Origin of the sequence: Sulfuricurvum sp. (genome assembly GCF_049277495.1) — a bacterium.
Classification (GTDB): domain Bacteria; phylum Campylobacterota; class Campylobacteria; order Campylobacterales; family Sulfurimonadaceae; genus Sulfuricurvum.
Genome location: NZ_JBASYM010000066.1, coordinates 57,672 through 105,851 on the forward strand (window position 1 = coordinate 57,672; position 48,180 = coordinate 105,851).

A 48,180-nucleotide genomic window follows, 5' to 3' on the forward strand; every position below is an offset into this window, starting at 1 on the left:
CATTAATATGGAGTATAATGTTTTACCGTTTTTTGCATCTTCAAATACCCGTTTGCCGATCTTTTTTCAATATGAAAACTATAATCTGGCAACATCGATTACCGATGGAACTTCGTTTGGAAATACCGAAAGCTTTACGTACGGCTTAAATTATTTCCCTCATGAACAAGTGGTTCTCAAAGGGGAATATAAGCTAAGACATAATAATAATGGTGTTGATACCAACGATAATGAAGGGATTTATTCTTTCGGATTAGGATTTATATTTTGATGAAAATACTCGTGTATCTACTATGCATGATGACTGCAGGTTTCGCCCAGGTATTGGGTGATCCGCTCAGTTTGGCTCAGCATACTTTTAATGCTAAAAGTGTTAATGTACAAAACGTAATTCTCAGTGATACCCAAGCAATACAACTCTCCAAAGCATCGCAACAGAAAATCGATTCTAAAATTTATCGTATTTATGTTGCTAAAAATGAGATGAAAATTCTGGGGTACGGGGTGTTGATGAATAAAAAAGTGCGTACTAAAACGGCCATCGCCCTTTATCTCATCGATACCGAAGGTAAAATAAAATCAATCGAAATCGTTGCCTTTAATGAGCCTATGGAATATCTTCCGACTGCGAACTGGCTGCAGGTTTTTGACAATAAAAGTGCTGCAGACACTTTGCATCTCAATCAAGACATTCCTACAACAACCGGGGCTACTTTGTCAGCCAGAGCTATTACGGACGGGGCTCGTGAGGCCTTGTTTTTGCTAAAGATCCTAAAGCTTTGAATCATGAAATTTATTGCCTCTAAAAAACTTTCCGATAATACGCTTTTACGATCCATCATTCTGTGGATGTTGGTTGCTTTTATGTTCGCCGCAGGGCTTAGCGTCACAGCAAAAGTGATTGAATACGGTATGACGCCTGCACAATGGATCAACACGGTATTCGGCAATGCCGAAGAGTTTACGGATCCATTGAGCATGAATGATTTGTTGTTAAGTGTTCATACCGATCTTTTCGGTCTTATGCTGATGTTTATCCTTGTCGCTTCTGTTTATGCCAGAACATCACGGCGAATGGGGGTCAAAATGGCTTTTTTCACCCTCTCACTCGTAAGTTTACTCTTTTATCCGGCAGCATTGCTCTCCTCATTCTTGATCGGAGCGACGGCGGTATCTGTTGCTTTCGGATCCTTTTTTCTTTTTCATTTGCTCATCGTAGTAAGCTCCATAGACCTGATTCTTTTACTGATACGAAGAAAATTCTAATGAATCAGCGGCTTCTTCTCTTTTTAGCGCTTGTTTTTGTCTCTTTGGTTATTCTGCAAGCGGCAACCGGAGCGGTCGTATTCGGACAGCTGGTCGGGTTGACTCCGGATACCGTCTTGAAATACTATGCGGATAAATCTTTGCACGGTCTGCTTGAAGTCACGCTTCCGCATACGCTGTTTATAGCGATCGCTTTGATGGCTTCGCTCCATTTTTTGGCATTTATCCAGGCAATACCTTTAAAAGAGAAACAACGGATGATCTATCTGTTATTTGTACTCTTTGCGTTTGATCAATCCAGTCCGATACTGATTGCACAAGGGTTCAGTCTATTTGCCTATGTCAAAATAGGGGCCTTTTTTGGTTTTGAAATTGCCTTGTGCTGGATGTGGATGATGATCTTTCGATCTATTTTTATTCGGCAATACAGAGACTAAGGAATACGGATCAGGTGTTCTTTCACGTCGCTGAGGCGGACAAAGCTAAATCCTTCTTGGCGTAAAGCGGTTATCGCTTCGATTACCCCTTCGCGGGTTCCGCTTTCGGGATGATTCATATGGGCGATGATAATATCTCCGCTATGGGCACTTTTGATCTGTTGGGCTACTTTGGGAGCGCTAAAAGTGGCACCCGCGTCGGCTAAAACCGAAAAACCTCCGATCTCCACCCCGCTGCTGCGGGCAATGTTGACGGCGACTTCATCGTAATAAGCGGTTCCTGAGCGGAAAAATGCGGGATGTTTCCCGGTAAGTCCATAGATTTTTTCACTGTTTCCTCCGATTTCTTGGAGAACTTCTTCTTTCGTGGCGGTTCCGCTGATATTGTAGATACTGTTGCCATTAACCGACAGCGGCTTGTGTGCGGTTCCGTGATTTGCGATCTCAAACAAAGGATTGGCTGCCAAGCGTACAAAGATTTCGGGATTGCTGTCGATCCAGCGGGCATTGATGAAAAGGGTTGCCGGTATATTGTTTTCTATCAGAAAATCGATCAGCCCCGCATCGTACTGGCTGCTGCGGGGATTTCCTCCGCATGCATCAAAAGTGAGGGCAATCTCTTTTTTATCGGACTGGAACTTGGTCGTGACTCCCGTCACGTTTTCTCCCCATTGGAGCGGAGCCGTCAAATCCGTTCCCATAAGAAGTGTTGTCATGAAAAGAGAGAGGCTGAATCTGAGAAGCATAAGGCAATCCTTGTTTATTTAATTGAATTTTAGCATAGAGGATAAAACTTCTTTTTAATATAATGTCAGTTATTGAAAAACAGTTATTAAAATATGTTGTTTATCATCGAAGGAGAATAAGTGAAAGTTTATAATGCATTGATCGGAAGTTTACTGATAGCATCAAGCGTATATGGCAATGATAGCCCCAGCAGTGAATTCAGCCATTTTGCCGGCGGTATTGTCATGGCCGGCGGTATTACTGCCATTGTGGACCAATATTATCCGGAGTACCGCGCTGAGCGGGGAATGCTCGGTTTCGAAATCAGTTCTTTAGCCATTATCGCGGAACAGAGTGTTGAATTCGCTCTCCACGGGAATGCAAAGGGACAGATGTTGGATGCTGCTTATCATATCGCCGGTTCGGCATTGGGTGCTTATGTAACGGATCAATATATTTTAGCACCTGTCATTCAAGACTCGGCTTCAGAAGGCAAGTATATCGGGTTAGCGCTTCGGCACTCTTTTTAATAAAGAGCCCTAGGGCTGAGAAAAAACTATGCTAACAGGATCTCTACGCGGTTGCGTCCTTTCTTTTTTGCCCGGTAGAGGGCATCATCTACCCTTTTCAAAAGTGTCTTGATATCGTCGTCCGGCTTATAGGTTGTGACTCCGAAGCTTACCGTCAGTTTTCCGACATGGTTGAAGACATGGCTGGTGATCTCCTGACGAAGTTTCTCCGCAGCATTTGCCGCTGCCGTCACATCCGATTGCAGCATTAAAATCATAAACTCCTCGCCGCCCCACCTCGCCATAATATCAACGGAACGCATATGTTTTTTGACGACGGTGGTAAGTGTTCGCAGAACATCATCTCCCACATCATGTCCAAAGGTATCATTGACCCGTTTGAAATAATCAATATCGTACATTATGAGTGACAGCGGCGTTCCATATCTTTTGGCACGTTCGATTTCTAATCCGAGCTGATTATTAAACTCTCTGCGATTGGCGATACCGGTGAGGCTGTCCGTGGTTGCCAGAAGTCTGATTTCCTCATCGGCTCGTATGCGTGCCGTAATATCATGTTCTGTTCCGAAATAACCGTGAAAAATTCCCTCAGTGTCAATTAAAGGTACTCCGTTGGTTTCCAGAATGACTTTATGCCCGTCTTTATGCAAATTCACATTTTTGAGAAAAGAAAAAGCTCTTTGTTCATGGATGATCTGTTGAAAAATTGCGGCTACGCGTTTAGCTTCCTCGGGGGGCATGAAATCGAAAGGGGTTTTTCCATAAACTTCCTGAGGCGTATATCCTAAGAGATCATAGACCTGTTCTCCGGTATAAGTATAAGTGCCATGTTCGTCGACTTGCCATACCAAGTCAGTCGTCAGTTCGGTAATATTACGGAACCGCTGCTCACTTTCTTGCAATCTCAGTTCCATTTGTTTACGCTCGGTAATGTCCTGCCACATTCCAGCAATATAATTTTTTTCCCCGTTTTCTGGGTGTATCAGGCGCAGAGAATTTTGTGCCCATATATAAATACCGTCGGCATTCAGCCAGCGGTATTCGAATGAACGGGTTTCATTTTGAACCAAATGATGGAGTGCACCCAAAATGTTTTCAATATCGTCAGGGTGGATATGTGAAAACCATAAATCTGAATTTTCTATGAAATCTTTGGCATCGTAACCTGTAAAGGAGACGACGTTCGGGGACATATAGGTTACGACAAAATCGCTTTCCGCTTCGCAGAGATAAACGGCGATAGGAAGAGAATCGAGTATGAATGCCAACTCATTCTTAGGCTTATTGCATTCCTCAAAATTCTCTTCTTTCTCCTGAATCATTTCTTTTCTTTGTGATGCAGAATAATCGCAGAGGATAAAAAAAGTGCTGATGATGTTTGTACTCTTCTCATCATTGATGGCATCCTATTTATTAGAATCATTCATGATACTCTTAAACCCCGAGAGTCTGAACACCCAACGGTTCTGGTTTTAAAGAAGGGTTTAACGCCCGCCTTTTCCACCGCCCATGCCGCCACCCATACCAGAGCCGCCGCCCATTCCGCCAGCATTATTCATCTTTTTTTGCGGAGCGTTTTCGGGACGGTTCATAAATTTTTGCTTTTGCTCTTGAGTCATTGTCTGATAACGGCTTTGCAGTTCATTATGCAGCTGCTCACGTTCTCTTTGCTGCATCATGGTTCCCCGTTTTTCCAAAAGCTGATCCGTACTCATATTCCGAAAGGTATTTCGGATTTCATTTTGTGTACGCTCACGCTCTTGCTGCATACTTTGTTGGGTTGTCTGGACACCTGAATCTGCTGCTTGTACAACTGACAATACGGATAAAACAGCGACTGTTGATATGAATGTAGTGAATGTTTTCATGGAAATTCTCCTAGTGTAGAGGGAGAAACGAATGAAGCATTGCACTTCATCTCGTTTCTAATCAAAGGATATACCTTAGTGGACTTTTACCGCCGAAGTTTTATTCGTCGTGAGCAGTTTGGATGGCCAGACGGATAGATTCGGCTGCTGCTGCCATTTCTGCATCGGTTGCTTGAACACCCGTAGACGGATTGACCGGATTTTGAACTCCTAAGATAATGTTCATTGCAGTGACGGTATCTGTAGTGACAATTTTTGTCTTATCCGATGCACTTGCTAAAAAGATAGCTGCCTGTACAAAAGCCGAACCGCCTCCGATCGCAGGGATAGAACCGTCTCTTAGAAGTGCTTGATAGAGCGCAAGACTTTGAGTCGGTGAATCAACACGTACAATCGATGTCGTATTGCTTGCATAGATAGCATCTGCCGCTTCTGTTAGCGTTTTCAGATACAAAGACCAGTCTGTAACAGTATTAAGGGCTTCTGCTAATGCTTGATCGCGAACATGCTGAGGTGCGCGTGCAACATTTAAACGGCCATAATCACCTTCAGGGATCCCTTCCGATGCCCATACCGGTTTACCGCCGTCTCTGCCGCCTGAGCCATATTTTGGCCCTTTTCCTTCACTTGTTTCATCCGGCTCCCCCTGACCTTTGAAAACAGAGCTGTCTTTCCCATGACCTTCAGAACCTTTTCCTGCATGTCCTTTTTCTGAACCGCCTTTTGTTCCTTTATGTCCGGTTGAACCTTCATGACTTTCTTCTGCAAACGCATTGGTTGCAAAACCATTAAAGTGCATAGATGCCGGCATAATTAATGCGGCGGCTACTACAAAACTACCTGCCGTGAAAACTTTCGTAATGAAAGATGATTGTGTTGCCATTGACAACTCCTTTGATGTAGATTTATTCTTAAATTCTACAACCGGCGTATGAGATTCTTATGAGGTTTTTTTTATTTTTTTTTATTTTTTTTGAAAACGATTACGTCTTTTGTGAAGTGAAAGAGGGGAGAAAAAGTTAAGTGCACAATAGGATTTCAAAACGCATTAAGCGTTTTGAAAAGCGTTAGAAGTGGTAGCCCAAGCCAAAGCGGAACATGCTCTCGTCATTATCGTACGTTACGACATCGGGAGATGCTGATCCTGTTGTAAAGCTATAAGCGTCATAGTTGGTATAACTGTAATCCATGCGCATAAAGAGGGATTTGTTGAATGGGACTTCGGTACCGAGTCCGACGCGGCTTCCCATAACGGTATTGTCCTGATCGACCCAGTTGTTACCGCCTGCGCTTCCTTTAAAATACTCAGAATTAAACTTGGTCTCGACACGGCCGATGCGTCCATAAACCATCGAACCGTTTTTCAGCACATATCCCAATCGGAGACTTTCACCGAATCCGCCTTTTTTGTGGACGTAATAATCACGCCCGCCTGTTGCACCGGGTGTTTGGCGGTCATGATGCCATCCGAATGTACTTGCTTCGGCTTCGAGTTCTGCACCGAGATACCACTGTCCGAACGTTTGACCATACCCGAGGAATGCACCGCCGGTAAATCCGTCTTGCCCAAAATCGGCATTGAGAATGGTTCCGTCACCGTGAAGAGAATGGATTTCGCTGTTGAGCGGCCCATGTCCTATCATCGCGCCGACATAGAGTCCATCGAGATAAACCGGATCGATTGAAACGGTTTTATCGGCGGTATCGCTGCCGCCGAAATTCCATCCGAGACCGAGTTTAAAGGTGCCGCCCGTGATGTCGGCAGAATCATTGCGGAGAATGGTCCCTACATCGTTGGCAACCGGTATAGAGTAGGTTTTATAATTTGTATACGCATAATCCATGCGCATAAAGAGGTTGTCTCCCATTGGAATATCGGTACCCAGTCCGAGACGGAAACCATCCATCGTTTTGTCTTGGTCTACCGTATAAACGACACCGTCGACAGACGTTCCGGATTCATCAACGGCTTGGATATAGTTGTTGAACTTGGTACGTGCCCAACCTAAACGGCCATATAATAATGCCCCGTTATCGAGCATATATCCCGGACGAACGGAGAGAGAAAATCCGTTGTTCTGAGCGATAGTAAAGAGTGTATCTCCGATATGATCATGGGAGAGTTCGGTGTTGCTGTGATCAAATTCCGCTTCTGCCCCGAAATAGAAATGTTTGTCGAGCATCTGCCCATACCCTGCAAAGAGACCGGAGATGATCCCTGTTTCGGCAAACTCGCCATTGTCGTAATTGAGAGGATTCCCGGTCCAAGGATCGCGCAGTCCGGCGGTCGCCGCATTCAGACTGTTGACTCCCAAGGTTGCTCCGGCATAAAAGCCGGTGAGGGTATTTCTAAACGGCTCAGCAAATAATGACCAGCTAGGATAGGTAAATGTCGGTGTTGCAGGCTGTGCCCGTGTTCCAAAATCCGTTCCGAGGGTTACGTAGATGAGATTATTATCATAGTCTGCATAGTTGACGGGAGCAATGTAATCCGGGCTTTGTGACATAGCGGTTGAGGTACGTTTGCGGTATTGATAATTGGCCGCCGTATAAACGGCATTGGAGAGATAATATTTTGCTCCGACGCCTGCTCCGGTATAGATATCGGTTCGATCGATATCATTGTATTTGCTCCATTGGCGTGTCAGTGATGCGTTGAGTGAAAGATCGCGAGAGAGATTATGGTTGACTCTTCCGGTTAAAGCGGTGTTGATAAATCCGGATGAATTGAGTACCGTTGTCTCTTCCAGCGAACGGGAAAGATCAAGTGACAGGGTTGTCCATGGGGCGGTTTTGTATTTGACGTTCAGGCCGTAATCGGTTGCGTCAACATTGTCGAAGAGGGGGTCATCATAATAATGGCGGATGCGACCGATATAGGCTTCGCCCGAGAGAATATCGGAGGGTTTATAGGACATTCCTACTGCGGCGTTATAGCCGCTTGAATTGCGATTGTTACGCAGCGGATCAGTGGTGTCGTACTGTCTGTGGTCATTTGCCCCTTGAACAAATAGTTTTACGGTATCGGATGCAGTGTAGGTCACGCGCCCTCCAACCAAGGACTCTTTGCGGTCACGGTAGTCATTGGAATAGGTGCCGCCCCCGACGAGAGGAGTATCTTCGAAATTCAGTTTGGTCGCCGAAGCTCCCAACCGTACGGCTAGGCGGTCTGTGAGGGCATGATAGATACCGATGTTTCCGCTGAGATCCGTATAGCGGGTCGGATTTGCCAATGCCGATGTCTGCTCGACTTCAAGGGCATCGGGAGAGGAACGGTCTTCATGATTACGCGAAAGATGTACGCCGCCGTATACATTGGTGGATGAGGTCAGATCAATGCGCCCCTTCCCATATACCCATGAATCATTCGTATTCTCCGTTGTAAAACGGTGATACCGGTTCAGGTCAACTCCGCTTCCTAATTCTAAGTAATGGCGGTCAAAGTTGGATTTCATACGTATTTCCGGAGTGGTTGTCAAAAGTACATCCGACACTTCATTTTTACGGGAGGCATAGATGTTGTCATCATACATCACGGTAGCGGATAACTCCGGAAAAAGGAGAAAGCTTCCCCATGGGATTCCTCCCTTGGCATCTTCCTTCTGAACACCGTGCTGAACTTCCTGAACAGGATTTTCAGGTCTTGGGGGGGTAAGTGCCGGAACGATACCGCTTTGGACGGCGGTACCTGCTTGACTGCCTTGCTGTGCTTGACTTTTTGTCTGTTCACTTGGGGCTGCTATCGAATTTGTCGCTAAAAGAAGCGCCGCAGCGATAGAAATATTATAACTCATAGTAGCAATGGATCGGGTCATTTAGAATCCTTGATAATTATTCGAAGATAATTCTATTAATGCTAAATGAGATTTTTATGATATTAATTAGGAAAGAAAAAAAATGTTTAATGTTAGTTTGAATTCATTTTATAACCGATAGAACTGACATTTGTGAAAAGTTCTCTATAGGTTTTTTTCCGAATACTGCGTACCAGAGTGCGCAGAGCATCCATACTCATGGACGAGCCTTGCCATACGTAGTTTTCTATTGTTTCATAGGGTATGATCTTCCCTTTGTTTTGTAAATAAAGTTCTAGGAGAAGAGACTCTTTTTTCGATAATTGTATGGAATCTTTTTGGGGTCTATTAATTATTTTGTTGATCGGGTCATAGCCCAAATGATTGGATAAATTCTGAGGAATTGGTGACTGCTCAAGAATTCTTTTTAGGGATATTTTAAGAGCCTCTTCTAACTCATGCTTGCGGATCGGCTTTGTTAAATAACGGGTGATTTCCAGATTGATCGTTTCGAACAAAATTTCTTTACCTGCATGTGAAGCCGCGATGATTACGGGTATTTGGGCATCTTTTTGCCGGAGATGGCGGAGCGGCTCCAGACCGTTTTTATCAAGTGTATGATAATCAATCAATGCCAAATCCACGTGTTTTGTTTGTAAAAGCGCGCATGCGGTATCCGGTGAATCGGCATTTAAAATATTGAATCCGCTTTTGCGCACCAGTGGAATGTTTTTTTGGTGGCTGTTCTTGTCATCGTACATATATAAAAGGGTCATTTCATTGATCTTTATCATTGCCGGACATTCTCTTTTGAACAAAATTCATTGAGTTATTTTATTGTTCAGAAATTATATTTTTATGAGAACCTCTGAGAAATTCAGCAGGAATTGCTGTTGAATTTGAAGAAACGCTACAGATGCATTTTATATCCGATACCGTTGTTGTTCTCAACAATATCCTTATACGTTTTTTTACGAAGGGTATGGACCAGTGTACGGAGCGCATCCATACTCATAAAAGCCTCTTGCCAAACGAATATCGCTATGACATCATAGGGGATGATCTGATTTTTATTTTTTATGAGCAGTTCGAGAAACAGGTACTCTTTTTTGGATAATTGATGGTTCGTCCCATCCGGATGATTAACGATTTTATTGATCGGATCATAACTATATCCATGATTAAGACGGGTAAACGTCAACGGATGGCAGTTGAGCGCTTTTTTGACAGCAGCCTGAAGTGCTTTGAGGAGATCTTCTTCCCCGCAAGGTCTGATCAGATAGCGTGTAATATCGAGATTGATGGCTTCTAAGAGGGTATTTTCATCTGCATGATCCGTTGTGATGATCACGGGAGTCAGTACATCTTTTTCACGAAGACAGCGGATGAATTCTATTCCGCTGTTATTAGCCAGCTGCTGATCAATCAGAAGAATATCGACTTCATTGAGTCTAAAGAGGTCACATCCGTTACCGGTATTATCCGTTTCTAAAATATGCAATCCATTCTCACGCATAAGCTGCGTCTCTTTTTTTCGGATTGAAGGATCTTGCTCAATATAGAGAACGGTCAAATTTTGTGAGGTAAACATACTTGATACCATTTGTCCTCTATTTCTGATAGCAAAAAAACTAGCATTGAATAAGATAAAATTGAGAGTTAAGATAGGACATTGAATTTCTCCAGAATTCTTTAATAAATAGATGAATCATTTTAATGAAAAAAAATGAGAAATAAATTGTATGCCAATAGGATAATCAGGCGAATCTTACAAAATTTAAAATGAGAAAAAAATGATAATTATAAATTAAGACAGGGAATAGTGACGGCTGCTAAATATTGATTTTATAGCCGATCGCATTGTTGTTGGTGATAATGTCAGGGTAGGTTTTTTTCCGGACAGCACGTATTAAAGTACGCAATGCATCAATGCTCATGGTGGAGTTTTCCCAAAGCGTAGACTCAATCATTTTATATGGGACGATTTTACGATTGTTTTCTAAAAGAAGTTCGAGAAGCTGGTACTCTTTTTGGGTCAACTGCGCCGTTGTTCCGTCCGGGCGGTTTACCGATTTGTTAATCTTGTCGTAGCTGAATCCGTGATGTAAATTGACGAAAGTCTTTTTATCGCCGATAGGGATCTTTTTGATCGTTGACTCAAGCGCATCCATTAACTTAAAAGTATCAATCGGTTTGATTAAACACCGGCTGATGTCAAGATTGATGGCTTCGAGTAAAATCTCCTGATCATTCTTGTCCGTTGTGATAATTACGGGAATCGAAATCTCCATATAGCGAAGCTGGCGGATAAAATCCAGCCCGTTTTCCCCCGGCAGAGGAAGGTCAAGAATGATGATGTCAAACTGATGAATCTGATAGAACTCATATGCTCTTGCCGTATTGTCCGCAGTCAGGACGTGCAGTCCGTTTTTACGCATAAAAGCAGCCTCGATCTCTCGAAGCTGAAAATCGTGATTGATATATAGAAGGGAGATATTCTGATATGTAAACATATGTATCTCTCTCCCTTTTGTTACTGTTTTTTGGATGTTATTCAATAGTTTTTTATAAATTTTAGCCTTGCATCCATTATTGGAATTGTGTACAAAGCAAATATTGTTAATCATAACAACTTATAATAAGGATATAATAATAATTACATGAGTTTTAAATGATATTATTTTGTTGTGCGGAAAAAAGGCGATTTTTTTTATTGTATAAAATTATAATATAACTGATTAAAATATTATGTGTTATAAGAATTTGTGAAAGTCTTTTGCAAAAGATGGAGTATTGATTATAAATTATATTGATTGATTAATAGATATAATTTTATATCTGATTATTTATAGTGATTCACGCTATACTATAGTTTATTCACCCCCCCCCACTTCTTATTTTAAGAGCTAGAGTATTTTAGAAACGCGGAGAATAGACTTATACGAGGATAATTTTATGCGGAGACTTGAGAACTTAACTCTTTTATACATTGAAAATGATCTTGTATATCGATCAAAAAATAGTGCCTTGCTGCGTAAAAACGGAATGAAAGTTATCGAAACCGATACGACTGTCGGTGCCCGGAATTTATTAAACAATACGGTCGATTTGATTCTGATCGATTTGAATCTGCATAAAAACGACAGAATGGATTTTATACGGTTTCTCCGGGAAAAAGAGGTGGAAATCCCTATTATTATTACCGCCAATTGCAGTGACAAAGAGATATTGCTCGAAGCGATTAATCTGGATACCAGCTACTATTTGATCAAACCTTTTGATGATTCCCAATTACTTATAGCGCTCCAGTTTGCTGCCAGAAAATTATCCAACAACGCATTGCTTCCACATATCGATTTATTGAACGGTTACAGCTATGACTCGATCAACAAATCGGTCAACCGTCCGGACGGTTCAACGGTACAGCTGACCCAAAAAGAATATCTTCTGTTTGACCTTTTTTTGAAGAACAAACGAAAATGCATCACGTACGAAGTCATACGAAATTATATAGGGAACGGAAATGGTATGAGTATCGATGCGTTGCGTACTTTAATACGTGCAATACGGATCAAAACTTATCCGGAACTGATCAGCAACCATAGCGGCCTCGGCTACAGAGTTGATATTTAGGGGGAACAATCCCGATCTTTTCCGAAAATACAACGGCCGTTAAGAATTAATTTACGGATGAGAAAGAAGAGGGCTATGGCGATTAAAATGCCGCTGATTGCTGCATGCGGAATAAGCCCATGGGCATAAAATGAGAACGTGGCCACACAAAAAACGATTGTTAAAAGAAAACACATCAGAATGCAATCATTCTGTTTTTTCTTTGATATAGTCAGCACTTTCGTCAATCTTTTTTGCAGTCCAGTCTTTTGCATCGGATGAGTCTTCTTTTATACCGCTCCATGTGGCAGAACATCCTGTCGAGAATAAGACTAAAGAAATTAATGCCAATAGTGTCGTTTTCATCGTTTTCCTTCTTTTTTTCATCATTTGAAAATTGTATCGCAAGAGTATGAATGAATAGTGGGAAAAATAAGCAAAATTAAAGAGAAAAAGTGTGATTCATATCCCATAAATGAGCTGTTTCTTGTATAATTAGACGTATACAGTATATAAAAATATACTAAATATTTATTTTAGTGTTATTATTTCAGATATATTTTATAAGTCCTTTTGGATTAACTGAATTAAAATCGTTGGATGCATCCGTTTCTATTCACCTGAGTTTCATTTTTTTGATTGGTAGAGTGCTCATGACAAATAAAACAACCTATACAAAAATTGCGGCAAAAATCATCTTTGTCACGATGCTGGTCACTCTTCTCTTCGCGTATGTCTATAGCGAGTATATGAAAAAAGAGGCTATCGCAAACCTTGCGCATATTGATGCTAAAAAAACAAGTATGCTCGTTTTTGAAACCCTTTACTCGGCGATGCAGCGCGGCTGGAATAAAGATGACCTGCGGGAGATCATCGGCCGATTGAACAGCGTTGATGAGAACATGAAGGTGGATGTCTACCGAAGCGAATTAGTGGCGCAGCGTTTCGGAGAAATAGAAAAAGACAAAATCCTCAGAGAGGCAAGCCCCGATATCGCAAAGGCGATGAAAGGCGAGGAGATACTCAATATATCCGATGCTGATTCGATTAAGTATTATTATCCGGTTGTCGCACAAGAGACGTGTCTGAAATGCCATACCAATGTGCACCCCGGAGATATTCTCGGAGTCATCGATGTTTCCTATCCGATTGATGACCTTAAGGTCTCCCTCACCGATATGATCAACTTTTTTATCCTTTTTATCGTTATTTTTTCCCTTATTATTTATATGGCCATCTTTATAGAGCTGAAGCAGTATTTGATCAAGCCTATCAAAAATTTTACCAATGCGATCATCAATATTACCTCGTCGCATGATATGAAAAAACGGGTAGAAGTAAACGATAATATCGAAGAGATCGATTCGATCAAAGACGTCTTTAACAGTATGCTCGATTCCATAGAACATCAATTTTATTTTGACAACCTGACAGGATTGGAAAATAGACGAAGGCTGACGGAGAAACTCGAAGAAGGGCGGAACCTCTTTCTGATGATCATTAATATAGACGGATTCCAGGAGATTAACGACCTTTACGGCGATCAGGCCGGAGATGAGATTTTAAAAGAGTTCGCGCAATTTTTAAAAGAGATCATGCCGGAAAAAGAAGGGCTCTATCGCCTCCATTCCGATGAATTCGCCCATATATGCAGCAGAGGGATGGATATGCATGAGTTTAAGATTTTCGCCTCGATGCTGAGTGAGCAAATTTCACAAAAAAGTTTTGATATCAGCGGAAACAGCGAGGTGAGTCTGAGTGCGACCCTGGGGATATCCTATGGTAAAGATTTATTGTTGGTCAATGCCGATATTGCTCTTAAACTGGCTAAAAAAACAAAGAAGAATTTTTTAATTTATGATGACACGATGGCGATGGTCAAAGAGTATGAGAAAAACTTCGAGTGGACAAAACGTTTAAAAAAAGCGATCGAAGAAGATCGGATCGTACCCGTTTTTCAACCGATAGTAGATACGAAAACACAGCAAGTCGTGAAATATGAAGCGTTGATGCGAATGATTGATAATCAAGGATCTTACATCGCTCCTATCCATTTTCTCGAACTTGCCAAAAAGAACAAACTCTATCATCAGCTGACAAAGATTATGATTGAAAAAACATTCAAACGGTTTGAAAACTTGCCATATTTGGTATCGATCAATATTTCAGTCGAAGATATTTTAAACAAAGAGATCTATAATTTTATTCTCAAAAAATTGGGTGAGAGCGGGATCGGTCAAAAGATAATCTTTGAGATTATCGAATCCGAAGGGATCGAAAATTTCGATCAAGTTTTAGAGTTTATTGAAAGTGTCAAAAAATATGGGGCAAAAATTTCAATCGATGATTTCGGAACAGGGTACTCGAATTTTGAATACCTTATGAAATTAAAAGTCGATTACATCAAAATCGACGGCTCAATGATCAAAAATATCGATACGGACAAAAGTTCTCAGATGATTACCAAAACGATCGTAGATTTTGCAAAAAATATGAATATTCTGACGGTTGCGGAGTTTGTCCATTCGAAAAATGTTGCAGAAAAAGTCAGAGAGCTTGAAGTCGATTATTCGCAAGGATACTATTTCGGAGAACCGGTCGATACGGTTTAATAAACTCCCTTTATGCTTTAAGATTTTTATAGATCAGTTCCAGCAGGTTTGAGAGTTCTTTTCTCTGCTCGCTGCTGGTTCCGCTCAAAGCCTTTTCGGTAACGTTTTCTCCCATTTCAACCAAAGCATCTTTAAGCTTCTTTCCCTCAGGGGTGATCGTGATGAGATAGGCCCGTCGGTCATTCTCTTTTGAGGTTCGCTTGACCAGCCCTTTTTCCTCCAGTTTGTTAAGCATCAACGTAAGATTGGATTGTTCAAAATAGGTGTCTTGCGCCAGTTCTTTTTGGGTCAGGGCATCTTGCTCGCAGAGTCTGATTAAAATAACACGGTGGGCATAGGAAATACCGTAGGGCTTTAGTTCTTTGTCAAATTCATTCTTCAGGGCATTGCGTGCTTTGGCAATAAGAAAAGCGATCGAATTGTCGGATTCAAAACTCATAGAAAACCTTATTGGGAGATTATACTGGTATCAAGAGCATTATCCCCAAACGGGTGCTAATGCTCGGATGGATAAAGAGTGCGGCAGAGATTATGACTTGAATTGTCCGAGTTTGCTTTTCAGACCGTCGGTAAGCCCGTATAAATGCTCCGCCGCGCTTGCGATCTCTTCGACACTTCGCGCATTGCTTGCGGTCAAATCATTGATTTTAGAAATCGATGCAACGAGTTTGACCGAGTCATCTGCAATTTTTATGGAATTGTCCGCATTGCTTGCCACACTTTCGATAGAGTGATTCATGGCGCTGACGGTTTCTACGACAACCTCTTCAACACTTGCGGATACTCCGACCAGACGTTCGATATTTTTGGCATTTACCCCCATTTGTTCGGATGAATCATTAATGGACTGGACAATGATATTAATGGTCGCATTGATTTCCGTGAGACTTTTTTGAGTCCGCTCTGCAAGCTTGCGCACTTCATCAGCGACGACGGCAAATCCTCGTCCGTGTTCGCCCGCACGAGCCGCTTCGATAGCGGCGTTAAGTGCGAGAAGGTTGGTTTGATCCGCAATGTCGCTGATAACGACCAAAATCATTTTGACTTGGGCCGCTTCGCTGCTCATCTCTTCGAGTTTGCTTGCCAGTGCCGTTTCCGATTCACTGGCCAGGCTCACATCTTCTCTTAGTGACTGGATGTCTTTGAGCATCTCATTTAATCTGTCTCCGGCAACCTTGATACCGTTTTTTGTCTCTTCGGAAATAGCGGCAGTGGATTCGATAAAACTTTTAATTTCATGAATCTCATCGATGGTGTCTTGGACAATGTTCATACTCGCCTCGGCATTTTTACCGATTTGCAAACTTGTGGCACTGAGTTCGCTGGAAACCGTTGCATTTTCATCTGCGGCATATTTTGCCTCTTTGATAGTGTGCTCTAGAGCCTCTAAAAGAGTATTAAAGCTGTCAATGATCGTTTTAATTTCATCCTTTTTCGTGTAGACTAATCGGATTTTCAAATCTTTGGTATCGATAAAGTTTTTAATCTTTGTCTCAAGAAAATGGATGGAGTCTCTTACGGAAGACATGACCACATAGCTGATCAGGAAGACAAACGCCAGTGCGAGTACAAAACAGATGGCGAGATAGGTACCGACCGATTTGGATTTGCTTTTACTGAGCTCGACTGCACTGAGGGCGATCTCCTCCAAGCTTTTTTGTAATTCGGTGCCGGTAGCAACGAGTGAGCTTAGATCGATTTTATTTCTTTCCATCACATCCGTAGCGGTAATGACGGGAGCCTTTTCTTCGAAGTCCGCACGGTATTTTTCCGTTAATGCGATGGCCTCGTCACATTTCTTTTTATTGACATCGAGAGAGAGTTTCTCTTTGAGATCGGCGATAGTCTGTTTGTTGCCCTCAAGACTGTTTTGTACTTTTGCCAAGGTATCCTGATTCGGGTTTTTTAAAAACTGATACACCGATATCCGAGTCAGCAAAAAGTCGCTTTCAATGACTTTTGCTTCTGAAGCGCGATCCAGTGCCCTTTCCGCAGCAGCATTGGCGTTACTATAAATAAGGTATGTGACAATAAATACAATTGTCAACGTGAGAGGAATGATAAAAAGCTTTGTCTTGATGGTCAGGTTGTTCACAGGATGCCTTTGAGTGGTTATTCTTTTAGATAATAAGTCATAAATTATTATAATATTATTAATTTTGCTGTTAATATTCGTTTTTGTGTCAATAAAAGATGATTTATACGGGAGCAGCCTTGGATAGAATATAAAAATTAATTATATATGTTGTTTACGGTTTATAAAGAAGAAAAGTGATGATTTGTAAGAGCTTATACCATTCAGAGCAGCGTCCAAATAACGATTAAAGGCGAGAAGGGAGATTTTTATCTCGTTTCATTTCCTCGATTGCGGCATCGATAATCCTTTTTAAGGTAAAAGCGTACTCAAGACCCTGCTGATCTTTGGTTATATCTAAAGTGCCCTGTAATAAAATCCGGTCAAGCCGATTTTCAGCAGTTAAGTTCCCGATTTCAAATACATCAGTCTCATTTTGAAAAGCCATAAACGGTATCGTCATCTTTTTACCCTCACTTCCAAGAAAAATCATTGGCCAATTTATAATATTCTCTCAAAAAATAATAAGTAAATAATGATATGAATAAATAGAGAAATAGAAAATAAGTCAGATTCTAAAGCTTAATGTGATTATAAGTATGTTGCGGAGGGAAAGTGTAGTGGTGACTCCAAGGGGATTTGAACCCCTATGACCAGAATGAAAATCTGAAATCCTAACCATTAGATGATGGAGCCACTGTAAAACAATAAAAAGAAAAAAACATGGTGTCCCGTGATGGATTCGAACCATCGACCCCTTCATTAAAAGTGAAATGCTCTACCAGCTGAGCTAACGGGACATGTTTGTTCCACGACTTTGTGGACGGGAATTATAGCGGCTACAACCTTTTTTGTCAATGGTATTTTGGCAAAAAGTGACAAGATGGCGTAAAATAATCGAAAACAGGTATAAAATGGAAGAGCTTTTTCGTATAAAACGATATTATTGTGGTCAATAATACTCAAAAGGTTTCGGACATGTTGAAAGCAATCGTTATAAGCGTTCTCGTCTGGCTGAGCCTTTCAGCGGCGCCGATCCAAATGGATGAGCAATTTAAACAAGCGGTTGCGGAGATGGGAAATGAGAACAAACTGGTCTTGATGATCTATACCACCGATGACTGTCCTGAATGTGCCTATATGAAGCAAAAAGTATTTCATGACAAAGCGGTCGAGACGTATATGAAACGCAATTTTGTCGTGATCGAGAAAAACGTACACAAAAGCAAACTTCCGGACGGGTATGATTTTTTCGGGATTCCGACGATGTTTTTTATCGATAAAGCGGGGAACAAAAAAGAGACGATAGTGGGAAGCAAACGTTCACAGCCGTTTCTCGTTGAACTCCATCGTATCCGAGGGATCCAATGAGAGGGGTTTTCCTCACACTTTTGGTGGGGGTCTCATTGAGCGGATACGATGCGACGCATCTAAAAAAAGCGTTAGAAGAAAAAGAGTGTATCGGGTGTGATCTTCGCGGAGCTGATCTATCCAAAAACGATTTCAGCGGATGCGATTTTCACGGCAGTGATCTCAGCGGCGCCGATTTGCATGAGAGTCTCTTCGAGATGGGAGATCTAAGCGACAGCAATCTCAGCGGAGCTAATGCGGAAAAAGCCCTTTTTTGGAAAGGGACGATGACCGGGGCTGACCTTTCCCGCATCCATGCTAAGGGAGCCAATTTTAAAGGAACGCATCTAGAGAGAAGTAACCTGAGTTTTGCCGATCTTCGAGCGACGAAAAGCTGGAAAGCTAATTTTACCAACGCTCTTTTGAGGAAAACCGATTTTACGGATGCGGAGCTGGGGGATGCAAAATTTATCCACAATGACTTACGGACAGTAAAATTCACCAAAAGTTTATTGTGGCAAACCCGTTTTAACAATGTCGTAATGACGAAAGCACAATGTATTTTGGCAAAAAAAGAAGAAGCTATTTTAGAGGAAAACGTGACGTGCCGCTAAGAAAGAAGTTGATGCAGCAATAATATTTCAAAGAACCTTCTAGTCCAGAAAAGGTTATAATTAAATTTATGAATGTATGGCTATTTGATTTTCCTTGGGCATGGTTGGCGTTGCCTCCGATTCTGTATTGCCTCTATCGCTGCAAAGTGACACTTTCCGCACGCTATTTCCCCCATCTCCATTTATTCGGAAATGTTGGGAAATGGCGCAATATTGAGTGGATTTTGAAAGCTCTTGCCGTGACATTGATGGTGGGTGCTCTGGCAACTCCGGTGACGGTGGATTTCGCCGATCCGCGAAATCGCAACGGGATTGATATCGTCATCTCCATTGACGGAAGCGGGTCGATGAATGCTTCGGGTTTCGGAAGTGAGGATGAACGGCTCAGCCGATTTGAGATTGTCCAGAAAATTGCCAGTGCTTTCGTGATGAAAAGGCTCGAAGATAATGTCGGGGTCGTCTTATTCGGTGATTTTGCTTTTATCGCATCGCCGGTGACCTATGAAAAAGAGATTGTCAGCCAGATGATCGGTTATCTCAGTGACGGGATGGCGGGACAAAACACGGCTATCGGTGAGGGGATCGCGATGAGTGTCCGGGCACTTCGTGATTCCAAAGCACGGAGCAAAGTGATTATCCTCCTCACCGACGGTGAACATAACAGCGGCTCGATTTCACCGAAAGAGGCAATAGCAATGGTACGGCATGAGCACATCAAACTCTATACCATCGGGATTGGAAAGCCCGGGGAGTTTGATAATGCCCTTTTGGAACAACTTGCATCCGATGGTGGAGGTAAATTTTTTGCGGCAACCAATCAAAAAGAGCTGCAGGCCGTCTATGATTCGATCGATACTCTGGAGCGCTCTTCCATCAAAAGCGAACAGCATACTTTTTTCATCCACTATTATCAGTGGTTTCTGTCCGCTGCACTGATGATTATCATGCTGCTCATGTGGCGCAGGAGAATACGATCATGAGTTTTCTTTCTCCCTATTGGCTGAGCGCACTGCTTGTTGTACCGCTGTATCTGTGGCTTGGACGGCGGAACGGATGGCATTCTCAAATCTGGCTTTTGATTGCCCTCGCGATGCTGATTCTGGCGCTGGCCCGTCCTGTTTTTTCTCAAAAGCCGATCACGGTCGAGCAGGCGGGGTCGGATGTGATCCTTGCCGTCGATCTCTCCTACTCGATGCGTGCTGCGGACATTGTACCCAGCCGTCTGGAAGCAGCGAAAAAATTGTTGCGTGATCTGGTACACAGTGATCAGCGTGACCGTTTCGGAGTCATCGGATTTACCACCAGTTCGATCGTCCTCTCTCCCTTGACCAAGGATACGGAGCTTCTCGAACATCTTTTTAGCGGCTTGGACGAATCGCAGATCATTACCAAAGGGACGGACGTAATGAGTGCATTGGAACTTTCACGAAAGATGTCTCACGCCGCACGTCCGATCGTCATTCTTCTCACCGACGGAGGGGATGAACCGAATTATGCGAAAGAGGCGGATTTCGTCCAGGAGAATGATTTGGCGGTGAGTGTTGTGATGCTGGCTACCCGTGAGGGAAGCACTCTGCCGACAGCGGATGGTTCATCGCTCAAAGATGAGAAAGGGCATATCGTCGTCAGTGCCCGAAATGATGCAATAGAGGCCATTATTAACGAAGGACGGATGATACAGGGGCCGGACATCGGCGCCGTGAGATCGCTGATCGATGCGGCGCGACACGAGGATTTTTCGGGGAGTACGTCGGTGATGCGCTATCGGGAACTTTTTTATTTTCCGCTGGTGATCGCATTGGCCGCTTTTATTGCCGCTTTTACCTCGATAGGGGGGAAACTGTCACGGGCATTGATCCCCTTGGCCGCTCTCATCGGGTTATCGGCGCAGGGGAGCGTTCTGGATTTCGGCTATCTTTATTTAGCGAAAAGCAACTATCATCATGGGGAGTTTGAACGCTCGGCAGAGTTGTATGCCAAGATAGATTCCCCGCAAGCGCGCTATAACCAAGCTTCAGCATTGTATAAAGCGGGCAAGTATCAAGAGTCTTTGGCTCTGTACCGTTCGATCCGCAGCGATGACCCGCGTTTTAAGGCGGATGTTTTTTATAATATGGGCAATTGTCATATACGGCTGCAGGAGTTTGAGGAGGCGAGAGAGGCCTTGCTCAAGTCACTCACACTGCACTATAGCCGGGATGCCGATCAGAATCTTCATGCTATAACAGGGGTGGAGGAGCAGCAAACGCTGAGTGTCCGCAAAGAGAAAAAAGATCAATTCGCACAGGAAGAGAACAAGCCGACCGGCGAATCGAAACCCTCCAAAGCCGGAGGGGGGTCAAATATGAAAAGCGATATGGCTTCCGGCGGCGGCGGGGATGAGGGGAAAAAAGTGCAAAGCGATCCGCGTCTTTCGATGTCACAAGGAAAAGCCCGTCTCAGCTCGCGTCAGTATGAACTGATCAATCAAAGGAGTGTACGTGAAACAAAGCCTTGGTAAACTGATATTGGGTGTGCTGGCCTTATGTGCATCCTCATGGGGCGGGTCTTTTCAGTGGAGTGTATTGGAAGCGCCCAAAGAACTCTATGTTTCCCAAAGCGGGGTTGTCCGGTATGAATGTGCGTTTGATACCAGTGCTGCCGATTATACGATCGAATTTAAGCCTAAAGGCGCTAAAGAGTACGGTGCCAAAATATTAACGCAGCATGATCGGATAAGCAACGGGAAGCGGATTCAGACGTTTGATGTGCTAATCACTCCCAAAGAAGCCGGAACGATTACGGTCAATCTCGACGCTTTGATCCGTCACACGACGTTTGCATCGATTGAGAATGCTACCATCGGGCGGGATAATGTCAAAAAATACGATTTTAACGATGAGAAAGCGATGTTGCCCGCCGTCACGATCACTGCAAAAGCCAATAGTGCGGCACTGACAGGGGATATTGCCTTCAGCGTCAGCGTAGACCGTCAAAGTGTTCGTGCTTATGAACCGGTTCATTTGAGTCTGATGATCAAAGGATCGGGAAATCTCGATCAATTTGTCCCGTATGAACTGAACATCAGCGGAGTAAAAGTCTTTGCAGAGCCGCCTCAAACAACATTGACGGCGTCAACGGACGGCTTTAGCGGGGAAATTCGGCAGGAGTTCGCCCTTGTAGCGGAGAAAAGTTTTATGATTCCGCCGTTATCTCTGAGTGTGATGGATACGACGAAACAGAAAGAAAAAATACTCACTACCGAGATGATTCCGATCGATGTAGGGGAGGGATACGATATCGGCAATTTGCTCGATCCGCCGGATTTGAGCAGCTATGCGACGCTTAAACGGTATGCACTATACGCTGCTTTGATCGGTTTTGGAGTTTTGTTGGGAGAAGGATTTCGCCGTTTGTGGAAACATCGGCCGCGCCGAAAACCAAAGTATTTTTGGGAGAATGCGAAAAATACGAAAGAACTTATTCTCCTTTTGGCATTAAGCGGCGAAAAACACTATGAACCAATCATCACCTCCCTTGAGACCAAAGCGATGAGTTTAAGCGAAGCCAAAAAGAAATTGAGTACACTCACATCAGTAAAAGAGGTAATATAAATGAACAATATTATTAACGCGATACGTGCGGAAGTCTCTAAAGTCGTCGTCGGCCAAGAGAAAATGATTGACGGATTGTTGATCGGGCTATTGTGCGACGGACACGTCCTGATCGAAGGGATTCCGGGCTTGGCCAAAACAACGACGGTCAAAGCCTTGTCCCAAACCTTGGGGCTTGGGTTTAAGCGGGTACAGTTTACTCCGGACCTTCTTCCGAGCGATATTTTGGGTGCTGAGGTTTATGACCCGCAGAACAATGCTTTTAAAATCAAAAAAGGGCCGATTTTTACCAATCTTCTGCTCGCCGATGAGATCAACCGCGCTCCGGCAAAAGTGCAGTCTGCATTGCTCGAAGTGATGCAGGAGCGTCAGGTGACACTGGCGGATGAGAGCTTTAAACTGCCCCCGCCATTTTTGGTTATGGCGACGCAGAACCCGATCGAAAACGAGGGGGTTTATCCCCTTCCCGAAGCGCAGCTGGACCGTTTTATGCTCAAAATTACCGTAGGGTACAACACTGCCGAAGAAGAGCTTGCAATCGCCCGTCGGATCGCCTCTTCTACTGCCGAAACGATCAATGCGGTGATTGATACCGACACCCTGCTGAGTCTCAAAGAATCCGTTAAAAAGATTCATATTGATGAAGAGGTAGAGCGGTATATGATTACCCTCGTGACGGCTACACGTGAACCAGAAAAATTCGGACTTGAATCGTTCAAGCGCTATTTGCAATTCGGTGCCAGCCCCCGTGTAAGCATCGATATGTTCAAAGCGGTACGTGCCGTCGCCTTTTTGCGCGGGAAAGATTTTGTGACTCCCGGCGATATCGCTTCTATCATTAAAGAACTGATGCGTCACCGTATTGTCCTCTCGTATGAGGCGGAGGCTGAGGGGATCGAGATCGACGATTTGATTGAGCAGATCATTAAAGCCGTACCGATTCCGTAATGAAAAACAGCCGTCATATCCTCTTAAAAGCACGACGCCAGATCATCGGTGACCGTATCGGCAACAACCCTTCCATGTTTCGGGGAGAAGGATATGATTTTATCGAACTGCGCGAATATGTAAGCGGGGATGATACCCGTCATATCGACTGGAATATCACGGCAAAGATGCAGCGTCCTTTTGTCAAAGTGTTTCGCGAAGAGCGCGAGCTGAGTGTGGTGACCGTGGCAATGCTCAGCGGCGGTCTGCATTTCGGTCATGAGCAGTTTAAGATCGACACGCTTGCCGAAGCGGTAGCTTTGATCGGGTATTCGGCACTGTCCAACGGCGATTTGTTTACCCATATCAATTTTTCCGAAAACCTCCGGGATGAGGTACGCGCGAGTAAAAAAAGATTTGCGGTGGCCCAGAGTATCGAGACGATTCTGGGGTCAGATCTGCTCCACTACAAAGCCGATTACAATGCAATGGCAGCAACCCTCTACCGCCGGCTGAAACGCCGTTCTCTGATCGTCGTTCTCGGCGATTTTTTCGAGATTCCCGATTTGCGCCTTTTGGCCAAAAAACATGAAGTCGTTGCAATCGTCGTTCGTGACCGCTTTGAGGAAAAACCTTTACCTATGGGGTTTAGTGCGTTGATAGATCCTGAAAGCGGAGCCGTATTGGAGGGAGATTTTAATGCACGGAGTGTACGTAAATACCATGAACGGGTTCGTGAACACGACGCCGCGCTGTTTGAACGGTTTCGCCGAGACGGGATACGAGCGTCAAAATTGTACACGGACACTTCTGCCTCGGTCACACTGCGCCGGCTATTTGAGGGGAGAATATGAGAGTGCAGATGGCGGATATTCCGGTCAATGATATTGCCCCGTTGGCGGAAGTCAATGACTATTCGATTTATCTGTTTGCCGGAGCGGTAACTTCTTTTGTGGTCGTAAGTCTCAGCATTCTTTTTTTTATTCTTAAAAAATGGCGTAATCGCCTCCTCAGCGAACGGCGGCTCGATTACAAGAAATTGGAATCTATCGATTTTTCCGATCCCAAGAAAGCGGCGTATGCCATCAGCACGTTAGGCTATCGATTCGCAGCGGATAACGAACGGACGGAGAAAGCGTATCACAACCTTTTTGAGCGGTTGGCAAAATACAAATATGCACCGAACGTTGAGCCGATCGATCAAGAGACCCTCGGATATTATCGATTGTATCTTGAGATCATCGATGTTTGACGGGGTCTATTTTCAGTTTCCGAAACTCGGGTTTCTACTCTTTTTCTTTTTAGCGTGCGAGGCACTATGTCCTCTTCGTTCCAATCCTCTCTATTTTCCGCGGACGGCCATGTTCGGGGAAGTCGGGGTTAAATCACCGATATGGCTTTGGATCGCCAAATGGGGGATGATCGCTTTTTTAATCGTAGCCCTCATGTCTCCGGTACGCGATCATAAAATACTCCATCACGGAAACGGATGGGACATTCTTCTGATCATCGATCCGGCATTGACCTCCTCCAACATAACAAATCAAATCACCTCTTTTATTGATCAGCGACCGGATGAACGTATCGCGCTGTGGATTCCCGACAACACGATCGTTCCCCTGACGTATGATCATAAGGCCCTGAAATCAATACTTCTTCAAAAGGATAAGGGTAAAGCGACAGCGAAAGTCGATCGTCAAATCAGCCGTTTTTTTGCGACTTCTAACGAGGGAAGAGGGTTGACGGTCATTTTTTCAGAAATGCCGAAGACGTTTGTATATGCTTTGCCGATGGGGATACAAACGTCTGTTATCGCACCGATAAGCGATTCGGACTGGGGGCAAAAACTAAATCATGACTATCCCCCTTATTTCCTCCAAACAACGTATCGCTATTTTGACTATTATTATGTGTATCCGCTTTTTTTGGGATTTTTATCCATGTTGGCCTATCTTTTCGGACGGAACCAAAAGGGGCTTAAATGACCTTTTTGCATCCTGAGTTTTTTTACTGGATGCTCCCCGCAGCAGTTGTGCTGTTTTATTTTTGGCAGACACAAAAACCGATGCACGATACCCCTTTTCGGGAGAGTGTTTTGGAACGGCTGCGTGCGCCGGAGATTACCATGGGACTCAAAAGCCGGAATACGCTTTTTTTCAGTGCAAGCTTATTATTAATCAGTGCCATGGCGCAGCCGGTGATCCTCCAAAAAGATTTGGCGGATGAGGGGAGTGTGGAGGCAGTCATTGCGTTGGACCTCTCGAAAAAAACCATAGAAGAATTTGAAACGGAAAAAATGCATGCGATTGATGCCGTGCATGCCCTTCAGGGGAATAATATCGCCTTGATGGGATACGATGAGGGCTTGTACCGAATCTCCCCTTTCAGTACCGATACCGCGATGATGGTGGAATTAATCAAGGGGTTGCAGCCTGAGGTGATGCAGTATACGGTGAGTAATGTCACATTGCTGGATGCACGGCGGGGGGATGCAGCTGTCCAGGTCATCATCGGTGACCCGATACCGGAGCACAATACACCGCTCTCGACAGTGGAAGAGAAGGCGGAAAAAATTAAATCCGCTCAACGCCTTTATGCGCATTCACCCCTTTTTATGTATCCTCTCGGTTTGGCGATGCTTTTGATCGCAATTGCCCTCTCTTCGATGTCTAAACGGCATAGTGTCCCCCTCCTCAGTGTGCTGGGGATGCTTTGTCTGAACAATACTCCCGCGGTTGCGGGAATTTTGGATTTTCAGGAGCTCAGAGCAGGGTACAGCGCGTATGAAAGAGGCGATTATATCCACAGTGCAACATATTTCAGCCGTTATCAAAAAAAGCACGATTCCCCCGAAATCCGCTATAACCTCGGGAATGTCTATTATAAAGCCGGGAACTATGAAAAAGCATACTATTGGTATGGGCGTGTGTATACGTCCAAGCCTCTTTTAGCTGAGCGAACCGCTTACAATCTCGGGAAAACCTATCAAAAAATTAAAGAGGGTAAGGAGAGAACAGGGGGCAAAGCCGAGGTTTTAGGAGAGCGTTCTCTCCACTTGCCCCTGCAAAAAACACTCAAACAGATAAACGGAAAAAAAAGGACGCGGCTCTATCCGATTTGATTTAGATAAATATCTCATAGAGTTTGTTAGCCCCTTTCATTTCCGAACGGAGTTTGGTGTAATCTTCGTTTTGGAGGGCTGTTTTAAGAATATGCAGCTCGGTTTCAAAAAATTCGACCGCTTCGAGGACATTTGTGCGATTTTGGCGGAAAATATCTTCCCACATTGCCGGAGAACTTTTTGCCAATCGGCTCATTGAACGAAATCCTCCGGCTGCAAGGGCGAGAATATTCTCTTTCTCTTCCTGGGCTAATACCGTATTCGCCAGAGCATACGAGATGATATGGGGCATATGGCTGATGAAAGCGGCATGGCGGTCATGCTGCTCTGCGCCCATCGTATGGACCTGCATTCCGATAGAGCGGAAAATTCGTAAGGCAATGTCACGTTGAGTATGTCCGCTATGCTCTAAATCACAGAGTACGACGACTTTATCGGCGTAAAGCCCTTCTAGCGCGGCATTCGGACCAAACTGTTCTGTTCCCGTCATCGGGTGAGCCGGAATAAAATTCGCGCGGATGGCCGGAGGAACGGCGGCAACGATCGGAGCTTTGGTACTTCCTAGGTCGATCAGGGTTTTATCGGTTCCCTCCAGATCGGTACAGTCATTCAAAAGCGCGATGACTCCATCTACCGGTACCGACAAGAAGATGACGTCACATTCACGTTTGAGCTCATCAAAGGGTACGATAGCCTGCACTAATCCTCGTGAAAGGGCAATTCTTTGATGCTCTTCATTATGGTCGCTTCCGACGATAGAGGTGATAAAAGATATGTGTTTGAGGGCTAACGCCATTGACCCTCCCATTAATCCTAACCCCACTATCCCTATCTTCATCCGTTCCCTTTTTGCAGTAATTGCGCTATTTTAACCCTTTTAAGTTTAATTTACGGAACATTAATTATCTAAGTGATAGAATGGGAGACTATTTTAACGCAATGGAAATTTTGGCTTGAAAACAATTACCCTCTCATTAATCGTGGCAAGTGCGCTGGCGCATGCATCTACACAAAACGTCCAATCGATTCAGTATGATGGCCTGGTCCATATATCCGAGACCGCCGCAAAGCGGCTGAATGAGGTGAAAATCGGTGAACCGTTGGATGCTACGGCAGTCGATAAAACGGTTAAGAACTTCTTTGAGCAAGGTTATTTTGAAGATATCTGGGCAGAAGAGAACGAGGGAAAAGTGACGTTTCATTTCAAAGAGAAACCGATCATCTCCAAAATCGAGCTCAAAGGGTATAAAGAGAACGATGAAGAGGCCAAAAAAACCTTGCTGCAGATCGATAAAGGGGCTTTATACGATGAAAAGCGGCTTGAAGGAGCCAAAAAGCGGATCGTTGACGCTTTGAGCCAAGACGGGAAAATCGATTCGGTTGTTGAGATTGATACGGAAAAACTTGACAACGGCAGTATGCATGTCACGTTTGTTGTTAATGAAGGCCAAGAGATCATTATCAAAAAGCTCCGCTATGCGGGAGTCTTAACGCAAGACAGCGATGAATTCGACAGTACTATTGCCAATAAAGAAGAACAATTTATGGGCTGGATGTGGGGCCGGAACGACGGGAAGATGAAAGTCGCCGAGCTGCAATACGATCCTTTGCGCATTCGTGATTTTTACATGCAGCGCGGTTATCTTGACGCCAAAATCGACGAGCCGTTTGTAGCGGTTGATTTTGACCGTTACGAAGCGCAGATGAGCTACAATATTTTCGAAGGGGATGTCTACCGTGTGAGCGATATCCTTATTTTTCAAGATACCAAGGTCATTGATGATCAAGAGCTGCTGAACGTTATTACTTTGGAAAAAAACAAACCTTTCAACATCAAAACATTTCGGGATGATGCGGATCGCATCAAAACCAAAATTGCCGATTTGGGGTATGCTTACGTACAAGTACAGCCGGATCTGAAAAAAGACAAAGAGGGGAAAAGCGTTGATGTCGTCTACCGTATTATCCCCGGTAAAAAAGTCCATATCCGCAATGTACACATTTCAGGGAACAACCGTACGTTAGACCGTGTCGTTCGACGTGAACTTTTCTTGGCTCCGGGTGACTTATACAGCCTCACCAACCTCAAAGATTCCCGTAACGCCATCGGACGAACCGGCTATTTTGAGAGCAATACGATCGAAGAGAAACGGATTGACGACGAGTCGATGGACCTGATCGTTCAGACCAAAGAAGCACCGACGGGTAATATCCAACTCGGCGGAGGATATGGAAGCTTCGGCGGGATCTTGGTCAGTGTTGCCGTCAGTGACCGCAATATTTTCGGTTCCGGGATTAACGTCGGATTGAACCTTGAAAAATCTCAGCGTACCAGCAACTATTCCTTCAATATCTCCAATCCTCGCCTTAATGACAGCGATTTTAGCGGTAACTTTTCCGTGTATAACAGTTCAACGGAATACGATAGCTATACCACCGATTCCAAAGGGATGAGTATCGGTACCGGGCACCGATTTAACCGCTATGTAAGCGGATACGTCGGCTATAACTATTCACAAAACAGTTACAGCAATCTTGACATCAACACAACGACTCTGGACCCTCGTTACTATGAGAGTTATGCAAAAAGCTCGGCAACCGTTTCGGCAACTTTTGACAATACGGATGATTATTATATCCCGCGCGAAGGGATGGCTATTTCACAGAGTTTTGAAATGGCAGGGCTTGGCGGAGATGCCGATTTCTGGAAAAGCCGTACGAGTTTTGCGGCGTACCAGGGGCTGCAAAAGCTAACGGACTTCGATTTAATCCTTCGATATAAAGCCCGTTACAATTATGCCAGCAGCAGCGGCTACTTACCGTTGGGTGAAAAGTTTTATATGGGGGGGATCGGTTCGGTTCGCGGATACCAAGGGTATTCGATTTCACCGACGGATGGAGTAGATTCCACAGGGAAACCGTATAAAATCGGGGGGACCCAAACATTTTCGAATAACCTCGAGTTCAGTGTCCCTCTCGTACCGGAAGCGCGAATGCGTGCGACGGCATTTGTCGATTACGGGATGATCGGTGAGAAGAGTATGACGGAAATCAAACGGGGAGGCTACGGGGTTTCTTTGGAATGGTTCAGCCCGGTCGGACCGTTACAGCTCGTTTTTGCGAACCCGATCGGCAGCAAATCCGGTGACGATGTCGCCCACTTCGAATTTACGATCGGACAACGATTCTAACAAAGCTTTCATCCCTGAAAATTCGGGGATGGCCTTTATCCTTCCAACTTTTTCAACTACTTCTTAGACATACGCCTTCAAAAGCATCTTTCACAATTCCGACGATACTGCCGTGATGTTTGAGGAAGAGATACTTATTGCTCTTTGAGTATGAGGGTGAGGTTTTCCGGAAGAACGATATTCTTAAGTTGCTCACGAGACAGATAAAGATTTTTTCCGGTAATGACTAATGCCCCCTTATCGTCCAGCTCAGCACTAAGATCGGAAGCATTGATCCGTGAGGCCAGAAGGATGTGTGAGAGCCACAGAAGAGCGCTGAGGGCATCGAGTGTGGCATTATCGGGTAATAAGCTCCCGTAGCTTCCTTTTGGCACAAGAGACGAAGAGGCAGAACCTTTTTTAAACAATAAAAGATGAGAGATGAGCACGATCTGCGGATGAGTGAGCGCATAGTCCAGAGCACTCATCGCCAAATAGTGGCTGTGGCGCTGATAGGCATAGTAGCGAATACCGACCCCTATCGAGAGGAGCTTTGCGGCGATAGCAAGTTCAGGGCGATAGAGCGGATTGATCCCTAGAGAGATATGCAAAAGATCAAACAGACGTTTGCTCAAATGGGCACATTGCTGGGCATGATCGCTATGAATAGCATAGGTGTCGAGGAGATAGCGGACACTCGGATTATAGTTGGCCGGAAACCGGTCTCCCGCGTTGCGCAGCAGATCGCTTAAGAAAACCCCTTCACGTACACCGACACCGCTGCATATGAGGGTTTTGTTTTGTGTATGCCGAATGATTCTCTCTAATATAAGGGTTCCGGGCTTGATGGTGTCAAAACGATCCGGCTTGATGAAAAGAGAGCGAAGTTTTTTAGGAGTTGCCTGGAGTATTTGAGCGGAAAAACGTAAAAAAGAGGTCTCATCGGTCGTATAGGCGTGGAGTTTTTTGAGTGGGTACTCCTCTTTTTTCATTAACGAACGGGTGAGGGCACGAAAGGTTCCCCCGATTCCGATCAGAGTTTCGGTATTGAAAGGGGGGAGCTGTTTGAGGGCTTCATCGATATACTCAATGGCTCCGGCGATATCGTTTTGATCGAAAAAAAGCTCTTTGATACGAACGGTACCGATGTTAAGAGAATAAAGCTGTTCAACCTTGCCGTTACGCAACAGGGTAAACTCACTGGAGCCGCCTCCGACATCGACCGTGGTTGCTTCAGAAATACCGGGGAGAAGATTAGCACAGGCCATTCCGCCATAATAAGCTTCTTTGTCTCCGGTTATGACTTTAATCGAGAGGTTATGTTCGCGTCGGATGCGGGAGAGGAAAACATCACTGTTTGGAGCATCCCGCAGCGCGGAGGTAGCGACGCATAAAATCTTTCGAGCTCCGAAAGAGTAGGCGATAGACAAAAACTCGCCGATGGCCAAAGCGGTACGTTCCATCGCTTCATGCTGAAGATATCCGCCGTTTTTATAAGCGTTTTCACTCAGGCGGACGGAACTTTTAACCTCGTGGAGAATATGGAAGGCGAAACGGCTGGTCTTTTGAAATACCGCCATTCGCATGGAATTGCTTCCGATGTCGATAACGGCGGTACATTTTGCCATTTACTCCTCTTCCTCCATTAATTGTTTATGCTTGTAGAGAAGTTCCTGCATAGTTTCGACATTATCTTTGTCGGGGATGATACAATCAACAGGACATACGGCGATACACGCCGGTTCATCATAGGTTCCTACACATTCGGTACAACGGTCAGGATCGATGATATAAATCGGATCGCCCTCTTCAATCGCATCCATCGGGCATTCTTCACGGCATGCATCGCATGCGATACATTCATCGACGATAAGTAGTGGCATAGGTAAAACCTCGGTTTTTATATTTGGTTAGTGCGCGATTTATAGCGAAAGGAACCTTTGAGCAATTTTAAACGCTTTAGATTTAGCGCATTGGAAGGACGCAACACAGTTTGGATGGCAGAACAAGACGGGCACATGTGCCATCAATTCCATCGTTTCGGTTGGTGAGAGTGATCACGGCACCGATGGCTTCCGCAGCACTTTTGGCTAGAAACAGTCCTAATCCGACCCCTGATTTATTGCCTTGACGTTTAAACGGGGCGAAGAGATCGACACTTTCATCAATCCCGCACCCCTCATCGATGACTTCAATGACAATTCCGATGTCGTTAAGGTAGCTGTTAAACAGAATACTTTTCCCTTCAGGGGTAAATTTCAAGGCATTTTGTAAGAAATTTTGGAGGATCTGGTTGAGGAGGGTTACTTGCAATACCGCACTGAACGCATCGGGTTCGAATCGGGCAATGAGGGTTTTATTTTCACTGTTGGCCAAGAGTTTAAAGTCACCAGCCCATTTTTTTAGAATCTGGATAATATCGGTTTGAACCGGAATTTCGAGCTGTGCACCCTCTTGACGGCCGATATTTAGAATATCAGCGACAATTTTATTCATTTCATCGACACTTTGATTCGTAATTCTAATCGCTTCGATGTACTCTTCAGCGGAACGTTTTTTAATCAGGGTGACCTGATTTTTGAGTTTGATAACGGCAAGCGGCGTTTTGAGTTCATGAGCGGCGCCGATAAAAAGTTCTTTTTGGTATTTGACGAAGTTTTGAATTCGTGCAATAAGGCGATTAAGGGTTTCTCCCAGCGGCTCAAATTCATCGGGAAGCTGTTCCACCTTGATCGGACGAATCAAATGTTCGTTCATATTGGCTAATCTGCGGCTTAAAGCACTGATCGGAGCAATCAGCATTTTGGAAAAAGCAATCGCATAAAGGATAATGACTACAAATCCTACGGCATTGATCAGAAAAATGGAGTTAAGAATTTTTCCCAACAATCGTTTGGTCGGAGTGATGTCACGACTGACTTTCAGATAAGATGATTTTTCAAAATCAAAAGGATAGATAAGCGTCAGTGTGGTCGTTTTATCCTTATGCACGGTTTCATAAAAATCAAGATGCTCTTCATTCGGAGTGAGGGTTACAAGCTCTACGTCAAGGCCTAAGAGGGCATCGGTATTGTTCTGCTGAGCGGATAAAAGAGACTTATACGAAGAGATGTTTTCAGCATAACCGATAAGTTCGGCTTGTTTTTCATCATAGATCGATTGTTTGATAAAAAGATATAAAAATGAAGAGAATAAGATAACCAGTGCGGCTGATGCGACAATCAGCTGAAAAAGGAAACGTCGTCTGATACTTCTTTTGGAAAACAAAGGATGTCCTTCTTTTGAAACATGGTATCGGAATTTTTTATGATAAGCATTGTAGTGTATAGAACTTTTAGGAAGGCTAAAGAGAGTAAGCTATTTTATCAAACCCCTTATGACAGGGGTTTAATAGGTTGTAGAAATGGCAGAATTAGTTGATTTCTTTAGGAAAACAAAAACGGTATCCGCGACGGCGCACTGTCTCGATGGTTGTAATACCGAGCGGTTTGTCCATTTTTTGACGGATTTGGTTGATTGCAACCTCGATAACGTTTGGTGTTACGAGTTCAGGTTCTTCCCAAATAGCATCAAGCAATTGCTCTTTTGATACGATTTGATCGCGGTGACGTGCAAGGTGAGTCAATACTTCAAAAGGTTTCCCTTTAAGTTCGATCTCTTTTTCTTTATAGATGATTTTCTCTTCTTCAGGGTTGATGATCAAATCATCGATTTCGATGATGTTGCTGCCGCCGAAACGCAAACGCGCTTCGATACGGGCGACAAGTACATCGAAATCGAACGGTTTGCGGATGTAATCATCAGCACCGGCACGAAGTGCTTCGATTTCACTTTCATTATCATCACGGGCAGAAAGAACTACAACAACCGTTTTAGGGGTATTGGTCTTAATATCAGGAATGATATCGACGCTATTGCCATCCGGCAGCATCCAATCCATCAAAATCAGGTCATAGTTACGGATATCGAGATAATACTCGCCGTCTTTAAGAGTCTCAACAACATCGCTTTGGTAACCAAATTCTTTGAGCCCTTCTGCAAGGGTTTTATTGAGGGTTACTTCATCTTCAATGATCAGAATACGCATTCAGATTCCTCATGTAACGGAAATTTTCCCGAAATGATAGCACAGTTTTAGAAAATTTTAAACTTTTTTTCAATTTTTTTTAAAAAATGGAATGATATACAACAATAACGGTGGCTAAAAGCGGTACGTTTATTCTCCACAAGGGAGAAAAATGTTTTATTTTGCAGGATTGGGGATGATTTTGATTTCAACGCGTCGATTGGCTTCACGGCCTGCGGGGGTATCATTAGAGGCTATCGGCATACTTTCGCCAAAACCGATGGAATGGATCCGTTCGGATGCAACACCGCGTGAGACAAGATAAGAGGTAACACTCTGAGCGCGAAGTTGAGACAAGGTCAGGTTTGATGCATCGTTTCCGACGCTGTCGGTATGTCCCTGTACTTCGATTTTCGTTTCCGGGTATTTTGTCATAACATTGGCAATATCATCCAAGACCGGGCTGAAATTAGGCTTGATATTGGTTTTTCCGGTATCGAAAGTGATTCCGCCGGGCATATTGAGGTTGATAACATCCCCTTTTCGCTCAACTTCGACGCCGCTTCCTTTGAGCTCTTTGTTGAGTTCTTCTTGCTGTTTATCCATGTAATAGCCGATGCCTCCTCCCGCTGCTGCGCCGATGGCACCTCCGATGAGTACTCGTTTGGCACTGTGGTTTCCGGTAGCCGCTCCGGCGGCCATACCTGCAAGCCCTCCGATGAGTGCTCCCGTCTGTGTCTTGGAAAGACCGGTTTCGGTTTCCGCACATCCTATCAATAATAGTCCTGCAGTAAAAAGTGATAATACGGTACGTGTCATTTTTTTTCCTTTGTTCGGATGGGTTTAATAAAATCAATTATATCGTGTTAACGTGAATCGATTGTTGATATTTGAATTTTAAAATATTGTTTTGTGTTCTACCCCGACGGTGCAGTTGGAGAGAATATCGGGTTTATGGATGGTTAAAGAGAGTTCTTGAATGAGGGGAAAATCTTTTTTGAGGGTAGAAGTGAGCACTTCGAGAGCGGTTTCGATGAGTTCAAACTGTTCATCAATCATCGTTTTTTCAATGGCTTGAACGACTTGGGCATAGTTTATGTAGTGGCCGTTTCTATAAGGGTAATCGATGCTGCAGTCGATGCACACCTGCTGAGGGGTGATGCGCTCATGATCGAGGATCCCGATGATGGCATCAAAGGTTAGATCCTCGATCAAAATTTTCATGCGACCCGTTTCTCTTCGCCTTGGAAAAGGCGGATAAAGTTAGGGATATGTTTGTAAAAGAGGATAAAAGCGATAAAGAGTACCGGAGCATGAAACATTGCCGGATAAAGAACAAAGGATGCAATGACAAGAGCGAGAAGCCCGAGCATTGAAGAGAGCGATGAGATACGGATAGTTTTGGCCGCAACTCCCCACACTACTAAAGCAATAACAGTCGGGATGGGGAGCATTACGGCCATGACGCCCATACCGGTAGCAACTCCTTTTCCCCCTTCAAACCACATATAAGGGCTGAAACAGTGACCGATAACCGCCAATACGGCAACTAGCCATTGGGCACTTTCACTCAGTCCGAAGTATTGTGCGGCAAGAACCACAGCAATCCCTTTGATCGCGTCGAGTGCCAAGGTTGCGGCACCGAGTTTTTTGGCGAGGGCCGGATTGTTCTCTTTGACGACACGCAACACATTGGTCGCACCGATACTACCCGATCCTGATTCGGTAATATTGACTCCGGCAAATACTTTTGCCAAAATCAGTCCGAAAGGGATACCGCCGAGAAGATAGGCGACAAGGTAAAACTGTACGTTTTGATTAAATAAAAATTCCATCAGGTTCCTTTTTTGGATAAACGAAACGGTATTATAAATCACCGTTGGTTACAATGAACTAAAAAAGTGCTGAAGGAGTTTCCCGCTTCAAGGTCACTACGATATCGGTAGGCTATAATAAGCCTTTAACAGTTGTAAGAAGGAATTGGGTTTGAACACCGAAGAGCTAAAACAAAAAATTATTGATCTTAAAAGCCGTCTCAGCGTGACTGTCGTGGCACACTTTTATCAGCGAGATGAAGTATTCGAGATGGGAGATATTACCGGCGACTCGCTCGAACTGGCAAAGCGTACAATGGCGGACGATAAAGAGTTCGTCGTTTTCTGCGGTGTCGGATTTATGGGGCAAAGTGTCAAAATCCTCAGCCCGGAGAAGAGGGTTCTGATGCCTAAAGTGGCGTGCTGCGCGATGGCTCGGATGATTGACGGGCTCTATTTTGATCAGTCGATCGAGAAATTGGAGCAAAGCGGAATCAAGCGTGAGGATATTTTGCCGATCACCTATATCAATTCCAATGCCGATGTCAAAGCGCGTGTCGGAAAAATGGGGGGAATGGTATGTACCAGTTCCAACGCCAAAATGATTATCACCAAAGCCCTCGATGAGGGAAAAAAGATTCTGTTTGTCCCGGACCGCTGCCTGGGGCAGAATATCGCCAAAATGATGGGGCTTAAATCGTGCGTCATCGGGGACGGAAGTGATCCGAAAGAGGCCGATATTATCTGTTATGACGGATTTTGCTCGGTGCATCAGCTGTTCAGCGTGGATGACATCGAGTTTTACCGCAATAAATATCCGGGTATTTTGATCGCCGTTCACCCTGAATGTGATCCGGCTATCTGCGAGCGTGCCGATTTTATCGGATCGACGTCGCAGCTGATCAAATACATTACAGAGCTGCCTGCAGATCAAAAGGTCGCGGTCGGAACAGAGTTTAATATGGTCAACCGTCTCCGTCCGAGCAACACCTATATCCTCTCTTCGACAAAACCTGAGTGTCCGACGATGAATGAGACGACACTGGAAGATTTGTATGCGGTCCTTAAATCGATTGAAGACGGTGCGCCGATTAACGAGATCGAAGTGGATGAAGAGACCGCCTACTGGGCCAAGATCGCGTTAGAGAGGATGATGGCACTATGATCGAACAATTTATCCGTGAAGTATTAGCCGAAGATGTCGGACGCGGGGATTTGTATGCCCGCGTTTCTGAAAGTGTACCTGCCAGTGCAAAAATCATCGCCAAAAGTGACGGCGTATTGGCGGGAGAAGAGTATCTTCGCGTATTGTCTGATCTGGAAAAATTCACGATTACGTGGCATAAGCATGACGGTGAGACCTTTGCCAAGGGTGACGTGCTGATGGAACTGAGCGGTGATTCGCACACGCTGCTGCGTATTGAACGGACACTTCTCAATATGTTATTGCATGCCAGCTCGATTGCGACGCTGACCCGATCGTATGTCGATCTCGTCGCTCCGTATGGAACGAAACTCCTCGATACCCGTAAAACCCGTCCGATGCTGCGCAATTTCGAAAAATATGCCACCCGTATCGGCGGAGCCATCAATCACCGTATGGGGCTGGATGATGCGCTGATGCTTAAAGATACCCATCTCAAAACGATTGAGGACCTCGGGAAATTTATGGCTGAAGCCCGCCAAAAAATACCGTTTACCTCTAAAATAGAGATTGAAGCGGAAGATTTCGAGATGGCAAAAAGGGCGATGGAAGTGGGTGCTGACATCGTGATGTGTGATAATATGAATCCGCAGCAGCTTATCGAAGTCGTAGCCTATAAACAAGAACACTATCCGAATATTTTATTGGAAGCCAGCGGGAATATCTCGCTCTCAACGATCGAAAGTTATGCCCGCACCGGAGTCGATGCGATCAGTACGGGATCTCTTATTCATCAAGCTGCATGGATCGATATATCGATGAAAATGAACTAAGGAGGTAGTTCATGGCCGATGATATGGAGAAAACCGAAGAACCTACCTCCAAGAAGATAGAAGATGCGAGACTGGAAGGGAACGTTGCCAAAAGTCAGGATATCATCGGTGTCGTTATTTTATTTGTTGCAATTTTAGCGTTGATTATGATGTTTACGTTTATCACGGATCATGTGCTCAACCTTACCCGCTATTATTTTTCCCTGATGAATCAGCCGCTGGACCGGGAATTGATGTTTGATATGGCGTTGGTAACTTTTCGGGAATTTTTGATTATGGCGCTGCCGATTTCTATTATTGTCGCAGTCGCGGGTGTGATCGGAACGGTGGGGCAAATAGGATTTAATTTTACCACCAAACCGCTGACCCCCAATTTTTCAAAACTGGATCCGATCAAAGGGCTGGGAAATATGTTTACCCTGCAAAAAGTACTGGAATCCATTAAAATCACCCTCAAGTCATTTACGGCGCTGGGGGTCGGTTTTTTATTTTTTTGGTTTTATATCAAAGAACTTCCTATCGTTGCCCTCTTTACCCTCCAAGATCAGATGGGGTGGCTTCGGGACAAGGCCATTGTTCTGGCAGCGGTGATGCTCATCATTATTACCGTCTATGCATTGTTTGATCTGTTTATAACCCGGAAGCAGTATTTCGACAAATTGAAAATGTCGAAACAAGAGGTTAAAGATGAGATGAAAAATATGGAAGGGGATCCGCATATCAAGGCGAAAATTCGTCAGATTCAGATGCAAGCGGCACGTAAGCGGATGATGTCTTCTGTTCCGACTGCCGATGTTGTGATCACCAATCCTACTCACTATGCCGTAGCGATCAAGTATGACGAGACAAAACACTGGGCTCCTGTCGTGGTTGCCAAAGGGGTGGACAATATCGCGATACAGATTAAAAAAGTTGCCCGCGAGAATGGGGTTCATATCGTCCAAAACCCTCCGCTTGCCCGCTCATTGTATGCTGAAGTGGATATTGACCGGCCGATTCCGGATATGCTGTTCGCGGCGGTTGCCGAAGTGTTGGCGTATGTCTATAAAATGGGTAAAAAACGGAAGGATAATTTTTAATGGACCGTTGGTTACGATTTTTCGCCGATAAAAAAACGATTGCCGGTGTATTTATCGTCATTATGGCAGCTTTAGGCGGTGTGTTATGGTATCTGGAACAAAAAGTGACGTCGCAAACTTTGGAACGTCTGAGTGACCAACTGTCATTAGCACTGGAAAATCAGCTTGAAAAAGAGCGTTCTACCGCACTGCGATATGCACTGATCCTCGGACAAAACAGTGCACTCGGCGATGCATTGGAACAAGAAGATGAAGACAAAGGGTTTCAGATTCTCTCCGAAGCGATGGAGTCGATAAAAGTCAATACCGATATTTTAATACGCTCCCAGATCATTACGTCGGACTATGTTATTTTTGCCCGCAGCTGGGACAATTCATATGCAGGAATGCCCCTGGATTTTCACCGTCCGGATCTGCTCTATTTTCAAAATCACCGCAAGCCCCGTTCGGCGATAGAAGTGGGACGTAAACTAGGGGTAAAAGCGACGGTGCCTATCTATCATAAAGATAGTATGCTCGGCTTCGTCGAGGTGGTTTCCTTTTTTGAAACGACGCAGGAATATTTTGACGCTTTGGGGATTGATTTATATATCTTAATGGATGAGCGGTTTTATGAAACAGCGGTATTTATGCAGGAAAATCCCGTCATTGCCAAAGAATACATTCTGGAAAACCCTAAATATACCCAAAGTGATTTAAAGCTTTTAAACGGAATCGATTTTAAGACACTGAAAAGTACCCGTCTCATTTTCAGCGGGGGGCGCTATCTGTTTTACGAGCCGATGACAAACGGTGAAGGAGAAACCATCGGTGCGTTTGTCTTTTCCCTTTCTCCGAAACAGATTTCAACCTATGCCCATTCGGATGAAGAGGATATTTCATTTTTGATTCACCTCTCCCGAAATGAATTGTATGATGTCATGGTAAAAAAATCTCTGGATAACGCACTTTTCCAAAGTACCTATGATAAAGAGCTGCTCTATCTCAAAGACACTGTGGCGCCGGAAGACCGTGAACTTTATCTCGAAGAGGCCCGCGAACGGCTGAATGCCTATTCCAAAGAAGAACTGATCGGGATTATGCTGGATTATAAAGTCACCAAAGAGATCAAAGGGGAGATCCGATGAAAGTATTATTGCTGGAAGATGAGTATATGCTGCGTGTCAGTATTACAGAGTTTTTGGAAGATATGGGATTTGAAGTATTCGGATTCAGCAATGGGGAGAAAGCATATGAGGCGGTATATGAGACCCATTTCGATCTTTATCTTCTCGATGTGAATGTACCGGGAATGAACGGGTTTGAGATGCTGCGGACTCTGCGCAAAGAGGGGAATAAAACTCCGGCGATCTTTCTGACGTCGATGGTGAACGTCACCGATTTGCAGGAGGGGTATAAATCCGGGTGCTGTGATTATATTCGAAAGCCGTTTGATCTGACGGAATTGCAGATCCGGATTATGCACGCGCTGAAAAGCCACTATCATGACGGCGAAAACCGGATCGATTTCGGTTCAGAGCTGATTTACGATACCGAAAATTTCACCCTGACCCACAGCGGGCACAATATAGCATTGAGCAAAACCGAAAAAGAGATTTTTTCAGTCTTGCTCAAACACACGAATCAAGTGGTATCGGTCGAGATGTTTCAAGACGAGATTTGGGGAGATTACGTCGATCCTGCCAATATACGGGTACAGATCAACAATTTACGCAAAAAGCTTCCGATCGAGATTATACAAAATCGGCGCGGGTTGGGATACATCATTGAACGATAACCGCTACGCCCTTAAAAATGCTTTTGTCTATACAATGCTGGTGGCGGTATTGCTTCTGGCTCCGACCTATCTTTATGTAACGTATATGAAGTATGTGTATGAGATTCAGTATGAGTTTAAACTCAAACGCCAATCGCATTTAATTATTCAGTTGATGGAAGAGTTTGACCAAAAAGAGAAGCAGGCATTTGATTATCCGCGGTTTCGTTCTTTCCAGTCAGGGTTGTATGATGTCCATTTTAAGCCGCTGTTTACGCTGATATCATCACCGCCTAAAACACAAAAAGCAGGTTATTATCTTGATGAAGGATATGCCTACCTGATCGTACCGCTTCCGGAGGGAAGGTATTTTGAGGCCTCGTATCTGGTTGTCGGGGGAGAACTGTCGTACGCACGGATTTATCAGGATGTTGTAATCATTCTGCTTTCGATCGCCGCTTTGATTTTTGTCCTTTCACTTTTTTTCTTGGACCGTTTTGCGCTGCCGTTTCAGAGGGTCAATAAGCGGCTGGATCAATTTATCAAAGACTCGATGCACGAAATCAATACTCCGCTCTCCATTATCAATGTCAATATCGATCTCTACCATCGTTCCAATCCGCAAAACAAATATCTCCAGAGAATTAAAGCCGCGACCAAGACCCTCGCCACTCTCTATAATGATATGGATTATCTGATTAAGAATGAGCGTCTGGCTTTTGAATATGAACCGATCAATTTGAGCCATTATCTGCAGGAGAGAATCGATTATTTCTCCGAAGTCGCAGCCTTAAAAAATATTACCATTGAGCCTCATATCGCAGAGAAAATTGAGATTAATTTTAATCCGACACAACTCCAGCGGATTATTGACAATAACCTTTCCAATGCGATCAAATATTCACATGAAGAGGGAAAAATCGAGGTTATTCTGGAACAATCAGAGAACCGATGCGTAATGGTCTTTCGGGACAATGGCGTCGGTATTGAAGATGTGAACCGTATTTTTGAGCGTTATTATCGTGAGAATCGCGATAAAGGCGGATTCGGGATTGGTTTGAATATTGTCAAATCCATTATAGATAAAGCAGGAATTGAACTCCAAATAGCATCTGTTTACGGCAAGGGAAGTACCTTTACGTATAGTTTTTATCCACCTCTTTGCAAGCTTTCATAAATTTCTTATTTTTTTACATAAATTTTACATTCCTCCTCTACAATGCCCCTTGAAATATTACAAGAAGGAGAGTCAATGCGAAAAGTGATACTGCTAGCCATTGCAGCATTTCTTAATGCGGCAGATTTGTCGCAAGTGATCGAGAGCCCTGATGCAGCGGCTATTCTAAAAAAGGATGCCCTCCCTGCAGCTAAAATATTCGCTATGCCGGAGGGATGTGTTACTGAGGATGCCGCAGCGATTGAACGGGGAAAATACATTTTTCACAATCTGAACGGCAAAGTTGCCAAAGAGAATCCGCCTGAGGGATTAACGCGTAAATTAGCCGACGGCAAAGACAAACAATTCGGTAACTGTGTTGCTTGTCACAATATCGAAGGGGCTAATGGGTACGGCAATATCGGACCGGAATTGAATAATTACAAAGCTCTGTATATGGATAACGGTGCCCGTAATGCCCAATTCGTCTATCAAAAAATTGCGGATGCCCGCATTGATAATCCGACGTCTCATATGACGATCAACATGACAAACGGCTTAATGAATGAACGTGAAGTATGCGATTTGACATCGTATATCGTATCAAAAAAATAACTACCAAGGAGATAAAATGGAACGTAGATCTTTTTTAAAAAGTTTTGGAGCAGCGGCAGCATGTGCGGTAGCACTGCCTCATGTTGCAAGTGCAGCGGATGAGAAAAAACCGACCGGTCCTAATGAGATGAATTATGACACAGCGGTAGCGGCGATTACCGGCGGAAAAGCGGTAACTCCATCAGCAAAAGTGAAAATGGAAGCACCTGAAATCGCTGAGAATGGTGCCGTAGTACCGGTAAAAGTAACGGTCGAGAGCCCGATGAGTGATAAAGATTATGTCAAGTCAATCCACATTTTGGCATCTAAAAACGGAAATGTACGTTGTGCCAATGTCTATTTGACCCCTGCCAACGGCGAAGCATTTTTCGGAACACGTGTAAAACTCGGCGGAACACAAGATGTCGTAGCGATCGTAGAGATGAGCAATGGGACTTTTTTAAGTGCTAAACAAAATGTCAAAGTAACAATCGGCGGATGCGGTTGATCGCATCGGTGTGTAATAAAAAACGAACTATATAAGGAAAAAAGCTATGAAAACATTGATCAAAATCAAACCTAAAACCTACGCGGCAGGCGATATCGTCAAAGTCGATTTTATGGCGATGCACCCGATGGAAACCGGTATGCGTAAAAACAAAGATACGGGTGAACTGATTCCGGCGAACTATATCGATGAAGTGAAATTCATGTTCAATGATACATTGATTACCAAAATGATTATTTGGGAGTCGCTTTCGGTTAATCCTCTCATGAGTATCAGTTTTAAAGTACCGGGTGAGGGAACCCTAAAAGTTATCGCAAAAGATAACAAAGGGCAGAGTGTTGAAACAACTTCTGCCATCAATCCGAAAGGATAAAGTATGCGATCATTATCAATCACAGCAGCATTGGTCTGTTTAGCGCTGTTAAGTGGAGCGAATGCTGAAGAGAAACTCAGCATGTCTGATGCCGATAAAGCGATGTATGCCGAACTGGTGGATAACAATCCGGCAGAGATGGACGTTGCGGAAGGGGAACAGCTGTTTGCCGATGTGATCAGTATGGAAAACTACAGCAAAATGTTGGGTGTCAAAGAGAAAGCGCTTCCTTCGTTTATTGCAGGGTTCCCTCGTTATATCGATGCGGCTAAAAAGGTTGTGACACTTTCTCAAACGATTCAAATGGCCGCAGCAGATCAAGGTAAAGCGGTTCCGAAGCTTGAGAGTAAAGAGATGCTGAAAATGACGGCATTTGTCAAATCGTTAGCGAACGGACAGAAAACCAGCATCGACGTTAAAGCGAATGCACAAATGAAAGAGATGATGAAACTCGGTCAAGACGTTTTTGAACAACGACGCGGCGGACGCGGATTGTCGTGCAACAGCTGTCACAGTGCCGATATCGTCGGACAGCGTTTGCGCATGCAAAATCTTCCTGATTTAGGGGCAAGCGTGACGGCTGCGGCGGGAACATGGCCGGCATACCGTATGACCAAAAGCGAAACGACGCTGCTAGACAAACGGTTTCAGCAATGTATGGATAACGCGCTTTTGGCAAAAATTCCGTTGGGTTCACGTGAAATGGTAGCCCTTGAAGTATACGTTACCGACAAAACCAAAGGTAATGATATACAAGTTCCCGGCGTGAAACGTTAAGGGGGGAGAAGATGGATTTATCACGAAGAGATTTTTTTCACATTGCTGCCGCTTTAGGGATCGGGCTGCCTGCCGTTGCATCGGCTGCATCTGCTCCGATGCGTGTCGATGAAGTAGGGCTAAAAGATATTTATTCTTTTAACGCTCGCGGAAATGTAACCTTGCTGCATATCTGTGACATGCATGCTCATATCAAACCGCTCTACTGGCGTGAGCCTTCGACGCTTATTTCAGCGCCGAACTTGACCGGTACGCCGGGCTTTTTATGCGGTGAGTCGTTTTTAAAACATTATGGGATGAAGGGCAAGACCCTCGATGCTTATTTTGATACCTTTATGAACTTCGACGGACTTGCCCATAAATTTGGAAAAATGGGGGGAATTTCACACATGAAAACCCTCATCAACCATATTAAAAAAGAGCGGGGAGCCGATAATGTTCTTCTCCTTGATTCGGGAGATACCTGGCAGGGGACGGGAGTTGCGCTTAAAACCAAGGGTGAAGCGATTGTCAAAGCGCAAAATTACCTCGGAGTAGACGTTATGGTCGGCCACTGGGAATTTACCTATGGCAAAACACGGGTCAAAGAACTGATCGAGATGCTCAATGCAAAATTCATCTCCCAAAACGTCGTCGGCGATGATTCGTTTGCCGATGATTTTGAAGAGCTGATTTTTGAACCGTATACGATCATGGAACGCGGCGGTGCGAAGATCGGAATTATCGGTCAATCGTTTCCGTTTACCTCTACCGCTAACCCGAAAGAGTTTACGCAAGGGTGGAGTTTCGGACTTCGTTTGGACACGCTTCAAACCTATGTCGACAAACTTCGCAAAGAAGAAAAAGTGGACTGCGTCGTCGTGTTATCGCATGACGGTTTCAGCGTTGACCAAGAGGTTGCGCGTCAAGTCAAAGGGATCGATTTTATCCTCAGCGGACATACGCACGATCCTTCTCCGCAGCCGACCGTTATTAACGGTACGGTGATTGTTATCGCGGGAAGCCACGGTAAATATGTCGGACGTTTGGACATCGATATCCAAAACCATAAGGTCAAAGGGTATGAGTACAAACTGATTCCGGTCGCTTCGAATCTCATTCCGGCTGATCCGGAGGGCGAGAAACTGGTAGCAGAGCTTTATTCACCGTATGACTCGGAACTTTCCGAAGTGTTGGGGATTACGAAGAGTACCTTGTTTAAACGCGATACGTTCCATTCGACGTTCGATCAGTTGATCAACGATTCGATTATCGATGCGATGGATTCGGATATCTCCTTCACCCCTGGGTACCGTTGGGGAACCACGGTTCTCGGCGGTGAAGCGATCACGATGGATGATGTGTACGATATGACGGCGATTACCTATCCGAATGTTTATACGTTCGAATTGACCGGTAAACATATCCGTACTTTGCTTGAAGATATCGCGGATAATGTATTTAATGCGAATCCGCTTTATCAGCAAGGGGGGGATATGAGCCGTTTGGGCGGTGTTACGTATGAGATTCGCGTCGGTGCCACAAGCGGTAAACGTATTACGAACATCATGGTAGGGGGTAAACCTCTCAATGATACCAAAGTGTACAAAGTCTCCTCATGGGGCGGCAATTTGCAAAATGCGGGAAGCAATCTGAAAGAACAGCTCACCCGTCCGGTATACGATGTCACGTCAGCGTACATCCGCCGTCAGAAAAATGTCAACATCAGCGGTAACAGCAATGTCCGCATTATGGATTACGACTGCGGATGTCCGAAAAAAGGTGCAAGAGGGTGCTAGGCACCCGCTCGTCAATCTGAAAACTTAAGGAGTTAGGAAATGAAATTAGTCAATCTTAGTATCGCAGCTGCAGCAGCTTGTGTACTCGCAACGTCGGCGCATGCGCTTAAAACGGAAGATCGTGTTCTTAAAGGGAACATGCAGGTTGAATATACAAAAGTACCGGGTGAGGTAAACTCCATAGGTGAAATGATTACCAAAGGCGACGTGTATGGACGTCTTCGTTCGAATATGTTCTGGTGGGATTGGGAGAATGAAAGTTCAGCAGTTCAAGATAATAATATGTGGGGTCTTGGCGGGAGTTTGATCTTCAAATCAGGATTTTTCCATGGTTTCGGAACGACTGTAGGATTTTATGGAACTGCACCAATGGTTTCATCCAATACTATTGATGGCAGTACAACTAACTTCGGTAAAGCGGGTAAAGATACGTATCATACCCGTTCTGATGGCAGTGAAGGCGGAATCGGTGTTCTCGCTGAAGCATACGGTGAATACAAAGCAGGAAAAACCGATGTCAAAGTCGGTCGTCAAATGATTGAAAGTATCATGCTGGCATCGAATGATACTAAAATGGTTCCTAATACGTTTACTGCCGCTACGGTTGAAAATAAAGATCTTCCTGATACAAAAGTCCGTGCGGGCTATATTATGAGCCAAAAATTACGTGACCACCAAACATTTCACAGTGTCATTGCGTATGAAAAGTACAATGAAAATGATGATTCAGGTGCTCATAAAGGGTTGACACCATCTTTAATCAGCGCTGCCGGAGAAGATGTCAATCCTGAAATGATCTTGGTGACTGCTACCAATAAATCAATTCCTAACTTAAAATTGGATGCAGAATACATCGGATTGAACGGATTTTTCTCTACCGCTATTGCAGAAGCTAATTATCAGATCAAACTTAATGATGCATGGACTTTAACTCCGGGTGTGCGATATTTACGTCAAATGGATGACGGTGCCGGTGCAATCGGCGGTGCTGCATTAAGCGGTGTATTTAAAGGTAACACTACCTATACAGGCGCATCTTATGGCTATACAAATCCAAACAGCGCAGACGGCAGTATCATTATGGCACGTTTAGTAGCTGCAAACGGTCCGTTAGTCCTACAAGCAGGGTATTCAAAAATTGCTGATGATGCGGATATTATCGCTCCATGGCGTGGATTCCCGACGGGTGGATATACTCGATCAATGGCACAGGTAGATTGGATCGCCAATACTAAAAACTGGGCGGTTAAAGCATCTTATGACTTTAATAAAGCCGGTTTGGTTCCAGGTATGAAAGTGGCTGTCGATTACGAAAGTATGAATTTTGATGATGCAAAAGCATGGAAATCAACTTTTACCGATCGTAATATTTTTCATGTCGATGTATGGCAAAGTTTCAAAGAAATTCCAAATGCAGAGTTTAGATTGCGTTTTGCAACGGTTGATGCTGAGCCGGCATATACCAGTGCAACAGTACAATCGAGTGTAGATAACAACTCATACAACGAATACCGTTTTGAGATGAACTACCTTTTCTAAGCCAAGGTTGAATGATGCGATTATTGTTGTCTTTATCTATTCTTTGCATGGCGCTCGGCGCGTATGATTTCGCGCTGAGTCCTAAACGGATCACCTCAGAGGTGGTCTGTTTTTTCGGTGAACCGAATGCGATGAATACGACCAATAACGGCAACATGGTCAACACCTGCTACCTTGATACTTCGAAGAGTTATGTCGTTATCGACAGCGGCTCTTCGTATGCTTATGCCGCATCGGTGTATAAAACGATGCAGGCTATCAAGCCTTTACCCGTGGAAATGGTAATCAATACCCATATCCATGATGACCATTGGCTCGGAAACGGTTTTTTCACTCAAATGGGAGTTAAGGTTTTGGGTTCAGATGATTTTGCCCACGGTGTTGATGTACATGCACCGACGCGAATGCAAACCCATATCTCCCCCGAGGCGTATGCTAAAACCGTTCCGACATTGCCGGATACGATAGTCACATCCGATCAGACCATGACTGTCGGCAACCTAACGATAGAACTTCGTTTTATGAAACAGCGCTCCCACAGTGCCAAAGATATGGTCGTTTTCATACCGGAACGCAAACTTCTTTTTGCAGGGGATCTCGTCTTTAACGATCGGGTTCTCTCTTTGCGAGAAGGGGAGATTAACGGGTGGATAAGCGCATTGGACACGTTGGAGAGCTATGGTGCAACGACGATCATCGGAGGACACGGTTATCAGAGTGATCAAAATGCGATGAAGATGACGTATGCCTATTTGACGCAGATGCGCAGTGAAATACGCAGTGCATTGGATGAGGGATTAGGAATCGAGGAGACGGTTGACAAAGTGGTGATGCCGTCTTTTAAATCGTTACGAATGTATGATACGATGCATCGGGCAAATGTAGAATCTGCCTATCGAACATTGGAATGGGAGCAAAAATGAAACGACTATTTCTCGCTCTATTAGTATTGGTGAGCATATCGTGGGGCGATACCCAGCTGGCTGAGCCGATCCCCTCGATCGATAAACCCAGAGAGATTGTACTGGGAGTCAGTTCAGGCGATGATGAGACGATACAGCATGTACTG

At 44.3% G+C, this 48,180-nt stretch carries 51 protein-coding genes and 2 tRNA genes (1 of these 53 cut by a window edge); 31 read left to right on the forward strand and 22 right to left on the reverse strand.

All coding sequences use genetic code 11. The annotated features are described in order from the left end of the window. The 4 genes in view from WAO38_RS11305 to WAO38_RS11320 are tightly spaced (at most 3 nt apart) and all read left to right on the forward strand, a layout consistent with a single transcriptional unit that may run on beyond the window. A protein-coding gene (locus WAO38_RS11305) for a porin (RefSeq protein ID WP_422237164.1) crosses the window boundary here: on the forward strand, positions 1-271 show its 3' end. It extends 1,052 nt beyond the left edge of the window; the window shows 271 of its 1,323 coding nt (coding positions 1,053-1,323); its start codon lies off the left edge, out of view; its stop codon occupies positions 269-271. Continuing rightward, positions 271-783 (forward strand): FMN-binding protein, encoded by a 513-nt coding sequence (locus WAO38_RS11310; RefSeq protein ID WP_422237166.1) that lies wholly within the window; start codon positions 271-273, stop codon positions 781-783. Before WAO38_RS11305 ends, WAO38_RS11310 begins: the two co-directional genes overlap by 1 nt. Before the next feature lie 3 nt (positions 784-786). Beyond that, complete coding sequence (locus WAO38_RS11315) at positions 787-1,266, forward strand: hypothetical protein (protein WP_422237168.1); 480 nt, start codon at positions 787-789, stop codon at positions 1,264-1,266. After that, the gene (locus WAO38_RS11320) at positions 1,266-1,703 is read left to right on the forward strand and encodes a hypothetical protein (RefSeq protein WP_422237170.1); all 438 of its coding nucleotides are present in this window, start codon (positions 1,266-1,268) and stop codon (positions 1,701-1,703) included. The genes WAO38_RS11315 and WAO38_RS11320 overlap by 1 nt, the downstream gene beginning before the upstream one ends. Here WAO38_RS11320 and WAO38_RS11325 read toward each other — a convergent pair. Beyond that, the gene (locus tag WAO38_RS11325) at positions 1,700-2,449 is read right to left on the reverse strand and encodes a polysaccharide deacetylase family protein (RefSeq protein ID WP_422237171.1); all 750 of its coding nucleotides are present in this window, start codon (positions 2,447-2,449) and stop codon (positions 1,700-1,702) included. The genes WAO38_RS11320 and WAO38_RS11325 overlap by 4 nt on opposite strands. Before the next feature lie 120 nt (positions 2,450-2,569). Between WAO38_RS11325 and WAO38_RS11330 the strand changes: the two genes are divergently transcribed. Further along, positions 2,570-2,959, forward strand: coding sequence for a hypothetical protein (locus WAO38_RS11330; RefSeq protein WP_422237173.1), 390 nt, complete (start codon positions 2,570-2,572; stop codon positions 2,957-2,959). 26 nt (positions 2,960-2,985) lie between these two features. Here the strand turns inward: WAO38_RS11330 and WAO38_RS11335 are convergent, their stop codons facing one another. The 7 genes from WAO38_RS11335 to WAO38_RS11365 all read right to left on the reverse strand — a co-directional run bounded on the left by WAO38_RS11335 (position 2,986) and on the right by WAO38_RS11365 (position 11,134). Further along, positions 2,986-4,281: a sensor domain-containing diguanylate cyclase gene (locus WAO38_RS11335; protein WP_422237174.1), complete on the reverse strand. Its 1,296-nt coding sequence runs from the start codon at positions 4,279-4,281 to the stop codon at positions 2,986-2,988. Between the two features lie 162 nt (positions 4,282-4,443). Beyond that, complete coding sequence (locus tag WAO38_RS11340; RefSeq protein ID WP_422237176.1) at positions 4,444-4,827, reverse strand: hypothetical protein; 384 nt, start codon at positions 4,825-4,827, stop codon at positions 4,444-4,446. 100 nt (positions 4,828-4,927) lie between these two features. Continuing rightward, positions 4,928-5,710: a hypothetical protein gene (locus tag WAO38_RS11345; RefSeq protein ID WP_422237178.1), complete on the reverse strand. Its 783-nt coding sequence runs from the start codon at positions 5,708-5,710 to the stop codon at positions 4,928-4,930. Between the two features lie 184 nt (positions 5,711-5,894). Next, positions 5,895-8,642 (reverse strand): outer membrane beta-barrel protein, encoded by a 2,748-nt coding sequence (locus WAO38_RS11350; RefSeq protein ID WP_422237180.1) that lies wholly within the window; start codon positions 8,640-8,642, stop codon positions 5,895-5,897. Between the two features lie 92 nt (positions 8,643-8,734). Further along, the gene (locus tag WAO38_RS11355; protein ID WP_422237182.1) at positions 8,735-9,415 is read right to left on the reverse strand and encodes a response regulator transcription factor; all 681 of its coding nucleotides are present in this window, start codon (positions 9,413-9,415) and stop codon (positions 8,735-8,737) included. 116 nt (positions 9,416-9,531) lie between these two features. Further along, on the reverse strand, positions 9,532-10,212 hold the full coding sequence (locus tag WAO38_RS11360) for a response regulator transcription factor (RefSeq protein WP_422237184.1): 681 nt from the start codon (positions 10,210-10,212) through the stop codon (positions 9,532-9,534). 241 nt (positions 10,213-10,453) lie between these two features. Further along, positions 10,454-11,134: a response regulator transcription factor gene (locus tag WAO38_RS11365; RefSeq protein ID WP_422237186.1), complete on the reverse strand. Its 681-nt coding sequence runs from the start codon at positions 11,132-11,134 to the stop codon at positions 10,454-10,456. Positions 11,135-11,576: 442 nt separating this feature from the next. Between WAO38_RS11365 and WAO38_RS11370 the strand changes: the two genes are divergently transcribed. Beyond that, a complete protein-coding gene (locus tag WAO38_RS11370) occupies positions 11,577-12,254 on the forward strand; it encodes a response regulator transcription factor (protein WP_422237188.1) in 678 nt (225 codons plus the stop codon). Between the two features lie 186 nt (positions 12,255-12,440). Here the strand turns inward: WAO38_RS11370 and WAO38_RS11375 are convergent, their stop codons facing one another. After that, positions 12,441-12,599: a hypothetical protein gene (locus WAO38_RS11375; protein ID WP_422237190.1), complete on the reverse strand. Its 159-nt coding sequence runs from the start codon at positions 12,597-12,599 to the stop codon at positions 12,441-12,443. A 287-nt stretch (positions 12,600-12,886) separates the two neighbouring features. Here WAO38_RS11375 and WAO38_RS11380 point away from each other — a divergent pair, with 287 nt between their 5' ends. Next, positions 12,887-14,845 carry an EAL domain-containing protein gene (locus tag WAO38_RS11380; RefSeq protein WP_422237192.1) on the forward strand — a complete coding sequence of 653 codons (1,959 nt, stop codon included), beginning with the start codon at positions 12,887-12,889 and terminating at the stop codon, positions 14,843-14,845. A gap of 10 nt (positions 14,846-14,855) precedes the next feature. Here WAO38_RS11380 and WAO38_RS11385 read toward each other — a convergent pair whose 3' ends face one another. The 5 genes from WAO38_RS11385 to WAO38_RS11405 all read right to left on the reverse strand — a co-directional run bounded on the left by WAO38_RS11385 (position 14,856) and on the right by WAO38_RS11405 (position 17,719). Next, positions 14,856-15,284, reverse strand: coding sequence for a MarR family winged helix-turn-helix transcriptional regulator (locus tag WAO38_RS11385; RefSeq protein ID WP_422237194.1), 429 nt, complete (start codon positions 15,282-15,284; stop codon positions 14,856-14,858). A 90-nt stretch (positions 15,285-15,374) separates the two neighbouring features. Then, on the reverse strand, positions 15,375-16,940 hold the full coding sequence (locus tag WAO38_RS11390) for a methyl-accepting chemotaxis protein (RefSeq protein WP_422237196.1): 1,566 nt from the start codon (positions 16,938-16,940) through the stop codon (positions 15,375-15,377). 226 nt (positions 16,941-17,166) lie between these two features. After that, on the reverse strand, positions 17,167-17,412 hold the full coding sequence (locus tag WAO38_RS11395; RefSeq protein WP_422237198.1) for a hypothetical protein: 246 nt from the start codon (positions 17,410-17,412) through the stop codon (positions 17,167-17,169). A 128-nt stretch (positions 17,413-17,540) separates the two neighbouring features. Beyond that, positions 17,541-17,615 (reverse strand) — tRNA-Glu (locus tag WAO38_RS11400). A 28-nt stretch (positions 17,616-17,643) separates the two neighbouring features. Next, positions 17,644-17,719: transfer RNA gene (locus tag WAO38_RS11405), tRNA-Lys, on the reverse strand. Between the two features lie 178 nt (positions 17,720-17,897). Between WAO38_RS11405 and WAO38_RS11410 the strand changes: the two genes are divergently transcribed. The 10 genes from WAO38_RS11410 (at position 17,898) to WAO38_RS11455 (ending at position 26,524) form a co-directional block, all read left to right on the forward strand. After that, positions 17,898-18,290 carry a thioredoxin family protein gene (locus WAO38_RS11410; RefSeq protein ID WP_422237199.1) on the forward strand — a complete coding sequence of 131 codons (393 nt, stop codon included), beginning with the start codon at positions 17,898-17,900 and terminating at the stop codon, positions 18,288-18,290. Further along, entirely contained in the window at positions 18,287-18,883 is a 597-nt protein-coding gene (locus tag WAO38_RS11415; RefSeq protein ID WP_422237201.1) for a pentapeptide repeat-containing protein, read from the forward strand. Before WAO38_RS11410 ends, WAO38_RS11415 begins: the two co-directional genes overlap by 4 nt. A 68-nt stretch (positions 18,884-18,951) precedes the next feature. Continuing rightward, positions 18,952-19,863 carry a vWA domain-containing protein gene (locus tag WAO38_RS11420; protein WP_422237203.1) on the forward strand — a complete coding sequence of 304 codons (912 nt, stop codon included), beginning with the start codon at positions 18,952-18,954 and terminating at the stop codon, positions 19,861-19,863. After that, the gene (locus tag WAO38_RS11425; RefSeq protein ID WP_422237205.1) at positions 19,860-21,383 is read left to right on the forward strand and encodes a vWA domain-containing protein; all 1,524 of its coding nucleotides are present in this window, start codon (positions 19,860-19,862) and stop codon (positions 21,381-21,383) included. The genes WAO38_RS11420 and WAO38_RS11425 overlap by 4 nt, the downstream gene beginning before the upstream one ends. Beyond that, complete coding sequence (locus tag WAO38_RS11430) at positions 21,364-22,476, forward strand: BatD family protein (protein WP_422237207.1); 1,113 nt, start codon at positions 21,364-21,366, stop codon at positions 22,474-22,476. Before WAO38_RS11425 ends, WAO38_RS11430 begins: the two co-directional genes overlap by 20 nt. Further along, on the forward strand, positions 22,477-23,424 hold the full coding sequence (locus WAO38_RS11435; RefSeq protein ID WP_422237209.1) for an AAA family ATPase: 948 nt from the start codon (positions 22,477-22,479) through the stop codon (positions 23,422-23,424). Then, a complete protein-coding gene (locus WAO38_RS11440) occupies positions 23,424-24,257 on the forward strand; it encodes a DUF58 domain-containing protein (protein WP_422237211.1) in 834 nt (277 codons plus the stop codon). The genes WAO38_RS11435 and WAO38_RS11440 overlap by 1 nt, the downstream gene beginning before the upstream one ends. Continuing rightward, a complete protein-coding gene (locus tag WAO38_RS11445) occupies positions 24,254-24,655 on the forward strand; it encodes a hypothetical protein (protein ID WP_422237213.1) in 402 nt (133 codons plus the stop codon). Before WAO38_RS11440 ends, WAO38_RS11445 begins: the two co-directional genes overlap by 4 nt. Beyond that, the gene (locus WAO38_RS11450; protein WP_422237215.1) at positions 24,579-25,388 is read left to right on the forward strand and encodes a hypothetical protein; all 810 of its coding nucleotides are present in this window, start codon (positions 24,579-24,581) and stop codon (positions 25,386-25,388) included. Before WAO38_RS11445 ends, WAO38_RS11450 begins: the two co-directional genes overlap by 77 nt. Further along, the gene (locus tag WAO38_RS11455) at positions 25,385-26,524 is read left to right on the forward strand and encodes a hypothetical protein (protein WP_422237217.1); all 1,140 of its coding nucleotides are present in this window, start codon (positions 25,385-25,387) and stop codon (positions 26,522-26,524) included. Before WAO38_RS11450 ends, WAO38_RS11455 begins: the two co-directional genes overlap by 4 nt. A gap of 1 nt (position 26,525) precedes the next feature. On the opposite strand, the gene WAO38_RS11460 is transcribed toward WAO38_RS11455, so the two are convergent. Further along, on the reverse strand, positions 26,526-27,362 hold the full coding sequence (locus tag WAO38_RS11460; protein WP_422237219.1) for a prephenate dehydrogenase: 837 nt from the start codon (positions 27,360-27,362) through the stop codon (positions 26,526-26,528). A gap of 115 nt (positions 27,363-27,477) precedes the next feature. Here WAO38_RS11460 and bamA point away from each other — a divergent pair, with 115 nt between their 5' ends. Then, a complete protein-coding gene (bamA, locus tag WAO38_RS11465; protein ID WP_422237220.1) occupies positions 27,478-29,715 on the forward strand; it encodes an outer membrane protein assembly factor BamA in 2,238 nt (745 codons plus the stop codon). 134 nt (positions 29,716-29,849) lie between these two features. Here bamA and WAO38_RS11470 read toward each other — a convergent pair whose 3' ends face one another. The 7 genes from WAO38_RS11470 to plsY form a co-directional block, all read right to left on the reverse strand. Continuing rightward, a complete protein-coding gene (locus tag WAO38_RS11470; protein ID WP_422237222.1) occupies positions 29,850-31,322 on the reverse strand; it encodes a Ppx/GppA phosphatase family protein in 1,473 nt (490 codons plus the stop codon). Continuing rightward, entirely contained in the window at positions 31,323-31,577 is a 255-nt protein-coding gene (locus tag WAO38_RS11475) for a YfhL family 4Fe-4S dicluster ferredoxin (RefSeq protein ID WP_013459298.1), read from the reverse strand. A gap of 82 nt (positions 31,578-31,659) precedes the next feature. Further along, positions 31,660-32,961 carry a sensor histidine kinase gene (locus tag WAO38_RS11480; protein WP_422237225.1) on the reverse strand — a complete coding sequence of 434 codons (1,302 nt, stop codon included), beginning with the start codon at positions 32,959-32,961 and terminating at the stop codon, positions 31,660-31,662. Between the two features lie 145 nt (positions 32,962-33,106). Then, complete coding sequence (gene hsrA / locus WAO38_RS11485; RefSeq protein WP_422237226.1) at positions 33,107-33,781, reverse strand: homeostatic response regulator transcription factor HsrA; 675 nt, start codon at positions 33,779-33,781, stop codon at positions 33,107-33,109. Positions 33,782-33,937: 156 nt separating this feature from the next. Then, a complete protein-coding gene (locus WAO38_RS11490) occupies positions 33,938-34,579 on the reverse strand; it encodes an OmpA family protein (RefSeq protein WP_422237228.1) in 642 nt (213 codons plus the stop codon). A gap of 78 nt (positions 34,580-34,657) precedes the next feature. After that, positions 34,658-34,984 (reverse strand): dihydroneopterin aldolase, encoded by a 327-nt coding sequence (locus WAO38_RS11495; protein ID WP_422237230.1) that lies wholly within the window; start codon positions 34,982-34,984, stop codon positions 34,658-34,660. Then, positions 34,981-35,595 carry a glycerol-3-phosphate 1-O-acyltransferase PlsY gene (gene plsY, locus WAO38_RS11500; protein ID WP_422237232.1) on the reverse strand — a complete coding sequence of 205 codons (615 nt, stop codon included), beginning with the start codon at positions 35,593-35,595 and terminating at the stop codon, positions 34,981-34,983. Before plsY ends, WAO38_RS11495 begins: the two co-directional genes overlap by 4 nt. A 151-nt stretch (positions 35,596-35,746) precedes the next feature. Here plsY and nadA point away from each other — a divergent pair, with 151 nt between their 5' ends. The 13 genes from nadA to WAO38_RS11565 all read left to right on the forward strand — a co-directional run bounded on the left by nadA (position 35,747) and on the right by WAO38_RS11565 (position 48,034). Next, positions 35,747-36,739, forward strand: coding sequence for a quinolinate synthase NadA (nadA, locus tag WAO38_RS11505; protein WP_422237234.1), 993 nt, complete (start codon positions 35,747-35,749; stop codon positions 36,737-36,739). Beyond that, positions 36,736-37,551 (forward strand): carboxylating nicotinate-nucleotide diphosphorylase, encoded by an 816-nt coding sequence (gene nadC / locus WAO38_RS11510; RefSeq protein WP_422237236.1) that lies wholly within the window; start codon positions 36,736-36,738, stop codon positions 37,549-37,551. Before nadA ends, nadC begins: the two co-directional genes overlap by 4 nt. Before the next feature lie 11 nt (positions 37,552-37,562). After that, a complete protein-coding gene (flhB, locus tag WAO38_RS11515) occupies positions 37,563-38,630 on the forward strand; it encodes a flagellar biosynthesis protein FlhB (protein WP_422237238.1) in 1,068 nt (355 codons plus the stop codon). Further along, the gene (locus WAO38_RS11520; protein WP_422237240.1) at positions 38,630-39,757 is read left to right on the forward strand and encodes a cache domain-containing protein; all 1,128 of its coding nucleotides are present in this window, start codon (positions 38,630-38,632) and stop codon (positions 39,755-39,757) included. The genes flhB and WAO38_RS11520 overlap by 1 nt, the downstream gene beginning before the upstream one ends. Next, positions 39,754-40,407 carry a response regulator transcription factor gene (locus tag WAO38_RS11525; RefSeq protein WP_422237242.1) on the forward strand — a complete coding sequence of 218 codons (654 nt, stop codon included), beginning with the start codon at positions 39,754-39,756 and terminating at the stop codon, positions 40,405-40,407. The genes WAO38_RS11520 and WAO38_RS11525 overlap by 4 nt, the downstream gene beginning before the upstream one ends. Continuing rightward, positions 40,397-41,563 (forward strand): sensor histidine kinase, encoded by a 1,167-nt coding sequence (locus WAO38_RS11530; RefSeq protein WP_422237244.1) that lies wholly within the window; start codon positions 40,397-40,399, stop codon positions 41,561-41,563. The genes WAO38_RS11525 and WAO38_RS11530 overlap by 11 nt, the downstream gene beginning before the upstream one ends. 75 nt (positions 41,564-41,638) lie before the next feature. Beyond that, on the forward strand, positions 41,639-42,157 hold the full coding sequence (gene soxX / locus WAO38_RS11535; protein WP_422237246.1) for a sulfur oxidation c-type cytochrome SoxX: 519 nt from the start codon (positions 41,639-41,641) through the stop codon (positions 42,155-42,157). 16 nt (positions 42,158-42,173) lie between these two features. After that, the gene (gene soxY / locus WAO38_RS11540) at positions 42,174-42,644 is read left to right on the forward strand and encodes a thiosulfate oxidation carrier protein SoxY (protein WP_422237248.1); all 471 of its coding nucleotides are present in this window, start codon (positions 42,174-42,176) and stop codon (positions 42,642-42,644) included. 46 nt (positions 42,645-42,690) lie between these two features. After that, a complete protein-coding gene (gene soxZ, locus WAO38_RS11545; protein WP_422237249.1) occupies positions 42,691-43,017 on the forward strand; it encodes a thiosulfate oxidation carrier complex protein SoxZ in 327 nt (108 codons plus the stop codon). Between the two features lie 3 nt (positions 43,018-43,020). Beyond that, a complete protein-coding gene (gene soxA, locus WAO38_RS11550) occupies positions 43,021-43,794 on the forward strand; it encodes a sulfur oxidation c-type cytochrome SoxA (RefSeq protein WP_422237251.1) in 774 nt (257 codons plus the stop codon). An 11-nt stretch (positions 43,795-43,805) separates the two neighbouring features. Beyond that, positions 43,806-45,572, forward strand: coding sequence for a thiosulfohydrolase SoxB (gene soxB, locus WAO38_RS11555; RefSeq protein ID WP_422237252.1), 1,767 nt, complete (start codon positions 43,806-43,808; stop codon positions 45,570-45,572). 39 nt (positions 45,573-45,611) lie between these two features. Then, positions 45,612-47,111 carry an OprD family outer membrane porin gene (locus WAO38_RS11560; protein WP_422237254.1) on the forward strand — a complete coding sequence of 500 codons (1,500 nt, stop codon included), beginning with the start codon at positions 45,612-45,614 and terminating at the stop codon, positions 47,109-47,111. A 14-nt stretch (positions 47,112-47,125) separates the two neighbouring features. Next, positions 47,126-48,034, forward strand: a complete 909-nt coding sequence (locus tag WAO38_RS11565) for an MBL fold metallo-hydrolase (protein WP_422237256.1) — start codon at positions 47,126-47,128, stop codon at positions 48,032-48,034. Positions 48,035-48,180: the final 146 nt, after the last annotated feature.

Coding starts and splice junctions, on each gene's coding strand:
- WAO38_RS11495 (WP_422237230.1), bottom strand. CDS start 34,984: ATGAAAATTTTGATCGAGGATCTAACCTTTGATGCCATCATCGGGATC.
- WAO38_RS11475 (WP_013459298.1), bottom strand. CDS start 31,577: ATGCCACTACTTATCGTCGATGAATGTATCGCATGCGATGCATGCCGT.
- WAO38_RS11470 (WP_422237222.1), bottom strand. CDS start 31,322: ATGGCAAAATGTACCGCCGTTATCGACATCGGAAGCAATTCCATGCGA.
- WAO38_RS11445 (WP_422237213.1), top strand. CDS start 24,254: ATGAGAGTGCAGATGGCGGATATTCCGGTCAATGATATTGCCCCGTTG.
- WAO38_RS11365 (WP_422237186.1), bottom strand. CDS start 11,134: ATGTTTACATATCAGAATATCTCCCTTCTATATATCAATCACGATTTT.
- WAO38_RS11360 (WP_422237184.1), bottom strand. CDS start 10,212: ATGTTTACCTCACAAAATTTGACCGTTCTCTATATTGAGCAAGATCCT.
- WAO38_RS11435 (WP_422237209.1), top strand. CDS start 22,477: ATGAACAATATTATTAACGCGATACGTGCGGAAGTCTCTAAAGTCGTC.
- plsY (WP_422237232.1), bottom strand. CDS start 35,595: ATGGAATTTTTATTTAATCAAAACGTACAGTTTTACCTTGTCGCCTAT.
- nadC (WP_422237236.1), top strand. CDS start 36,736: ATGATCGAACAATTTATCCGTGAAGTATTAGCCGAAGATGTCGGACGC.
- WAO38_RS11350 (WP_422237180.1), bottom strand. CDS start 8,642: ATGACCCGATCCATTGCTACTATGAGTTATAATATTTCTATCGCTGCG.
- soxX (WP_422237246.1), top strand. CDS start 41,639: ATGCGAAAAGTGATACTGCTAGCCATTGCAGCATTTCTTAATGCGGCA.
- hsrA (WP_422237226.1), bottom strand. CDS start 33,781: ATGCGTATTCTGATCATTGAAGATGAAGTAACCCTCAATAAAACCCTT.
- WAO38_RS11355 (WP_422237182.1), bottom strand. CDS start 9,415: ATGATAAAGATCAATGAAATGACCCTTTTATATATGTACGATGACAAG.
- WAO38_RS11315 (WP_422237168.1), top strand. CDS start 787: ATGAAATTTATTGCCTCTAAAAAACTTTCCGATAATACGCTTTTACGA.
- WAO38_RS11395 (WP_422237198.1), bottom strand. CDS start 17,412: ATGATTTTTCTTGGAAGTGAGGGTAAAAAGATGACGATACCGTTTATG.
- WAO38_RS11490 (WP_422237228.1), bottom strand. CDS start 34,579: ATGACACGTACCGTATTATCACTTTTTACTGCAGGACTATTATTGATA.
- WAO38_RS11565 (WP_422237256.1), top strand. CDS start 47,126: ATGCGATTATTGTTGTCTTTATCTATTCTTTGCATGGCGCTCGGCGCG.
- soxB (WP_422237252.1), top strand. CDS start 43,806: ATGGATTTATCACGAAGAGATTTTTTTCACATTGCTGCCGCTTTAGGG.
- WAO38_RS11520 (WP_422237240.1), top strand. CDS start 38,630: ATGGACCGTTGGTTACGATTTTTCGCCGATAAAAAAACGATTGCCGGT.
- flhB (WP_422237238.1), top strand. CDS start 37,563: ATGGCCGATGATATGGAGAAAACCGAAGAACCTACCTCCAAGAAGATA.
- WAO38_RS11310 (WP_422237166.1), top strand. CDS start 271: ATGAAAATACTCGTGTATCTACTATGCATGATGACTGCAGGTTTCGCC.
- WAO38_RS11425 (WP_422237205.1), top strand. CDS start 19,860: ATGAGTTTTCTTTCTCCCTATTGGCTGAGCGCACTGCTTGTTGTACCG.
- WAO38_RS11325 (WP_422237171.1), bottom strand. CDS start 2,449: ATGCTTCTCAGATTCAGCCTCTCTCTTTTCATGACAACACTTCTTATG.
- soxA (WP_422237251.1), top strand. CDS start 43,021: ATGCGATCATTATCAATCACAGCAGCATTGGTCTGTTTAGCGCTGTTA.
- WAO38_RS11525 (WP_422237242.1), top strand. CDS start 39,754: ATGAAAGTATTATTGCTGGAAGATGAGTATATGCTGCGTGTCAGTATT.
- WAO38_RS11415 (WP_422237201.1), top strand. CDS start 18,287: ATGAGAGGGGTTTTCCTCACACTTTTGGTGGGGGTCTCATTGAGCGGA.
- WAO38_RS11375 (WP_422237190.1), bottom strand. CDS start 12,599: ATGAAAACGACACTATTGGCATTAATTTCTTTAGTCTTATTCTCGACA.
- WAO38_RS11335 (WP_422237174.1), bottom strand. CDS start 4,281: ATGATTCAGGAGAAAGAAGAGAATTTTGAGGAATGCAATAAGCCTAAG.
- WAO38_RS11455 (WP_422237217.1), top strand. CDS start 25,385: ATGACCTTTTTGCATCCTGAGTTTTTTTACTGGATGCTCCCCGCAGCA.
- WAO38_RS11420 (WP_422237203.1), top strand. CDS start 18,952: ATGAATGTATGGCTATTTGATTTTCCTTGGGCATGGTTGGCGTTGCCT.
- WAO38_RS11385 (WP_422237194.1), bottom strand. CDS start 15,284: ATGAGTTTTGAATCCGACAATTCGATCGCTTTTCTTATTGCCAAAGCA.
- WAO38_RS11320 (WP_422237170.1), top strand. CDS start 1,266: ATGAATCAGCGGCTTCTTCTCTTTTTAGCGCTTGTTTTTGTCTCTTTG.
- WAO38_RS11370 (WP_422237188.1), top strand. CDS start 11,577: ATGCGGAGACTTGAGAACTTAACTCTTTTATACATTGAAAATGATCTT.
- WAO38_RS11380 (WP_422237192.1), top strand. CDS start 12,887: ATGACAAATAAAACAACCTATACAAAAATTGCGGCAAAAATCATCTTT.
- WAO38_RS11410 (WP_422237199.1), top strand. CDS start 17,898: ATGTTGAAAGCAATCGTTATAAGCGTTCTCGTCTGGCTGAGCCTTTCA.
- WAO38_RS11440 (WP_422237211.1), top strand. CDS start 23,424: ATGAAAAACAGCCGTCATATCCTCTTAAAAGCACGACGCCAGATCATC.
- WAO38_RS11560 (WP_422237254.1), top strand. CDS start 45,612: ATGAAATTAGTCAATCTTAGTATCGCAGCTGCAGCAGCTTGTGTACTC.
- soxZ (WP_422237249.1), top strand. CDS start 42,691: ATGAAAACATTGATCAAAATCAAACCTAAAACCTACGCGGCAGGCGAT.
- WAO38_RS11340 (WP_422237176.1), bottom strand. CDS start 4,827: ATGAAAACATTCACTACATTCATATCAACAGTCGCTGTTTTATCCGTA.
- WAO38_RS11345 (WP_422237178.1), bottom strand. CDS start 5,710: ATGGCAACACAATCATCTTTCATTACGAAAGTTTTCACGGCAGGTAGT.
- WAO38_RS11460 (WP_422237219.1), bottom strand. CDS start 27,362: ATGAAGATAGGGATAGTGGGGTTAGGATTAATGGGAGGGTCAATGGCG.
- WAO38_RS11450 (WP_422237215.1), top strand. CDS start 24,579: ATGCACCGAACGTTGAGCCGATCGATCAAGAGACCCTCGGATATTATC.
- soxY (WP_422237248.1), top strand. CDS start 42,174: ATGGAACGTAGATCTTTTTTAAAAAGTTTTGGAGCAGCGGCAGCATGT.